Origin of the sequence: Limisphaera sp. VF-2, from assembly GCF_049537125.1 — a bacterium.
Classification (GTDB): Bacteria; Verrucomicrobiota; Verrucomicrobiia; order Limisphaerales; family Limisphaeraceae; genus Limisphaera.
Genome location: NZ_JBMVQY010000002.1, coordinates 1 through 57,671, shown reverse-complemented (window position 1 = coordinate 57,671; position 57,671 = coordinate 1). Strand labels below are relative to the sequence as shown.

Genomic DNA, 57,671 nt, shown 5'->3' with positions numbered 1-57,671 from the left:
AGTCCCGCCACCCTGGCCACGGGGGGGCCGGGTTCCTCGGACGAGGCCACCCAACCGGAGTCGTTTTTTCTGCCGGCTTCGCTCGTGGTGCACGGTACCAACACGGTGGCCGTCTCCGTGCATCAGCAGGCCACCAACAGTTCGGATATTGTCTGGGGTTTGAGCATCGTGGCGGTTCGCACGCTGACCAACTGCGGGGCTGCCCTGGTGGTGCTCAACGAACTCCAGGCCCGAAACAGCCGGATCACGAACGACCTTGGCCGCAGCGCCGACTGGTTGGAGATTCTGAACCCGGACGTCCATCCGGTGGATCTGACGGGTTTGAGTCTTTCGGATGACCTGCGGCAGCCGCGGAAATGGGTGTTTCCGCCGGGGACGCGGTTGGGGGGTGGCGAGCGACTCGTCGTGTGGTGTGATCCGGACCTGCCGCCCTCGGCCCAAAACACGGGCTTCGGCCTGGCCGCCGCCGGAGGTGCGGTGTACTTGTTCAACGCGCCGGAGCAAGGGGGTACCGTGCTCGATGCGGTGTTTTACGGCGCCCAGCCCGCGGACTTCAGCCTGGCCAGAATCCCCGACGGAATGGGGGACTGGCTTCTGGCGTTGCCCACCCCGGGCGACCTCAACGTCCCCGCCAGCCTGGGCAATCCCGCCCGGGTCCGAATCAACGAGTGGATGGCCCACCCCGACCAGGGCGAGGACTGGATCGAACTCTACAACCCCGAACCGCAACCGGTGGAGTTGAGCGGGATGGCCCTGAGTGACGATCCCACGGACCGCGCCCGCTCGCCTTTCCCTGCTCGTTCGTACATCGGGCCCGAGAGTTACTGGCTTGTATATGCCGAGGGTCGCCAGACAGGAGGTGCCGATCATGCACGGTTTCGACTGGCCGCCGAGGGTGGGTGGATCGGTCTGTATCTGTCCACCGGTCAGCAGATCGACGGCATCTTATACGGGCCGCAGGTCCTCGCGGTATCTCAGGGCCGACTTCCCGACGGCGCCCCCGCGTTCGCTGCCTTTCCGGACACGGCCAGTCCGGGCGGACCGAATTACGTGCTGCTGCCCACCGTGAGAATCAACGAAATCCTCACCCACACGGATCCGCCTCTGGAAGACGCCATCGAACTGTACAACGCATCCCATCAACCCGTGGACCTGAGCGGCTGGTACCTCAGCGATGACCCGGTCGTGCCGCGCAAATTTCGGATTCCGCCGGGTACGGTCCTGCCGGCCGGAGGGTTCGTTGTGTTTTATCAGGACCAGTTCGGCAATCCGCTCCAGGAAGACACGCTCGTGCCCTTCCAACTCGACTCCGCCCACGGGGGCGAGGTGGTATTGAGCGAGGTAAACCCGGATGGCTCCTTGACCGGGCGCCGGGCCCGCGCGGCATTCGGGGCCGCCGCCAACGGAGTTTCCCTGGGCCGCATTCGGACCAGTTGGCGCGAGGAATTCGTCGCGCTGCGGCAAAGGTCGTTCGGGGCGGACAATCCATCCACATTGGAGGAATTCCGCACCGGTCGGGGCGCGCCCAACTCCGCACCCCTGGTGGGGCCGCTGGTGATCAGCGAGATTCACTGCCGACCGGTCGAAAAGTTCGATTCTACGCGCCCGGGCTCGGGCCAGTTCGTGGAACTTTGCAATCTGAGCGACCAGCCCCTGCTCCTTTACGATCCCGACGCCCCCACCAACCGATGGCGTCTGGCCGGCTCGATTGACTTTGTTTTCCCCCCGCAATTCAGCCTGCCGCCCAGGGGCCTCGCATTAGTGGTGGACTTCGATCCGGCAACGCAGCCGGAGGAGCTCGCCTGGTTCCGTGCCGCTTACGAAGTCCCCGCCCCCGTGCCGATTCTTGGACCATGGTCCGGAGAACTCGATGAACGCGCCGGCATCCTCGAGCTTTACAAACCCGATCCCCCGCAACTGCCACCCCGTCCCGACGCCGGGTTTGTGCCCCATGTCCTGGTCGAGCGCATTCAGTACCAGTCCGAGCCCCCCTGGCCGCTGGACCTTTTCACCGCGGGGATCTCCCTCCAGCGAACCCGCCTGACCGGCTTCGGGAACGAACCGTTGTACTGGATCGCCGACCTGCCCTCGGCCGGTCGGACCACCGCAACCGACAGCGACGCGGACGGGCTGCCCGACTGGTGGGAACGCCAACACGGTCTGGATCCGCGCAGGGGGACGGACATGGACGGCTGGAACGGGGATCCCGACGGCGACGGCCAGCCCAACGGCGCCGAGCTCGTGACCGGAAGCGATCCCCGGAACGCATCCGATTTCCTGTACCTCACGGCGGGACACCCCAACGCCTCCGGCCTCGTGCTGACGTTCCGCGCCGCGCCGGGGCGCCGGTACCACGTGCTCTGCAGCGACGAAGGACCGACCGGTCCCTGGTACGCATGGACCAACCTCGTGGCTGAACTTCCTGAAACGATTCAACTCGTCGATCCCCGGGCACCGATCCAACCCCGGTTCTATCGCCTCCAGGTCCAACTTGAACCATGAAAACTCGGCCTCCGCTTTCCCTCGGCTCCGTACCTTCGACCGCCAGGCCGGTCCTCGGTCTGCTCGCCTGTTTCCTCGTTCCGTGGTCGGGGCCGGCCCTGACCGAGGTGGGCGGCACGCTCACGAACTCCACCGTTTGGACCCTTGCCGCGGCGCCGTTTGTGATCACCAACAACCTGACCGTCGCGCCCCAGGTCACGCTGACCATCGAGCCCGGCGTCGAGGTCCGGTTCAACCAGGGTCTCCGCATGACGATTCAAGGCCGGCTGATCGCTGAAGGGACGCCCGGCCAACGCATCCGGTTCACCCGCAACGAAGCCACCGGAGCCACCAGTTGGAGCCGCCTCGATTTCACCGCCGGTGCCCAGGAATCGCGCATCACGCACGCCGACATCGAATACGCGGCCGGCACGGGCACCATCCGCGGCAACCAGACGAGCCTTTACCTCGAAGACATCGTGTGGTCTCAAACCACGGTGCAGCTGCTCGACCTCACCCAGTGTTCCCTGGTTCTGCGGAATTGCTGGTTGCCTTCGATTCAGAACGACGAGCTTGTCCACATCAGTGGCATGCCGCCCAACGGCCACATCGTCATTCAGGGCAACGTCTTTGGCACCACCACCGGTTACAACGACATCCTGGATATCACGGGCGGCAACCGGCCCGGCCCCATTTTGCAGCTACTCGACAACGTCTTTCTGGGCGCCGTGGACGATTGCTTCGATCTGGACGGCACCGACGCCCACATCGAGGGCAACCTCTTTCTGCACGTTCACCAGGACGCCGCGCGCTCCAGCACGGCCAACGCCATCAGTACCGGGGCCGACGGCACGAACACCTCGGAGCTCATGATCGTGCGGAACATTTTCTATGACTGCGACCACGCCCTCCTCCTGAAGGATGGCGGCAGTGCCGTGCTCCAGAACAACACCATCGTCCGCATCCGCACCAACGCACCGGCCGCCGCGGTGGCAGCCGTTGTGAATTTTTACGAGCCCCGTTCCGGGGTCACCCCCGGCGCGGCGGCCCTTTTGGAGGGAAACATCATCTGGGACGTGACCGACCAGCGCCTGTTCCTCAACTTCACCAATACCTTCACCCGGTTGCTGGTCCGGTCGAATCTGCTGCCCACGCTGGAGTTCCCCGGCGGGCCCGGCCAGGGCAATTTCACCAACGACCCATTGTTCGTGAGTCTGGCGGAGCCGATGACATGGCAAAACATCCGCAGCAACCTTGCCCTGCAGGCCGACTCCCCGGCCCGCGGCGCCGGACCCAACGGCCTCGATCTTGGCGCACTGGTGCCGCCCGGGGCCACCGTGGCCGGTGAACCCGCCTCGCCGACGACACAGAACTGGGCAGTGCTGCGCGTGGCCGGCCCCGGAATCGTGGCCTATCGCTGGCAACTCAACGACGGGCCCTGGAGCGAAGTCCTCCCGCTGACCAACAGCCTCCGCTACGGTCCCACCCTGTTCGACGATGCGGTCCCCATCGTCCTGTCCAATCTGCCCCCCGGCAGCTACACCGTGCGGGTGTTGGGCTTGGACTCCGCCGGCAGGTGGCAGGACACGAACCGCCCCACCGTCTCGAAGACCTGGACGGTCCTGCCCGCCCCCCTGGTTTGGGGCGGAACGCTCCTCTCCAACACCACATGGACCGCCGACCGTCCGGTGCACCTGACCAACACGGTGGTCGTGCCCGCCAATCTCACACTGACGATCGAGCCGGGCACGCAGGTGTACCTGGGCAGCAACGTGGCCCTCCGGGCCCAGGCCGGCGGGCGAATCCTTTTGGTCGGCACCCCCGACCGGCGCATCCAACTCCTCCCGCTGAGTGGTGCTGATTGGGCCGACCTGACCGCTTCCGGCACGAACGCCGAACTCCTCGTGCGCCACACTGACATTGCCGGCGGCCAAACCGCCGTCCGCAACGGCGCCCAGGGCCGGTTCGAATTCGTCACGTTCCGCGACTTCCCTTCCGGTACGAGCGGCACCCCCATCCTGCTCGCGGAGCGGGCCGCCTTCACCCACGTGCGTGCCTGTCATTTCACCAACTTTTATGAAACCCTCTTCCGATATGGCCGCATTGTCATTGAGGACAGCCTCTTCGAACGGATTCGCGGCGACGGGATCGACTTCGACGCGGCCGGCCCCGGGTCGGTCATCCGCGGCTGCACCCTGCGACATGGCGCCGCAACCAATGTCGACGCCATCGACCTCGGCAGCGAGTCCGAGGGCGTGGTGGTCGAGGCCTGTTGGATTCACGATTTTCCCTTCGACAAGGGCGTCTCCATCGGCGAACGCTCCACCAACATCGTGGTGCGCCACTGTGTCATCCATGACGTGGACAGCGGCGTGGCGGTGAAGGATTCGTCGACGGCCGAACTGGTCCACAACACCGTCACCCGCACCCGGCACGGCTTCCATCTCTACCAGAAAACCGCGGGTCAGGGCGGCGGCCACGCGGTCGCGTGGAACAACATCCTCTGGGGGAACGGCTCGCCCGTGACCCTGGACGATCTGTCGTCCCTCGTCCTGCATCATTCGGACACGGACGGTCCCGCGCCGTGGCCCGGCGAGGGGAACCTGTCGGCCGATCCCCGATTCCGCAACCCGCTGGCGGAAGATTTTCGCTTGCAGCCGGACTCCCCGGCCATCGGGGCAGGAACCGACGGAGCCACTCTCGGCGCCCTGCCGCCCGTGGGCTCGTTCCTCGTGGACACGGATCAGGACGGACTGCCGGATCCCTGGGAGGGCATCCACGGTCTGGACCCGCGCAACTCCGAGGATGCCGCGCAGGATCCGGACAGCGACGGTTCTCCGAACCTCGCAGAATTCCTCGCCGGTACCGATCCCCGCGACTCGGGCGCGCGGTTCACGCTCCAGATCGCGCCACGCCCCGGCCAGGTCGAGATCACGTTTCGCACCGTCCCCGACCGCCAGTACACTCTGGAGGGCCGGCCGTTGCCCGGCCCGGGCCCCGCCGAGGGCTGGCAAGAGGTCTGGTCGGCGCCCAGCACCGGTGCCCCGGGCGTTTCCACCATTTCGCTCACCACCGCAACGCCAGAGGGCAGACTTTATCGCCTGCGGGTCAACCGAGGGTGGTAAGAATCGGCCCGTCTGGTTTGCGCGCGGAGCTGCCCGCGAGCTCTGTCGGCCGCCGAAACCGACACATGCCCCGGGCCGCTTTCGTTCGGGTGGACGACGCCCGCACCTCGGCGCAAAATCCCCGGCAGCATGCGCAAACACGCGACCACCCAAAAAGCCCGCGAGGTTCGGGATCCCACCACGCCGGCGTCGTTGCCTGACAGGCAAACCGCCGAGCCGGAGGCGTCTGTCATCGAACCCACCCCGGCTGTCGGCGGAACTCCCGAAGCCGAGCGGATCCGGCCGTGGGTCCAGCTGAAGTACATCAGCTATTCGACCCAGCTTTACCCGGCGATGATCGCGAAAGCCTCCCCGGACGCTCAACCCGGCAGCCTTGTGACCGTGTACGACAAGGCGGGCCGGTGGTTTGGCACCGGCCTTTACAATCCGCACGCCCGGGTGCCGCTGCGGATGCTGCAGCACGGCCCGCAACCGTTTACCGAAGAAGACTTCGTCAGATTGCTCGATCGTGCTGTGGAGCTGCGTGTGGAGGTTTTGCGGCTGCCCGAGGTTACGGACGCATTTCGCGTGGTGCACTCCGATGGAGACGGTCTCAGCGGCCTCATCGTGGACAAGCTCGCAGACGTGCTCAGCATCGAGGTCCACAGTTTGGGGATCTGGCAGCGGCTGCCGCAGTGGCTGCCCCATCTCCACCGGCGCCTGGGTACGCGCCACGCGGTCGTGGAGGTGAGCGAGCTCGCCCGCCGCGTGGAGCGAATCCCGGCTCCGGAATCTCCGATCGATCTCGCGCCCCGGCGGGTCAGGATTCGCGAACACGGGGTGCTCTACGAAGTCGATTTCGCCGAGGGCCACAAGACGGGGTTCTTCTGCGATCAACGCGACAACCGGGTGCGACTGGCCCGGCTTCTGCGGCCCGGCCAGCGCGTGCTGGACCTGTGCTGTTACACCGGCGGATTCGCCCTGGCCGCCGCAGTGCTGGGGAAGGCCGGAGACGTGACCGGGGTGGACCTGGACGAGAAAGCCATTGCCCGGGCCCGGCGCAATGCCAACCTGAACCAGGTGCGGGTCCAGTGGGTCCATTGCGATGCCTTCAGCTATGCCCGGCAAATGCAACGCAACGGCCGGCAATGGGACGTGGTCGTGGTCGATCCGCCGAAGTTTGTGCCGAGCCGGGAGGAACGGGAGGAGGGCCGGCGTCGATACGAAGATCTCAACGGGTTGGCGGCCGCGCTGGTCGCCCCGGGCGGTCTGCTGGTCACTTGTTCCTGCTCCGGCCTGGTCACCGCGGAAGACTTCGAACAATGGGTCTGTCGCGCCGTGCATCGGCTGAACCGACGACTCCAAATCCTGGATCGGACCGGAGCAGGGCCGGATCATCCGGTGATGTCGAACTGCCCCGAGGGCCGCTATCTGAAGGTGATCTGGGCGCGCGTCTGGTAGGCTGCGGCTCCGGGCCGGGCGATCCGTGGAACCGGCCCTTCCGCGGAGGCCCGCCCATTTGTGTTGGAACATGCAGCCCCCGGGTCTGCTGCCAGGGGGCACGGCAGGGGGCGGACCTTTCCTATTCGTAGCGTAGCGCCTGAATGGGGTGCAGCCGTGCCGCTTTGAAAGCGGGGAACAGCCCGGCCAGAATCCCGACGGCGGCGCTGAACGCCACGGCCACCAGCAATGCCATGGGCGTGATCACCGGTTCGTTGGCCGTCGGGGTCACCCAGGACAGGACATGCACAAACCCAAACGACACCAGCACGCCCAGGGCCGCTCCCAGCAGGGCGACCACCAGGCTCTCGATCAAGACCTGTGTGAAAATGGCGAACCCTGTTGCGCCCACCGCCTTGCAGATGCCGATCTCGCGGATCCGCTCGTTGATGCTGGCCAGCATGATGTTCATGATCCCGATGCCTCCGACAAGCAGGCTGATGGCCGCAATCAAGCCGCCGCTCATGCGGGCGTTGCGAATCTGCTGATTGATGTTCTCGACCTGGTTCTCCTGCGTGCGGAACTCGAAGTCCTCGATGCCCCGGTGGGTCAGCATCAGGACATTGCGCGCCTGCTGCAGAGCGGTCTCGAGCTGGTCCAGGCTGGCGACTTTCAAATCGACATCCGTCAGGCGCGGGTCGGGGATGCCGCCACGGTCGGAGGAGGCGCGGAACCGCAGCCAGGCGGTCTTCAGCGGGATGTACACGGTGCGGTTTTTGCGTTCGAAAGCCCAGTTGCCGCGTCCGAACCCCCGAGCCCGCTCCGGACCGGCCACGGCGGGAGTGCCCTGTCGTTGCTGGGCCAGGCGCCGTCGGCGATCCTGTTCGCTTTCGTAATGTTCGAACATCCCCACGATGGTGAAGGGCTGTTCATTGATGAAGATGGTCTCGCCGATGGGGATGATCTCCCGTCCGGTTCGTTCCGGCGAGCCGAACAGGTCGTCGCGGATCGCGGTGCCGATGACGCAGACCGGATTGGCCAGTTCCTGGTCCAGTTCCGTGAAAAAGCGGCCGTGCGCCACGGTGTGGAGGTTCATCTCCAGGGCCGCTTCCGTTACGCCCACACACTCACTCGGTACCGTCATGCGGCCCCCGCGCGTCAGGATGGCGTTGTTCACCCGCATCTCGGGAGAAACCAACCGGATCAGCGGGGCCGTCTCCTGCAGGGCAATCACGTCGGCCATGGTCCGTCCCGGGGCCTGATCGGCCAGATGTTCCTGCTCGGCCGGCACGTCGCTCTCCTCCAGCAGCACCTTGTCCGCCCCGCCCATGGCGATCATCGTCTCTTTCATGCCGTTCTCCATGCCCTTGATGATCGCCGCCATGCCGACCAGGCTCGAAACCCCCAGAATGATCCCCAGCATGGTCAACAGGGACCGCATCTTGTGGGCCCAGACTTCTTTGAGCCCCACCAGAAAGGACGTCCAAAGGGTCATGGTTGGAACCTCCCGCGGGCGATCAGGGCCGCAGACCGGTGCTGACGCCACAACTCACTCATAACGCAGGGCCTCGATGGGATTCAGGCGGGCCGCCTTCACGGCCGGGTACAGCCCGGCCAGGATGCCGACCACCACGCTGAAACCGAACGCCACCCCCAGGGCCAACGGCGTCACGATGGGCTCGTTGCCCGTGGGCGACAGTTGGCTGACCAGCCGCACCAAGCCCAGGGCCGCGCCCATCCCCAAAAACCCGCCCAGCACGGAGATCACCACGGACTCCGCCAGGATTTGCACAAAAATGTCACCGTCCGAAGCACCCACGGATTTTCGGATGCCGATCTCTCGCACCCGTTCGGAGATACTGGCCAGCATGATGTTCATGATGCCGATGCCGCCCACCAGGAGACTGATGCCGGCAATCAGGCCCCCGCTGATGCGCGCGTTGCGCACAAAGGTTTCAATCTGCTCGGCCCATTCCTCCTGGGTGCGAAACTGGAAGTCCTCGATGCCCCGGTGGGTCACCATCAGGACATTGCGCATCTGCTGAAGGGTCTCGGGCAGGTCCTCGATGGACGCCAGCTTCACTTCCAAACTCGACAGAACCGGCTCGGCCCGGTCCGGCACCACGTTCGTGGCCTGCAAGCGGGGTGGACCGAACCCCGTCGTCGCCACCAGACCGCGGAACCGCATCCAGACCGTGTTCAAAGGGAGGTAAATCGTCGAGTTCTTCAGCCGGAAGGCGAATCCGCCGGGTCTTCGTCCCCACCCCCGATCCCGCTGCGGGCCGGTCTGCGCCTGCGGTTGCGGTTGTTGCCGCTGACGGAATTCCCGCTCGCGCCGCTCCTGTTCGCTTTCGTAATGCTCGAACATGCCGATGATGACGAACGGCACGCCGTTGATGTAGAGGGTCTCCCCGACCGGGATGATTTCCCGGCCGATGTCCTCCGGCGAACCCCAGAGTTCGTCCCGCGTCGCCGTGCCGATGACACACACATTCCGGGCCAGCTCGTCATCGATCTCGTTGAACATCCGACCGTGGGCAATGCGGTGCTCGAACATCTCCAGGGCCGCCGGTCGCACCCCACTGCACAGCCAGGGCCGGAAGGTGCGCCCGTTGGCCGAGACCGTCACCGGGATGCGCATCTCCGGAGAGGTCAGCGTCACCAGCGGGATGTTCTGTTCCAGCGCCTCCACATCCCGCAAGGTGATGCCGACGGCCTGGTCGGCCAGGTGCCGCTGCTCGGCCGGAAGCTCCGCCGGCTCGATGCGAATGCGCGCCAACCCGCCGATGGCGATGAGGGCCTCCTTGGCCCCCCGTTCCATGCCGGTGACCAGGGCGGACATCGCCACCAGACTCGACACCCCCAGCACGATGCCGAGCATCGTCAGGAGCGATCGAAACTTGTGCGCCCAAATCTCCCGCAGCCCCGCCACCAGGGTCGGACCCATGGCCGACCACACGGAGCGCGTCTTCGCAACTGGATCCGGTTGGGGAGTGCGGTTCATTGCCTGGTCTGCAAACCCGCCAGTCGGAGGTCCGGCTTGGGCGCGATGCGTCCATCCCGGATTTCGATGCGCCGCGGGGTGACCGCGGCAATCTCGGGATCGTGCGTCACCAGGACGATGGTCCGGCCCTCGGCATTCAGCCGGCGGAACAACTGCAGAATCGTCTCGCCCGTGTGCGAGTCGAGATTGCCCGTGGGTTCATCGGCAAAGATGATGCGCGGATTGTTCACCAGCGCCCGTGCGATGGCCGCCCGCTGCTGCTGGCCCCCGGACAGCTGACTGGGGCGATGTTTGGCCCGGTTGGCCATGTCCACCGCCTCCAGCGCCGCCATGGCGCGCCGGTGTCGTTCGCGCGCCGGCACGCCGCTGTAGATCATCGGCAACTCCACGTTCTGCAGCACGTTCAGCTTGGGCAGCAGATTGAAGAACTGGAACACGAAGCCGATCTTGCGGTTGCGAATGGCCGCCAGTTCCCGCGGTGAGGCGTCCTGGATCATGATCCCGTCCAACTTCACCGTGCCGCTGGTGGGGGTGTCCAAACAGCCCAGGATGTGCATTAGGGTGGATTTGCCACTGCCGGACGGGCCGATGATGGAGATGAACTCGCCTTCCTCGATGTCCAGCGAGACGTTGTCCAGGGCGCGAATTTCCTCGCCGCCGAGGTGATAGATCTTGCTGACGTTGCGCAGTTCCACCAGTGCCATGGCGCCTCCGTTCCGCGCGGGTTCAGCCGCCCTGTCGCGGCCCGCCTCCGCCGCCGGGCCGGGGGCCGCCCCCCGGCCGTCCGCCCGGTCCGCCCCCGGGCCCGCCGCCCGGTCGCATGCCGGGTCCACCGGGCCCGCCACCGGGACCCTGACCGGCCGCCAGCCGCGCCCGCCGTTCACGCTCCTCGCGCGGCATCTCCAACATCACGACTTCCCCGGCTGAAAGGCCCTCCTGAATCTCGGCGTAAAAGAAGTCCGAAACGCCCACCTTGACGTTGCGCTTCTCGACCGCGCCGTCCGGCTTGCGCACGTACACAAAGCGCTCGTACTGGCCGGTTTCCGGATTCTTTTCCGTGAACACGGCGGACAAGGGCACCGCCGTGACGTTGGAGGCCGAGGCCACCGGGATGCGGATGTTGGCCGTCATGCCGGGTCGGATGCGCGGATCGACGTCCCGCAACACGATCCGGGTGGCGAAGCCCTTGATGTTGTTCCGGATGGTGGCCTGCGGGGCAATCCGTTCGACAATCCCGGTGACCACCAGGCCCGGGACGGCTTCCACGGTGACCTCCACCTTCTGGTTCACGTGCAGCCGCGGCACATCCGCCTGGTTGACGTGCGCGTTGATCACCATCGTGCTCAGATCGGCAATCGTGAGCACCTCGGTGCCGCCGCTGACCCCGCCCGATCCGGAGACGGCCTGCCCGACCGACACCGGCCGCGTCAGCACCGTGCAATCGAAGGGGGCCCGCACTTCGGTTTTGGTCAGGCGCTCCTCCACGATCGCCAGCTCCCGCTCCGCCCGCGCCAGCGAGTTCTTCGCCAGTTCATACGCCGTGCGCGTGTCGTCGTAGAGCTCCTGGGAAATCAGACGATCCGCCAAAAGCTGCTCGGCCCGGCGCAAATCCCGCTCCGCCTTTTCCAGCTCCAACCGGGCCCGTTCGACCGCCGTCAGATTCGAGGCCCGTTGCTGCTGCAGCTCCTTGTCGTCCAGTTTGAACAGCAGGTCGCCCTTTTTTACGAAGTCGCCAATGTCCACCGGCAAAAGCTCGATGCGACCGGTGATTTCGGGGCGCACGGAGACCTGCTCCGCAGGGGTAATCTCGCCGGCCGCATTCACCGCAAAGCTGATGTTCGTCTGAATGACAATCGCGGTGGTCGGCCGCCGCGGCTGACTCGAAGCCGCCCCTGCCGTCGCCTGCTGGCGCCAGATGAAGTAGCCTCCGGCACCCAACCCTGCCACGAATAAGAGGACCCAAACGTATTTCATGGTTCGATTCTGTACGGCTCAACCTACAAGACCATCTCAGCATGCGCAAAAAGAAACCGGGTTCCGCCACGACCCCGAGGCTTTCCAAGTCCAAAAAATTACTGACGCCGCGCCGCCTCGCTTATTCAACAGAGTCCGGGCGACCTCGGGAACTCGTTCCTGCTCTGCGCAGCCGGCCGGGACCCCGGGGGAAAACGGAACAGTGGAAAGCGGGACGAAGCGACCCGCCAGTCCGATCCAGCCGCCGCACCTCAGTGGGCGTTGCAGCGAACCATCCCGGGGGTGTTACGCGGAATTCCCGGGATCCTTCAGACGCCGTTCCTGTCGAAGAGGACCATCGAAAGGAGCATTGAATGGCGCGCGAGGGCTTGTTCCCCAAGCTGTCCGCCCGCAGCCGGGCTCTCGGGCCGGGCGAAGCGGGGAGGCATGACGGACCGGAACACCGGCACCTCGCCAGCGGCGCAACCCGCGGATGCCGGTCGCGCTTTGCCAATTCCCCCGTGCGGGCGGAAGGAGCCCGCGCCGACCCGCGCCGTGAGCGGGTCGAGTGGCCTTGGTTCGTTCAACCTTGCGCGCCGCTTTCTTGCCGCCACCGCCGATGTTCCTTCAGGAGGCAGCGGTTCATCACCACTAGCAGTCCCGCCGCCCGGGCACGTTCCGCGGCGGCATTATGGACGATACCTTCCTGCATCCAAATGGCGCCGTCCCGGCGCGCGATCGCGGCTTCGACAATCTCCGGCACCGCCTCCGGCCTGCGAAAAATGTCCACGATGTCCACCGGATGGGGTACCTCGCGCAGGTCGGCCCAGGCCCGGCGTCCCAGGACCTCCCGAATGTTCGGGTTCACGGGAATGATCTCGTAACCCTGGTCGAGCAAATACCGGGCCACGCGGTAGCTGTCGCGATCCGGTTTGTCCGACAGACCCACCACGGCGATCGTGCGTGCGCGGGCCAACAAGGCCCGAATCTCCTCGGAGGAGGGCTGAAAACGGGGCAGTTCACATTCGGGCGCCATGGAGTTTCCCTTCCAAAACGGACGTCGGTGCGCGTCCTTCAAGGACGGCCGCCAAAGCTCACGTAATCGTCCAGATCGAGCAAATCGAACCACGTCACGATGTCCGTGCGATGGGGCGCCAGTTTCTGGTGGATCTCGTTGAAGAAAGCCCGTGCCTCCGGGTTGTCCGGGGCCCGTTGCTCCTGCCAGGCCGACCAGGCCAGAATCTCGGCGGGGGAGCGGGGCCGCGCGTGGGCCTGCACCCACGCCAGGATCTCTGCGTCGCTCTTGCCGGCCGCCAGTTCCGCCTTCAAGGCCTCGGCATCCAGCCCGGTGAAGGTCAGGAACTGTTGATCCAGCGGGCAATTGTAGTTGTACTCGCCGTTGGTGCCGGCCAGCAGGGCCCGCCCCTTGTCCAACATGCGCGGCAAAATCACGTATCCGCCCAATCGAACCCGGGGGCTTCGCGGCGGATGAACTCGCAGGTCTGGTGTCTTCCAGTTCATGGTTCCGACTCCGTTGTGGAACAAGCGTCGGCGCTCAACGTAGCACAGCGGCCGTGGATTCCAACTCTCGACCAGGGAGCTGGCGTGGTGGATGACGTTTCGGCTGCGATGGCCGCCGGCCCCCGACAGGGCCTCGGGCTGCGGCCCGTGCGTCACGCCGGCGCGCCCCGGGTTCAGTCTTCCGGTTTCGATTCGCGCGCCAGAAGGTCCTGCACCGCGCGCCGCACATCCTTGCCCTCGTAGAGCATGGCGTAAACCTCGTCGATGATGGGCGTTTCCACCCCGAGTCGGCGGGCCAGGGCATGCGCGGCCCGGGCCGTGGGATAGCCTTCCGCCACCGCGGTCATGGTGGCCAGGATCTGCTCGACGGACTCGCCCCGGCCGAGCCGCTCGCCAAACTGCCGATTCCGACTCAGCGGCGAAAAACACGTGACCATCAGGTCGCCAATGCCGCTGAGGCCGGAGAAGGTCTCGGGCCGCGCGCCACAGGCCACCCCCAGGCGTCGCATCTCGGCAATGGCGCGCGTCACCAGGGCGGCCTTCGAATTGTCGCCAAAACCCAGCCCGTCGCAGACACCTGCACCGATGGCGAACACGTTTTTGAGGGCGCCGCCGAGCTCCACCCCCACGAGGTCGCTGCTGGTGTAAACCCGGAACGTCGGTCCGTGGAACAATGCCTGCGCCAGGCGGGCCGCCTCGGCGTCCTCGCTGGCCACTACCACGGCCGTGGGCACCCCGCGCGCCACTTCCAACGCCAGGGACGGCCCGGACAGCGCCACCACCCGCGCGCGCGGTGCGGTCTGGCGCAACACACCGGACATGGTCAGACCCGTCTCGAATTCGATTCCCTTGGTCACGCTCACCACCACGCCGTCGAACGCGCCCAGGCAACGGGTCACGGCACGAAACGCCCGCGACACACTGGCCACCACCACCAGTTCCGCTCCATCCACGGCCCGATCCGCCACCGGCTCCAGGCCCAGTCCCTTCGGCAAGACCACCCCGGGCAGGTACCGTTCGTTGCTGCCTGTTTGTCGAATCCCTTCCAGCGTGGCCGGAAAGTAATCCCACAAGGTGATCTCGTGACCGCGTTCGGCCAGCATCCGTGCCAGCGCCGTTCCCCAGGCTCCTGCCCCCAACACGGTGATTCTCATGCCCGATGCCCTCCGCGCCACTGCACTTTCGGTTCCGTTCCCAGCCAAAGCCGCTTCAGATTGGCATGGTGCCGCGCGATGACCAGCACCCCAACCAGGGTCGTTACCCAGCACAGAAACGCATGCTCCCGCATGACCCAAACCATGGCGGGCAACAGCACGGCGGCCGCGATCGACGCCAGGGACACATACCGGAAACAGGCCAGGACCAGGATCCAACCCGCCAGGGCCACCGCCAACGCCCAGGGCGCCAGGGCGGCAAACACCCCTGCGCTGGTCGCGATGCCCTTGCCCCCGCGAAAGCGGAGCCAAAATGTGTACGTGTGGCCCAGCACCGCACCCAGGCCGGCCATTACGCGAGCCACCTCGGAAGCCCCGGCCGCCACCCCGCAGGCCTCCAGCAGCCTCAAACAACTCTGGTAACCCACCGTGCAGGCCAGGTAGCCCTTCAGGGCGTCCCCCGCCAGCACCACCAGTCCCGGGCCCCTGCCCAGCACACGAAATGCGTTGGTCGCGCCAATGTTCCCGCTTCCCACTTGGCGCAAATCCACCCCGCGGGCCCGGGCCACCAGGTAGCCCGTGGGGATCGAGCCCAAAAGGTAACCCACAATGAAACAGGCCAGAGAGCCCAGCAACAGCATGCGGCCCAGTGTGAAAAACCGCTTTGCCACCGTAAAGGCCGGACCCGCGGGGCAATCCCCTCTCCGAGGTGAGTGAAGGTCGGGGAAGGGCAACTCGAGCCGGGCGGAAAAGCCGGGCCGGAAGCGGGCAACCACTGCTCGGTTACCGGCGGGACCGGCCGGGGGCTCCCCTCGACCGCAGTCTGCCCTTCGGCCCGCCACAGGCCTCCTCCCCACTCGATTCTTTCACGAGGAGGCCGGAGGCGACTGCTCGCTGCCCGGGGAAGCGCCCTGCCGGGCCGGGGCTTTTCCCTCCTCCGCACCACGTTCCATGCGCAGGCGCGTCACACGACCGCCCTCGGTCTCGAGCACACGCAGGACCCAATTGCCCAGGCGTACCGTGTCCCCGCTTTGCGGAAACCCGCCCAGTTGTCGCGTAATCCAGCCGCTGACCGTGGCGATGCCCGGTGCGTGAATGGGCTCGCCCACAAGCTGGCTCAACTCATGCAGCGGCAGGGTGCCCGCCGCTTCCCAGACGCCCTCGCCCACGGCCGTCAGAACGGGCTTTTCCTGGTCGAACTCGTCCTGGATCGGGCCCACGAGCTCCTCCAATACGTTTTCCAGGGTGACCAATCCCACGGTCGTGCCGTATTCATCGACGACGATGGCCATGTGCAACCGCCGCTCCAGGAACAGTCGCAGCAGCCGTTCCAGGCTGCCCGTCTCCGGCACGTAGAGCAGCGGATGCGCCACCGGCAGGAGTTCGGCCGCCGTGCGCGCCTTCAGGCGCATTGCATACAGATCCTTGATGTGGATGACCCCGAGCGTGCGGTCCAGGTCGCCTTCGTCGCAGATGGGAAACCGCGAGTAGCGGGACTGCTGGGCGACCTCCAGACAGGCGCTGATGCTGGCGGTCGTGTCCAGGGCGACAATCTCCTGCCGGGGTCGCATCACCTCGCGCACCACGCGATGGCGCAAATCCAACGCGTTCTGGACCAGCTCCCGACTGAAGGCCGAGACCCCCATTTGCTGCTGGGAAGCCGCCAGCACCAGCCGCAGTTCTTCCTCGGAGCGAATGCCCTCCCCTTCCGCCACCGGCTCGATCCCCACCCACCGCAGCAACCACAGGGCACTCTCGTTGAGCAGCCAGATCGCCGGGTACATCGCGACGTAAAACCAGTGCATGGGATAGGCCACCCACAAACTCACCGGCATCGCCCGACGGATGGCCAGCGACTTGGGCGCCATCTCCCCCACCACGATGTGCAAAAAGGTGATCACACTGAACCCCACCCCGAACGCCAGGGTCTCCTGCGCCGCCGGACTTTCCACCGCCAACCAACGGAACACCGGCTGCAACAGGTACGCGAACACGGGTTCGCCAATCCACCCGAGCCCCAGACTCGCCAGCGTGATCCCCAGCTGACAGGCGCTCAGGTACGCGTCCAGGTGCCGGACCAGGTGCAACGCCATCCGGGCCCGTCGCTGCCCGCGACTCTGGAGCGGCGCCAGTTGCGTGGGCCGGATCTTCACCAGCGCAAACTCCGTGGCGACGAAGAAGGCGTTCAGCAGCACCAACGCCGCCACGGCCAGCAGCTTCCACAACACGACGAACCAGCCCCACGACTCGTTCACAAGCGCAACTCCCCGAAGATCAGTCTCAGGATGTCCTCGCGCCGAAGAACCCCCACGGCCTGGCCGTTGCCGTCCCGCACCACGGCCAGGACCTGACCCGAGCCCTGCATCCGGCGCAGCACCACTTCCAGTCGTTCATTCTCCTCCACCCACAGGGGCGGCTCCAACCATCCACTCACGGACTGGTCCGGATCCGGTTCCCCCGCAAAAAGGATGTGGTCCACCGAAACCACGCCGAGGACCGAATCCCGCCGGGCCCCGGAACCGCGCACCGGCACCTGGGACCATCCCTCGCGGCGTGCCCGCTCCAGAAGCTGGCCCACCGGGGTCTCGGCCGAGATCCAGGGCGCCCGATCCCAATCCTGCATCAGTTGTCGGACCGTCAGCGTCGAAAGCTCCAACACCCGCAGGATCATCGCCCGCTCCGCGCTGGTCATGGCCTGGGCCGATTCCAGCATGATCGCTCGCATCTCCTCGCGATTCCCGAACAGCCGGCCGGTTGCGGCCCGGCCGCCGGTCCAGCGCAGCAGCAGGCGCGAAGCGGCTTCCAGTCCGTACACCGCCGGCCGCAACAGCAGGTCCACCAGGCGGAACACCGGGGCACATGCGGTGCAAAGCCGGTTGGGCCGGGTGCGAAACCACATCTTCGGCAACAAATCGAAGAACGTGTAAAACAGGTACACGCCGGCTGCGTAACCCACGGCCAGGCCGGCGACGGATCCGCGCGTCCACCGATGCACCTCCAGAAACATCCAGCCCAGCACCACGACATTGGCCAGTGTGTTCCCCACCACGATGGTCCAGAGGAAACGCTCGGGCCGTTCCAGGTACTCCAGCAACCGCTGCGCCGAGCTGCGGCCCTGTCGCGCCTGGTGCCGGATGCGGAGGCGGTTCAACGCAAACAGGCCTGCTTCCATCCCGGATAACAGGAAAGAAACGGCCAGTGCCACGACCACGCCCGCCCACACGGCACCGTCTGCGCTCATCGTCCCGGCCTCCTGTGCTGCCCCCGGCGACCGCCCCACGGGGTCATCGGCGCACCTGCTCCACCAGGATTCGCCGGACCCGTCGTTCGTCCACCTCCTCCGCCGTCATGCGCAACCCGCGAAACACGACGGATTCCCCTCGGGCGGGGACCACCCCCAGCCGGCTCAACATCAGTCCGGCCATGGTTTCCACCTCCGGGACTTCTCCCAGCGCCGGGTACTCCTGTCGAAACTCCTCCAGCCGCACCGAACCGTCCACGCGCCATCGCCCCGGACCCAGCCGTTCCACCCGCATCCGCCTCAGCACCGCGCGACGCCGGCCGCCCACCACCTCCGCCAGTATGTCCTCCAGCGTGACCAGACCGGCCACTTCCCCGAACTCGTCCAGCACAATCGCCATGCCGCGTCCCTGCCGCTGCAGGCTCTGCAGCAACTGCAGCAGATTCATCGTCTCGGGAACAAACGACGGGAACTCGATCACCTCGGAAAGATCCTGATACGGATCGAGCAGGAAGGCCCGCACGTTCAGAATGCCCACCACCGTATCGGCTTCCTCGTCGTAAATGGGCAGGCGACGGTACCGCCGGCGCCGCGCCTCCTGGATCATCTCCTCCACCGACAAATCGTCGCGAATCCAGCTCATTTGCGCCCGGGGGACCATGACCTCCCGCGCCATCCGACGGTCCAGGCTAATGATTTGCAGTAACCAGTCGCGTTGGCCGCGCGCCAGCGTGCCCTGACGATACGCCAGCTCCACCAGCTCACGGTATTCCTCGTCGGAAAGACCGGGCACGGCCGGAGGCGCCTCCCGCAACCACCATCGCAACAGCGTCCCGTTGATCCGCTGCGCCAACCGGTGCAACGGCCGCAATCCCCGGTGCATCCATGTCAGCGGCCGGATGATCCGCACCGACCACCGTTCCGGGCGCCGCACGGCCAGGGTCTTCGGCAGGACTTCGCCCAACACCAGGGCCACCAGCAACACTCCGGCCACTGTCCAGCCCCAGGGCCAATGCCCCGTCACCGCCATCCACAAGCCCGCGCCCAGCAAGGCCCCGTTGGCCAGAGTGTTGCCCAGGACCATCGTGGCCAGCAGATCGTCCGGGGCGTCCAGGCAGGCCGCGACCTGGCGCCCGCGTTCCCCCTGGGCCTCGGCCAGGCGGCGCACCTGCCACTTGCTGAGCGAGAAAAGGGCCGTTTCCGCCAACGCGAAGAAAAAACTGCCGGCGGTGGCCACCACGGCCACCCCGATTGCCCAAAGCGCCAGGTCGTTCACGACGTCAGTATGCCAACCCGGCCCGTCCATGCCAAAACCGGATCCGACGGTCGCCGCAGCCCGGTGGATTCCGTCCCTCTCTCTGCGCGTCCGAGCACAGCGGCACCCCTGACCCAGCCCGACCCCGCACCCGTGTCACGCCTGCCTCGTTCGGTGGCCGCAAACAGCCGGGTGCATCACAACTCCCCACGTCACGGAACGGTGGCACGAGGCCGCGTCGGCTCGACCGGCACCGGCAGCAACGCACGGCCAAAGAAGAGCGTTCGTTGAGCTCCCAACGGCAAAGGGTTTATGAACCGGGTTGGGGAAGCGAACCCGGTCCGTGGCCGAGCGCAGAGAGCCTGCCGCTTTGCGCGGGGGCGGAGCCCTCCCCGAAAGCGGCATGAATCGACGCGCATGGTTCGGCGCGCGGACCGAATCGCCGGTCGCCCCGAGGAAAGGTCTCCTCGGAGACTTCAAGCCGCTCCTTCCGTCATACGACCGCCTGCGAAGTTGCTTTTCGTCTTGGAGCCTCTCATGACCTCGATCTTCACGATTGCGAGGCCACGTGGTACCCGCGCTGTCCCGCCGGTCGCCGGGCCCGCGTTGACGACCCGGCGGGTTTCTGAAATCGTCGTGCCCGGTCTGGCCCCGCGGGTCGCCCCGCGCCCCGGCCAACTCGACAGACGATGCCGTTGCAGGATCTGACACCCGAACTGCGCACCCGACTCAGCCGGCTGGAACGGCTCGCCGGCTGGTTCGTCCTCCTGGCGCTGGCCCTGCTGATGTTGGGCTTCGGCTACTACGCGTACCACACGGCCCAACGCAAGGGCTGGTTCGTCATCAAGGCGCGCTACTTCACCCTGTTGGACCGCGCCACGGGCCTGCGGGTGGGCGACCCGGTCAAACTCATGGGGTTCGAAGTGGGTCGCATCACCCGCATCGAGGCCCAGCCGCCGGAGGACTTCTATTACAACGTCTACGTCGAATTCGAGGTTCGGGCGCCCTACCACGGGTATCTCTGGACCACCGGCTCCCGGGTGCGCGTCACCCCGGCCGATCTCTGGGGCAAACGCGAACTGGAGGTCACCAAGGGCACCGGCGGCACGGCCACCTACATTCTCCATCCGCTGCGCGATGTCCCGGTGGCCGCGTTGACGGAACTTCCCGATCCCGCCCGGTGGCAACTGGCCGAAGACATCTACGCGCCGGATGCACCCCAGATTCTGGTCCATGCACAATCGCCACTCAGCCCCGAGGTGATCCGGACCCTTCAGGAAATCGGTCGCACCCGGGTCCGGCTGCTGGACACGCGGGAAACGCGCCGCTTCTTCACCGGCATCTGGAACGACCGGGAAGGTCGGTTCGACCCCTACACGCCCCAGTCCAAACCGTACTGGCTGCGCGCCGAGGAAACGCCCGCACTGACCGAGCGGCTCGACCAACTCGTGCGCCAGGTCGAGGCCGCCCTGCCCGGTCTGATGGCCCTCACCAACGACGTCCGGGCCACCCTCGCCCAAGCCACCGAACTGACCCGAAACCTCGACGCAACCCTGACCGCGCTGCGCCCCGCCCTCACCAACTTCGGTGAACTCAGCGCCCAACTCCGGGGCGAAGGTGCCCTGGGCGCCTGGCTGCTGGACCCGCCCGCCCGCACCAACCTTGGCCAAATCCTGGCTTCGGCCCCGGCCACGCTCCAGCACGCCACCCAACTCCTGGCCCGCGCAGACCAATCTGTCGAACAGCTCACCACCGAGCTTCTGTCCACCCTCGAACACCTCGGCGCCATCACAGCCAGCCTGCGCCAGCAGGTCGAAGCCAATACAAACCTCCTCGCCCACATCTCCGATGCCATCCGCCATGCCGACGAGTTCGTTCAGGGACTCAAACGTCATTGGCTCCTGCGCTCCGCCTTCCGAACCCGGCCTTCAGACACCAACGCCCCACCGTCGGCACCCGCCCCCCGCACCGCTCCCATCCGCGCCCCACGTGACTCCACCCGGTAAGCGCCGCGATCGCCCGCGTTCAGCAGGCAAGCCCGGGTCAGGCCGGCCCCGCGCTGCCGAACTCGGGTCCGGGCGCATCCGCCGGGCTTGTTCGCCGTCCCCGGCAACGCATACTGAAAACGCTGCCGTTATGAATCCGGGGGCCGCACCACTCAGAGCCTTCCGCTGGCGCCGCTGCGCCGGCGACCCCCGAGCTCCGGCGCACGGCTTCCTTTGCCGACTGGCGGTTGGCCTCTTGAGCGTCGCCGTTTCCCACCTCGCCGCCGGGGCCATCCTGTGGAGCGCTTCCGGTCCGTTTCTGGTCCGGCCCGCCGACTCACCTCTTGTCCTCATGACCGGCGCAGTTCATCGGGACGCCCGGGCCGCAGACACCCTCTACCTGCGGTTCGGCGTGAGCCCGCTGAACGAGGAGCCGGAACCGGAAGCCGAAATCGGCCTCGAGCTCTGGCACGGCGACGAACCTCACCTGGGCATCGGCAAAGCCCGCGGGGCGGCCGCCTACAGTGCCTACTTCCCCACATCGGCGTCCGGGACAAATCCACCCACCTGGGAGATGCGCGACCTGAACTCGGCCCGACCCGAGCCCGCGGCGGGGGAGCATGCCCGACGCTTCGAAGTGCCGCGGCGGGGAAGCGAACGCACCCTCATCGTCAAAATCCAGTTCGTCCCCAACGCCGATGACGTGATCACGGTCTGGCTCGATCCCGATTTGGGTCCCGGCGCCAACGAGCTGTACCAGCCGGAAACGCTGACGACCCGATTCTACGCCGACGCTTCCTTCGACCGGGTCTGTCTGCGTAACCGCAACAGCACGGCCCCCTGGTGGTTCAGCGACCTGGCCATCGGCACCACGTTTACCGACTTCGTGGAAATCAGCAGCGCGCATTTCCCCGCTCTGGCCATCGCCGCCCCACACCCGCCGATTCTCGAGGTCGCCACGTGGCCCCTGCCCTCCCTTGAGCCGCCCCTCCCACCCTTGAAGATGACACTCACGGCAGAGGGCTATCTCTGGATTGCCGCCGATAACGGCCTGTTCCGCTTCGACGGGCGCCGATTCAATCGCGTCACTCCGCCTCACGCTCCGCAGGGCGGCCTTCGCCATGTCGCCGTCGATGCGCGGGGAGGCCTGTGGCTGGCCACGGATCAAAACGAGGTGGGCCGTTGGGCTGACGACCGCTGGCAAAGCCTGCCCCTGCCTCCCACCGCCAGCAATCGCACAGTGCGGGTCCTGACAGCCGATGAGCCGGGCCGGGTCTGGTTGGCTACAGCCACCGAACTCTGGCAGTGGGACGAATCCCAATGGATCCGGAGGCCACGACCCGAAGGTGCCGCCGGAGAAATCCAGACGCTGATCCCTGGTGCGCAGGGCGATCTCTGGCTCATTCCCGCGCAAGGCCCGCTGACCCTCATGACCACCACTGGATCACGGTCGTTGCCCGCCCCGCCCGAGCCGGATCCGTCACGCTGGATCGCCTGGTGCGCCGAAGGCTCTCGGCGCCTGTGGCTGGCCACCTCCGACCGCCTCTGGCGGGCCTCCGTGGACTCGGACACCTCTGGCTGGCAATCCGTGTGGCAGCCATCGGACGCCGAGCACATCGTGGGTTTGCTCCCGGATCGGTCCCACGGCGTCTGGATCCTCCTGTCCTCGGGCCATTGGGTTCGAGTCGGGCCGGAGGCTTCTCCGGGCCCACGCCTGCGCGTCCTGTCCGCTGGTGCAGGCCCGATGGTTGCCATCTCGGATCCGGAGGGGACGATGTGGGTGCTCGACCGCGTGACACTGTACCGTGTGCGCCCTCGCTGGCGCGTGATCTACCGTACGGAACACGGTTTGGCCGATACGCCGATCACCGGCCTTGCTGAGGTCGCGCCGGGACTCCTCTGGATCGCCCAGGCCGATCTCGGCCTGCTGCGCTGGACCGGCGAAAACTTCGCCCGACTCTCCGCAGCCGGGCTCTCCGCCCGGGGAGAATCGCCCGAGTTCGTTTGGACGGCCCCGGACGGCAGTTGCTGGGTGGGTACCCGATCCCGTTTGCTCCGGTTCAAAGATCCGCAGGCCGTGGCCGATGAGGTGCAAGACACGCACCTGCCCGAGGCCCCCGTGCATGCGCTCGCAGAAGCCCCCGACGGGGCCCTCTGGGTCGGCACCGTAGGAGGCGGTCTTTGGCGGCTCCAGCACGGCGAACGGCAGGAGCAGCCACGGCCCTGGGGCCAAGTGCCCGTCTCCACCCTGCTGTGGGAACCCGATGGCCTCTGGATCGGCACCCTGGGCGCCGGGTTGTTCCACCTCACCCCACACGCGACGAACCCTCCACAACCAGTGGACCGGCTGCCGGCCAGGCGGGTGTTCGCCCTGCTGCGATCTCGTACGGGCACCCTGTGGGTGGCCACGGAGGCCGGCTTGTGGCGCAAAGCCACCCTCGGGTGGATCGCCGTGGCCTTCGAAGCCCTCCCGCCGCTCCCGGTTCTGGCGCTCGCCGAAGACGATTCCGGTCGTCTTTGGCTGGCCAGCTCGCCCGGACTGGCCTGCTGGCGACCGGATTCCGCGCAACAGAAGCTTTCGATCCCGCGCACCGCCTGGTGGCCCTGGGACTCATCCGCAGAACCGGACCGATCGTTCCCTCTCCAGACCAATGCCGCTCTTCCGATGCTGCGGACCCGCTCCGGTGAGCTGTGGATCGCCCGCGGCAGCGAACTCATCGTGGTGGACACAACCCGGGCACCGGCAAACCGCCGGCCCACGCGCGTTCTGGTCGAAACCGTTCGGGGGAATGGGCGGACCGTTTACAGCAACGGCCCGGCTTCGCCTCGCGATCCTCCACCCGACCAACACCGCCCGGTGCACCTGACGCCCGGAGCCCGGCAGGTACAGATCGAGTTTGCCGTGCTCCACGTCACCGAACCGGACTCCGTGCGCGTGTCGTATCGGCTGGAAGGCGTGGACCCGGACTGGCGCGACGCCGGGGAGCTCCGCACCGTCACGTACGGTTCGCTGGCCCCGGGCCGCTACCGTTTCCGCCTCCGCGCCCAGAGCCGCTCTTTCAGCCTCGACACGGCGGAGACGGAACTGGCTCTCGTCATCCCGCCGCATTTCTGGCAACGGCCCGGCACGGCCGCCGCGCTGGGCCTGGGTCTCCTCTTGGCCGCCGCGGCCTGCGCCCAAGCGGTGGAACGACGGCGCGCCCGCCGGCGACTCGCAGCCCTGCAACACCAACACGCCCTCGAACGCGAACGCGCCCGGATCGCCCGCGACCTGCACGATGAAATGGGCGGCCAACTCTGCCGCATTTCCTTCCTCAGTGAACAAGCCCGTCGCAGCCAGATCGATCCGGCTCAACGGGAATCGGCCGTGGCGGCCATCGCCGAAGCCTCTCGCGAGCTGCTCCGGGCTCTCGATGAAATCGTCTGGGCCGTCAATCCCGCCAATGACTCCCTCGAGCATCTGGCCTCCTACCTGGCGCAGTACGCCCACGACTTTTTCCAGGGCACACCCGTGGAGTGCGAGGTGGACCTGCCGGCCTCTTTACCGCCCGTCATGTTGCCCTCCCATGTGCGGCATCACCTGTTTCGTGCCGTACGCGAAGCGCTCACCAACATCCTGAAACACAGCCACGCCACCCGGGCCGAGTTGCGGCTGCGCTGCACGCCGGAGGGCATGGAATGGATCGTGCGCGACAACGGCCGCGGATTCGATCCGGCAACCCCGGCCACCGGTGCAGATCCCGGTCAGGGACTGGCCAACCTTCACCATCGCATGAGCGAGCTCGGGGGGACCTGTCGCATCACCTCCCTCCCCGGTCAGGGCACCGAAGTTTGCTTGCGCCTGCCATGGCCCCCTCCCAACCCTGTACCGCCAGGGAAACCATGAACCCTGTCATCCGCGTTGCCCTCGTGGACGATGACCGCGCCCTCTGCGCGACCATGGCCGCTTTTCTGAATGCCACGCCGGGCTTTTCGTGCATCGCCACCTACGGAAGCACCGCCGCCGCTCTCGAGGGCATCCCCCGCAACCCGCCGGATGTGGTGCTCATGGACATCAACATGCCCGGCCGCGACGGCATCGCCTGCGTGCAGCAATTGAAGCAGATCCTGCCCGATGTCCAGGTGGTGATGCTCACGGTGTACGAGGATGCCGACCGGATCTTTGCCGCCCTGGCCGCCGGCGCCACCGGGTACCTGCTGAAGCGGGTCACGCCCGACAAACTCCTGGAAGCCATCCGCGAGGTCCATGAAGGCGGCTCGCCCATGTCCAGCTCCATCGCCCGCAAAGTCGTCGCCTCCTTCCGCCAAACCGCCCCGCGTTGTCCTTCCCATCCCGCTCTTTCCCCTCGGGAACAGGCCGTTCTGGAGGGTCTGGCGCGCGGCCTCACGTACAAGCAGATCGCCGATCAGCTCCAGATCAGCATCGAAACCATCCGGACCTACATTCGCCGCATCTACGAAAAACTCCATGTGCAGTCCCGGACCGAAGCCGTCGCCAAATACCTGCGCTCCTGATCTCCGAGCCCGGGTTTTTCGAATCCTCGCCGGCCTGTGGGTCTGGTTGGGGTTTGTCCCGGTCCTCCTGCCGGCCCAGGCCAAGTCCGTGCTGATCTATTATCACCTCTGGTTCAGCGCCCCGCCCCACAGCCCGACCTGGGGCTGGCATTGGACCATGGACCGGTTCCGCCCAGATCGCACCAACGCACTGGGCGAGCAGGACATCGCTTCATGGTACCAACCCCTCATCGGGACCTACGACTCAGGGGATCCGGTCGTGCTCGAGTACCACGCCCTTCTCATGCGCCTGGCCGGTGCCGATGCCGTCGTGGTCAACTGGTTCGGCCCCGAACCGGTCTTCGACTACGCCACCATCGACCGACGACTGCACCAACTCCTCCCGTACCTCGAGCGCACCGGACTGAAACTGGTCCTCTGCTACGAAGACCGCGCGCTTCAGGCGCCCGCGCCCGACCCCGGGCATCCTCCACCGAGCGCGCTGGATCGCGCCCGTCGGGCCCTCCAATACGCCTGCTCCGCGTATTTCGGTCGTGCCTGTTACCTCCGCTGGAAGGACCGACCCGTGTTGCTCAACTTCGGTCCGCAGGTCCTCCGGAACCCGGAGGACTGGCCGGCCCTGGTGCGTGAATGCGACCCCCCTCCCGCTCTGTTCACCATCAACACTCCCGCGCCGGGAGCGGTCGGCGCCTTTGCCTGGCCGCCGATGTGGCTCAGTCAGGCCCCGGGCACCGGTGGCGTGCTCTCTGCGGCCGCGCTCCATCGCTACCTTGGCGATTTCGAACAGGCCGCTCAGCGCTGGCCCGCCGCCATCAGTTGTGCCTTTCCCCGGTTCCACGACATCCACGCCCGAGCCGGCACGCGTCCCTACTGGGGCTACCTGGGCGACCGCGGCGGCGACACCTTCCGGGAAACCCTGACCCGCGCGCTCACGAATGCCATCCCCATGGTCATGATCGCCACGTGGAACCATTTCGGCGAGGGCACCCTCATCGAACCCACCCGGGAATTCGGCTTTCGCGATCTGGCCCTGCTACAGCAGTTGCGCCGGCAATGGATCGACCCGGCCTTTCCTCCGACCACCAACGAATTGGCGATGGTCTGGCAGCTCTACCAGCTGCGCCGCGCCGCCCGGCGGGCAGCCCATCCGCAAACCGACCTGGACGCCGCCGCCGATGCCCTGGCCAACTTTCGCTTCGAAGACGCCCGCCGGCTCCTGCAGGGTTTTTCTCGAACCCCTCCGGAAGCCGCTCCGGAATCTCAGCCGGCCCGCCCATAAAAAAACGCCTGCCGGCGGGGCGCTCGAACCCCTTCCGGCAGGCGGCTGCAGGCACACGCCGGCCGGTTATTTGGCCTTTGCGGTCAGCTTTTGCGCGATTTCGTAAATTTCCGCCGGGTGATACTCCGGAGCGAACTCGGCCGAGAGATCGGCCAGGTCCGGCAAGGGCCCGCCCGGCGGTGGGCCGTCCACCACCTCCAGGTCCCCATCACCCGACGGCGATGGACCCGTCCAGATTTTGGCCAGCTCCCGATAGTCGTCGGGGCTGAACCGGTAGAGCTTCCGATGCACGCCCAGCTGCTCGAATTTCCGCGCTTCCGGGAAGATCGAGTTCTCCAGTTTCGGAATCGGCAGCATCTTTTTCACCTCCACACCGGTGAGGGTTTCCAGGGCCCTGGCATAGGCCAGCGCGTGGACGCCGCCGCGCACGAACAGATACCCCAGCATCTCCCGCGCGGCCGGATTGCGCGTCATCTCGTAAACGCGCAGCTTCTGCGTACGCGCCCCGCATTCCAGGAAGAAGTTGTGCAGCAGGTCCAGAATCAGGTTGCCGCTGGCGAAGACATAATCGCCGCGCCAGGGCTGGCCCATGGAGTTGCCCACCAGCGTGGTCTGGGCCGTGGCAATGAAGTGGTGCGTGTTGCGCACGTCCTTGGCCGACTCCAGCGGCGCGCTCACCGGATCCACCGGCTGCGTGTCCGAGGTGCGCGGCCCGTTCAACAACATGTTCACCGAGGCGGACACCAGTTCGATGTGCCCCAGCTCCTCGGTCGCGATGTTCGCAATCAGATCGTAGTACGGTCGCAACTTCTCGCGTCCGCGGAAGTTGAACGACTGGTACATGTAGTTCATCAGGGTGGACATTTCACCGAAACGTCCCCCCAACAACTCCTGAACCGCGGCGGCCGCGTTGGGATCGGCCTCCTTCGGTTTCGGCAGTTCGATCTGCAGCTTGTCGATGCGCAGGAACATGGTCGATCTCTCCTTCCCGTGATCTCGAGTTGTTCCTGAATCTCCGTGCTCCCGGGCCGGCCCCACATGGCCGGCCGGGAGTGCGAACCACTCCGAACGTAGGCCGCGGATTGTCTCCCCTCCAAAAGCCAATTACGATGCCTGCCATAGGCAAAACCTATGGAATTGCACCAACTCCGGTATTTCGTGGCCGTGGTCGAGGAAGGCGGCTTTTCCCGCGCCGCGGCGCGCCTGCATGTTGCGCAACCGTCGCTCAGCCAGCAGATCGCCAAACTGGAACAGGAACTGGGTCAACCGCTGCTCGATCGTCTCCCGCGGGGCGTGATCCCCACGGACGCCGGGCGCCGATTCTATGAGCGCGCCCGCCGCATCCTGGCCGAGGTTGCCGACGCCACCCGCTGTGTCGCCGACTGCCGCGAACCGCTCCAGGGGCGCCTGGTCGTCGGCGCCATCCCCACCATTGCCCCCGGCCTGCTGCCCCGGTTGCTCTCGCCGTTTTCCGAACGACACCCGGGCGTGGAACTCGAAGTCGTGGAAGACCTCACCGAACGTCTGCTGCGGCGTCTGGAGGAGGGCGAACTCGACCTGGCGCTGGTTTCCAGCGTCGAAGTGGAATCCGCCGTCCATGTGGAATCGCTCGGCCACGAGCCGCTGGGAGTACTGCTCCCCCGAAACCACCCGTTGGCCCGACACCGTCAGATCCACTGGGACGACCTGAAAGAGGAGAAGGCCCTGGTGCTCAGTGAACTCCACTGCCTGGGCCGCCAGGTCCACGACCTTTGCAAGGCGCGAGACGTGCGCTGGCAGGTCTGGTTCCAAGCCGCCCACCTCGGGACCATCATCGAGATGGTCGCCCACGGCATTGGGGTTTCTCTGGCCCCCTGGTCCTTCGGCGCGCTGGCCGAGGCCCGGGGATGTCGTCTCCTACCGTTGAGCGCGCCCCAGCCACGCCGCGAAATCAACCTCCTGCTCCACAACCTGAGGTATCGCACTCGCGCCGCCCTTGCCTTCCGGGCCCTCGCGCGCCAATGCGCCGTGGCCCTGGGTTGGCGGAACGACTCGTCCCAGTAACGGCCCAGCCGCTGCAGGCCGGCTTTGATTCCGCGGAGGTTCCAACGCCCCCGGCCGTTCCGCGAGGCGCCGCCCCGCCCGTCGCAGTCAGCGGGCCGAAGGAGAGCTTCGCGCCCCCGAAGCCGTCCCCCGCACCCGAATCCCCAACAGCACGGGGACCGGCCGCAGTCGTCCCTCCGACGGCCGATTCAGGACCGCCCATTCGCCCCTGGGGTCCCGCACCAGCATTGCGCTGCTCCCCCCGCCATCCAGATTGATCGCTTCCCAACAGCCAAGCCCCCGCATCCACGCCGCCAACTCCCGCAGGGTCATCCCCTCGCTGTAACCCGGCTGCCGTCCATCCACCACCACCCAGAAAAGCCGTCGACCCGTCCGATCCACCCCCACCGCCGTGCGCGGATGACGCGCCCGATCCTCCAACGGCACCTCCTGCCCCGCCATCACCAGCGCACCGAATCCGGCCGCGGCCCAGCGCACCGGCGCCGCCTGCCGCACCTGACCCAGACGAACCCGCCCGCCCGTCTCCTGCCATACGCTCCAGTAACCGGGCTCCGGCGGACTGGCCTGCCGCCGGCCATCATGTGCCCAGCCCAAAATGTCCACCGCCATCCCCGCACGCCATCGTGCGGACCGCGAGGTCGCCTCCTCCCCGCCAAACCACGCAAACGCGTTCGCATTCACTGCTGCCACCATCCCCGCTTCTGCAGCCAACATGGTCGGTTCCACCAACTGCGATTCGGCACCGCCCGGCCCGTCCGGGTCCGGTCCCGCTGCCACGGCGAGCTCCAGGGCCCGCTGGTCCAACTCCACCACCAGTATGTGAATGCGCAACGGGCGCGGCTGCTCCCGAATCTCGACCCGATAACTCAGCCCGGCTGGCAACTGCCGCCCGGCAGGCGACTGCCCCGCCTCCGTACGCGCCGGCAGAACCGCACAGGCCGTGCTCCAAAGCAACCAGCCCAGCAGCGCGCACCCGGCCAGCCAGCCCACGCCGCGCCAGCCGGTCAAACCCCGGCGGCCCGCACGGTCCCTACCCTTTGGCTTTCTCGCTCTCACAAACCAGGCTTCCCTTGTCCGAGTACCAAAACCAGAAAACCGCCTGCGGCCCGGGTTGGCCAGTGCGGAATCTCGGGGTCCCACACTTTGCCGTCCCCCGCAACTCGTGGACCTCGCATCCGCGGTAAGCGCTCTCACGCTTGCATGGAGCCCTCCTTCGCATGCTAAGCTCCCGCCCGGCCGATGGATTCGACACGCCCAAGATCGCGCCGGGCCGGCCCACCCGATTCAATCCACGCAGCGTCTGGCTTGTGGCCCGGGCCGAAGTCGCCGCGTCCCGCTCTCTTAGCTCATAACCCTCGAACCATGAGTGCGACCCTCAACTGCCCCGAGTATCGCGCCATCGCAGCCTGCCTGTATCGACCCCACCCCGGGACGCCTTCCACCGGGACGCTCCCCGTGCTTTCCGGACCGGGTCGAGCCAACCCTGCGCCCGACAGTCCCTGCGGACGTCCCGGGGCGCTTTGGGCCGCGGGTCCCTGGCTGGGCCTGGTGGCCCTGATGGCGGCGGGCGCGCTCGCCGCCGCCGCCGCGGAATCCATCGCCCCGGCCCGCTCACGCCTGGGCATCAACCTCAGCGGTATCGCCGACTGGAACACCGAGCACCCGTTCGCCGACGCTTTCAAAACGGCCCGGCCCTGGATCAGCCAACGCACCGGTGCGCCCTGGGGTCAGGGGCCCAAACTGGACCTGGATTCTCTCGGCTGGGTGCGCCGCCTCGAGCCCGACTGCTGGGCCGAAACGCTGCTCTTCACCCACGGCCACGCCCCGGCCGGCACTTACCTGTGTCTCTATGAGGGCGAGGGCCGTCTCGACGTGGGCGGCAGCGGCCGCATGCTGCGGCGCCAGCCCGGTCGCCTCGAAATCCAACTCGACCCCGCCCAGGGCCCTTTGTTCCTCCAACTGCGCCAGATCCATCCCGAGCGTCCCGTGCGAAACATCCGCCTCTTCATGCCCGGTTGCGGCCCGGACGGTCCCACCGGCCCGTTTCACCCCGCCTTTCTTCAACGCTGGCGCGAATTCAACACCCTCCGCTTCATGGACTGGATGGAAACCAACAACTCCGAACAACGCGAGTGGTCGGATCGCCCCACCCCCGCCCATGCCACCTACAGCCAGCGCGGTGTGCCGCTGGAAATCATGATCGACCTCTGCAACCGCCTCGGCGCCCATCCCTGGTTTTGCATGCCGCATCAAGCCACCGACGACTACGTCCGGCAGTTCGCCCGCATGGTCCGGGATCGGCTCCGCCCCGACCTTCACGTGTACGTCGAGTACTCCAACGAACTCTGGAATTCCATGTTCGCCCAACACCACTACGCCGCGGCGGAAGGTCGGCGACTCGGCTTCGCGGACAAAGATTGGGAAGCCGCCTGGCGTTACACCGCCTGGCGCTCGCGCCAGATTCACCGCATCTGGGAAGAAACCTTCGGCGGCCGCGAACGGCTGGTCCGCGTCATCGCCTCCCAGGCCGCCAATCCCCATGTCACCGAGCAGATTCTCACCTTCCAGGACAGCGCCCGCCACTTCGACGCCCTCGCCATCGCACCGTATTTCGGCCCCATCGTTTCCCTGCAAGGATCCAAGACCCTGCCACCCGCGGCGGAGGTCGCCACCTGGCCCCTGGAGCGGCTCCTTGACCACGTGCGCCAGCACGCCCTGCCCGAGGCCATCGAACACATGCGACAACACCGCAAGTTGGCCGACCGCTACGGGCTGCGCCTGATCGCCTACGAGGCCGGCCAACACCTCGTCGGCACCGGCGGTGCAGAAAACCTCGAGGATCTGACCCGCTCGCTCCAGGCCGCCAATCGTCACCCGGCCATGGGCGAGTTCTACAGGACCTATCTGGATGCCTGGCTTCGCGAAGCCGGCGGCGACCTCTGCTGTTTGTTCTCCTCCGTCAGCAGTTCCTCGAAATGGGGCAGTTGGGGGCTCCTGGAAGGCGCCAGCCAAACGGGATCCCCCAAGTACAACGCAGTCATCGAGTGGAACCGCGCTCATCCGCGCCCACCGGCGCCTTGAGCGTGCCAACACGCTGAGTCTCCTCCGAGCAGGCTTCGGAAGGTCGAAGGCTCGATACCTGCGTCGGCTTTTGTCGGTTCGAGGGAGCTTCCCGCGGGCCCACGAACGCCGTATCAGTCAAACCGCGGATTCCGGCGCCGCCGCTCTCTCGAAGCCTCGAGCCTGTCTCGCACCTCGCAACGTCCCCCGGGTCCAAGCCCCCGACTTTGTAAGGCGGACCTTGCCCATGGGTCGCCTTTTGCGTCCTCTGCCTGCTCGGTGCGCTTTCCCTCTGCGCATTCTGTGTTCTCTGTGGGCCGTTCATTCTGTGGGGGCTTTGGGCTGGTATTCCCGGATCCGGACCCGGCTCACTCTTAGCCGCCGACGGGAGTCGGCGGATTGAGCTGCAAACCACCGCCCCCCTGCAGCGGCCGGCGGAAGTCGGCGCCTTGATCCAGTGAGCCACAGAGTTTCCGCAATGGCCATCCTCCGGGGTGCGGATCTGCATTCGCATCTTGGGTCCGCCGCCTCACGGCGGCGGCTACCAAGCCTCCCGTAGCCGCCGACGAAAGTCGGCGGAAACGCCCACCAGCGACCCTCCGCTGCGTTTCCGCATCGACCACCAAGAGTCGGCTTTTGAAGGGCGGAGAGCCTCTCAGCCGCCGCATCACAAACCTCCTGCTCCCTCCTCCCAGCCGCTTTCGCGGGGCTTGCGCGGTCTGCCGCAGTGCTCATACTTCTGGACGGGCGCCGGGCCCGTTCACGAGAGTCGCCCAGCCCTTATGAACCGGACCTCAACCCAGCGGAATGGCCATCCACTCGGGGCTTCTCCTCGGGCGATTCACCTTGTCCGGACCATCGTGGCCCTCGGCCCCGTCCTCGCCGCCTTCGCGCTCTGCGCGGATCCCGTCCCGGTGTTGCTCGTCACCGGCCAGGACCATCCCGCTCATCCGTGGCGCCAAACCGCCCCCGTGCTTCGACACATCCTGGAAGCCGATGCCCGTTTCCAGGTCCGCATCACCGAAGACCCGCAGCACCTGGCCGCACCCGGGCTGGAGCGCTACCGACTCGTCGTGCTGCATTTCATGAACTGGGAACAACCCGGGCCCGGGCCGGAGGCCAGGGAAAACCTTCGCCGTTTCGTCGAACGCGGCGGCGGCCTGGCCGGCGTGCACTTCGCCTGCGGCGCCTGGCACGGCGAGTGGCCCGCATTCGTGGAACTGCTGGGCCGCGTCTGGCACGGCAGCGGTCCCGGCAGGTCCCAACATGATCCCCGCGGCCCGTTCACCGTCGAAATCACCGATCCCCACCATCCCGTGACCCGCGGTCTGACAAACTTTGTCACCGACGATGAACTGTACACATGCCTCGAGGGCACACCGCCGATTCGCGTGCTGGCGCAGGCCACCTCCCGCGTGGACGGTCGGTCCCATCCCATGGCGTGGGTCCGCCATTACGGCGCCGGTCGGGTCTTTTTCACCACTTTGGGCCATGATGTACCGGCCCTGACCAATGCGCTCGTGCCCCAACTCCTCCGCCAGGGCTGCCAGTGGGCCGCCGGCCTGCCACCGCCATGAATTCCGCCTTTCCATCCGCCTGGCCGGTCAGGGGCCGAAGTTGGCCTCGCCAGCGCCAATCCCCGAACGATCCCGACCCCTCCGGAACCTCTTCCCACTCATGCCGAACTCAACCCTCAACCCGGACCCGATCCCAACCATGAACACTCGACGTATGCACACGAAGCAAACACCGGACTGCGCGCCGCACTCCGGGATGTCGAATCACACCACCCACTCGGAGGCCTCCACTTCCGGCGAACCCAGCCCTGCACGGACTCTGTCACGCCGGAGTTTTCTTCGAACCTCCGCCGCGGCTACCGCGGGCCTGGCCACGCTGGATATTGCACGGTTCGCCCACGCCGCGGGCAGCGACACCCTGCGTGTGGGCCTGATCGGTTGCGGCGGCCGCAACACCGGCGCCGGCGCGCAAGCGCTCCACGCCGACCGCGGCGCCCGCCTCGTCGCCATGGCCGACATCTTCCTGGACCGCATCCGCCGTGCCCGCGACGTCATTCGGGCCGAGCTGGGCCGCGACGGCCGCGCGGATCAGGTCCAGGTGCCCGACGACCACTGTTTCACCGGCTTCGACGCCTATCGGCGCGTCATCGAGCTCAGCGACGTGGTCCTCATCGCCAACGCCGCGAAGTTTCACCCCCTCCACATGCTCGCGGCCGTCGAGGCCGGCAAACACGTGTTTGTCGAAAAGCCCCACGCCATCGACCCCTATGGCCTGCGAATGCTGGAACGTGCCGTGGCCCTGGGGCGCAAGAAACGGCTCTGCATGGTTTCCGGCCTCCACAGCCGCTACCACACCGGCTATCGGGAAACCATTCAGCGCATCCACGATGGCGCCATTGGCCGTATCGTGGCTCTCGAGGAGAATTTCCTTCGCGCGCCCTACGGCATTTTGGAGCGTCCCCCGGGCCTGTCCGAACTCCAATGGCAGTGCTACGTCCAGTACCGGTTCCGCTGGCTGTCCGGTGACGACGTGGTCCAATCGCTCGTGCACAACCTGGATCGAGCGAGCTGGATCCTCCGCGAAGCCGCGCCCGTCAAGTGCCACGGTCTGGGGGGTCGTTCCACAATGATCGAAGCGCGCTACGGCGATGTGTTCGATCACCACGCCGTGGTGTATGAAATGGCCGATGGGGTGAAGATTTACGCGTTCTGCCGTACCACCACGGGTTGCTACGATGAAAACTCCAGCATCGTGTACGGCACCGAGGGGCGCGCCAACATTCTGGCCTGCCGGATCACCGGTGCCCGTCCCTGGCGTTGGGAGGGTCAGTGCGATCCCTACCAGGAAGAACACAACCAGCTCTTTGCCGCCATTCGCGCCGGCCGGGTCCTCGACAATGGCGAGTACATGATTCGCAGCACCCAGATCGCCGTCATGGGCCAACTGTCCTGCTACACCGGCCAGGAAATCACCTGGGAGCAGGTCCAGGCATCGAATTTCTTCTACCCGCCCAGGCCGGAGGATTGCCGCGACGACATGGAACCGCCAACGCAACCGGGTCCGGATGGCACCTATCCGGTCCCACAGCCCGGGCGGACCCGGTTTGCCGGACTTTGATCAGTGCGGGTTCGGTTCGGCCGGTGGATCGCGTCGCGCCGATGGAACCGCGTTGTGATGGGTCCGTCGCGGGTCGGCAGCCCCGTGCGTCGCGGGAGCCCCCTCCAGAGCGGCTTGCCGCGCGCACCGGCTTTCGCGAGACCCGACTCAGTCCGACCCGCCCGACGGCATGGCGGTGGGGCCTCCGGCCGAGGTCAACCGCAACTGCCCCGCCAACGGCTGTAGGTCCGCCAGTTCCTTGCCCGGCACGCCCCCGCCCAGCTCCACCAGGCGTTCCCCCGCCGGCCGCACGCGGGACTGGAAACTGCCCACCGCCTCGTTGAACGCCGCATTCGCCCGCTCCAACCCGGTCCGCAGCCGGTCCAAATGCTGCGTGAACACCACCACCCGTTCGTAAAACTCCTGGGCCGCCCGCGCAATCCGCTGGGCGTTCTCCGTTTGCGCATGCTGCTGCCAGCTCACCGCCACGGACCGCAACAACGCAATCAACGACGCCGGCGTGGCCAGCAAAATTCGCCTCTGCGCCGCCCACACGATGAGGTCCCGATCCCCCTCCAACGCGGCGCTGAACAGCGATTCCGCCGGTAGAAACAACACGACATGGTCCAGCGCGTTCGGGAACTGTCGCGGATAATCCCGTTTCGCCAAATCCAGGATCGTCTGCCGCAAGCGCGCCGCGTGCTGCGTCAGGGCTGCAGCCCGCCGCACGGGATCCGCCTCGTCCAGGGCGCTGAGGAACTCCAGATCCGGAACCTTCGCGTCCACAAGGATCAGTCGGTTGCCGGGCAGATGCACGATCAGGTCCGGTTTGCCCTCCTCACCGGACGCCTGCTCGACAAAATCGCAGTGCGCACTCATGCCGGCCGCCTCCACCACTCGGCGCAACGTTTCCTCCCCCCACCGGCCCCGTGCCTGGCTCGATCGGAGCACCATCCGAAACTGCTGCGTCTCCTGCGCCAGCATCTGGCTCTGTTGCGAGAGCGCTTCCAATTGCTTTTTCACCTCCCCGAGCACCAGCGATTGCTGACTCTCCGCCTGTTGCAACCGCCGCTGATACGCCTCCAACTGCTGGCGCAACGGCTCCACCAGTGCGCGAATCGCCTCCTGCCGCTGTGCCAGATCCCCCTTGGCCGCCTCCTGCAGTTTGCCCAGCATTTCGCCCGCCAGTTGCAGAAACGCCGGCGCGCTCTCTTTCAACGCCTCCGCGCTCAGCGCCCGAAACGCCTCGCGCACCTCCGCCAGCGCTTTCTCCCTTGCCTCCTGAACCTCGCGCAACGCCCGCTCGTGCAGTTCCCGCTGATCCGCCGCCAACTTCTGCGCCGCGTCGCGCGCCGCCTCCGCCGCGGCCCGGGCCGCCGCCAGCTCCGCCGCCTGCGCCCGCAACCTCACCAGCTCGTCCTCCCGGAGCCGCACCTGTTCCCGCAACTCCTGCTCCAGCCGCGTGTCCGGAACCGGGGTTCTTGCCCGGGCCCACAACCAACCCACCAGCCCGCCCACCCCTGCGCCGATGCCAAATCCGAGCAGCCATTCCATAACACGATCGTCCACCGGCCGACTTCTCGCGCCCGACATCGCGGCCGCGCATGCGTCTCGGGACCGCCTCCGGCCGCCTGACCGGGCGCCGCCTCAAGGCCCCGGATAATGCGCAATCACCTCGATCTCCACGCGCGCCCCCCTGGGCAGCGCCGCCACCTGCACCGTCGATCGCGCCGGATGGTCGTGCGTGAAATATCGGGCGTACACCTCGTTCATCGCCGCGAAATCGTTCAGATCAGTCAAAAACACCGTGCTCTTGACCACGTGCTCGAACCCCAGGCCCTGGTCCTCCAAAATCGTGCCAATGTTTTTCAAAACCTGCTCCGTCTGCGCGCGAATGTCTCCCTCCACCAGAGCCCCCGTGGCCGGATCCACCGGAATCTGCCCCGCACAAAACAACAGGTCGCCCACGCGGACCGCATGATTGTAGGGCCCCACCGCGGCCGGCGATCGCGCCGGCCGAATCACGACTTTCTTCATGTTCATGGCTCCATGCTGCTGCTGAGATTCCATTGCGGCGCATTCAACGCGCAATCGCCTCCGCCCAGCAAGCGCAAAGCACCGTGCTTCAGTTCCCCTGTCCGGCTCTCCTTCGGCCGGCAGGCCGCGGGCCTCCGATTCCGGTCGGGGCATTGCGGAAACGTTCGGGCCGCCCCGAAGGCTCCGGCCAGGAATGCCCCGTCGGCCCAAACCTGCCCCATCAGTTCCGGGAACCTTGCACCCGACCCGCGAGCCCCGCTCAAGCCGGCCGCAACGGCGCCCTCTCCGCGGGCACCCCGCGCCACGGTTCGCCCGGCACCACCTGCGCCGTCGTGCGCCCGAGCAATGCCGGCAATCGGTCCCACACGCGCGTCTTCAACTGAATCGCCGCCCCCACCACCGACATCGCCACCGCCACCGCCAGCACCACGTTGAACACCAGTCGTTTCCCGCTCGCAAACCACGGCTGCCCGCCGCAGGAACGCCGATTGTACAAAATCCAGAACGATACGTACGCAATCGGCAGCATCGTGAACGCCATCGCCGACGCCACCACCGGCAGCCACAACGGCGTCGAGGTCACCACTCCCAGCAATCCCACCACCGGCACCAACGTGAACATCCGATACCGCTTCACCGTGTACTCCAGCCCGAACATCTCGCACACAGTGAATCCGCACACCACCATGTGGGCGCTGATCGCCCCGCACGTCATCGCAATGAATCCCAGGTCGAACACCACCCGCCCCACATTGGCCCCCATGACCGGCACCAGGGCCTGCGCCGCATCCACGGGTCGCAAATCGGTCCGCACCAACCCCGCCTGCGTCGGGTCGTAAATCGTGTTGGCCATCCCGATGATGATCAGCGACGTCACCAGCACGAACGGCACGAACATCGACATCACCAGATCCCATCGCGACAACGTCCGGTGCGCCGGCCCCCAACCCTTCGCCAGCAGCGAATACCCGTACAGAAACGTCATGTTGATCCCCACCGCCGCCCCGATCGCGCCCAACACCGTCTGAATCCCCTCCGGGCTCTGCGGCAATCGGAACCCGAAAAACCCGCGCAACAACGCCCCCCAGTCCACCCCGGTCCACGCCACCACCGTGGCAAACGCCAGCACCACCGCCAGGATCACGCCCCGCAGGAACCACTCGTAGATCCGGATGCCCGCGCCGCGCCGACCGTAGTTCCACGTCGTGAAGATCGCCACGCCCAACAACAAAAACCCGATGCCGAAACTCACCGCATAACCGGTCGCCGTCAACGAACGTGCCCCCGCTGCGTCGGTGGCGTACACCTCCAGCCCCGCCAGTTCCGCCAGATCCCGCGCCGCCCCCGCGGCCAGTCCGTATTGCGGAAAATGCCAGATGACCGAAGCCACGATCGTCGCCAGCGCCCACAAGAACGCCATGACCGGATGCAGCTCCCGCGCAAACAACCGGTAGGGTCGCTCGCCCGTGGTGAGCACCACCTGCCCCAGCGCCGCCAGCATGCACACCCCCAACAACATCGCCACCGGCTGCACCCACAGCAGATCGTACCCGAACGACGCCCCCGCCACCACCGACGCCACGGCGCTGCCCGCCCCCAGCGTCATCGCACTCTGCAGCAAGCCGGGCCCCGTCCGTTTCAGATAGCCCAGGGCGCGCTCCGGCCACGGCAGCCGTTCCAACGCCTGCAGCGCCGCCACCTCCTGCTGCAGCTTCTCCCCATCCACCTGCCCGGCCAACGGGAGGCCCGCCGGGGCCGTGCGATTCGTTTCCATGGCCGCCATTGTGCAATCCGTTGAAGCCCGGACTCAACCCTTCCTTTGTCCGAGCCCGGCGCCCGCCCCCGCAAGTCCGTCCGTCGGCCGGGCGCCCCATTGCCCCGCGCCACCGCCCGGCCCTCGCGGCTCGTCCCTGGATCAGACCGCCACCCGCAACCCGCGCGGGATCACCCCGAACTCGACCGGCGTCCGGCCCACCCATTCTCCGTCCAACTCGAACGGCACAGGCGCCTCCGCCGCCAAACGAAACCCGGTCGCGCGACGCCGAACGACCATCCATTCCGGCACCCGACCGCGCAGCAGCAACCACGGCCCGCACAGCACCACCCGCCAGGGCGTCACTCGCGGAAACACGCACACATCCAACACGCCGTCATCCGGCCGCGCCTCCGGAAACAGCACGAACCTTCCCCCGTAGAGACACCCGTTGCCCACCAACACCAGCCCGCCCTCCAAACATGCGGACCCGCCCTCCCAACGCACGCGATCCACCCCCGCCCATACCGCGCGCCAGCCCGCCCACACATACGCCCAGGGCCCCAGCCGCGCTTTCCACTGCGGATTCACCCGCTCGATCGCCCGCGCGTCCAAACCCGCCCCGCCCATCTGCACAAAATACCGGCGCTGCCGACCCCCGGGCCCATCCCACTCCGTCCATCCCAGATCCCAACGCCGTTCGCGCCCCGCCACAACGCGGTCCCACGCCCGCAGCCCCGAGCGCGGCAAGCCCAGCTCCCGCGCCCAGACATTCGCCGTCCCCATCGGCAACACCCCCAGGCGCACCCGCTCGAACCCGTCCGGGACCTCGCCGATGCCGTTGAGCACTTCGTGCACCGTGCCGTCCCCACCGGCCGCCACGATCACCTCGACCCCCTCCTCCACCGCCTGCGCCGCCAGCACCCGACCCTCCCCCGCGACGCGCGTCCACTGCACCGTGCCCGAAGCCGCCACGCGGCCTTCGAGGTGTTGGCGCCACCGACGCACGCCCCGCGCCGCGGGATTGGCAATCACACAAATGCGCATCCGTCGAATCCTCGCCCTGCTTGGCCTCGGGCTCCGAACGGGGCCGTCCTCGCTCCACGCCCGGGCCTTCGTGCGCGAGCGCGCCTCCCGGCTTCCGCCGCTCAGCGCAGATACTTCAGCGCCACAAATCCGGCCACGCCCAGCACCAACACCCCCCAGGCCAGCCAGTCGAAGTACTTCTCGATCCACCCCTTCACCTGCGGCCCCAGGAGGTAAATCGCCCCGCCAACCAAAAAGAACCGAGCAGGCCGTCCCACCGCGGACGCCACCACCAGCGTCCAAAAACTCACCTCACAAACCCCTGCCGCCACGGTGAAAACCTTGTAAGGGATGGGCGTGAACGCCGCCGTCAGAATCGCCCAAAACGCGTTCTGCTCGTACAGGGCGGCCACTCGATCGAACGCCTCCTGGGAAAACACATACGGGATGAAAAACCCCTTCACCGACTGCCACGCCCCGTAACCCAGGGCATAGCCGAACATTCCGCCCAACACCGATCCCACCGAGCACACCAGGGCAAAAAACAGCGCCCGCCGCGGAGCCCCCACGCTCAGGGCCAGCAGCAGCACGTCCGGCGGCACGGGAAACACCGACGACTCGGCAAAGGCGATCCAGAACAGCGCCCAGGCGCCACCCGGCCGTTCCGCCCAGCTCACCGTCCACTCATACAACCGACGCAACCAGGCCGACGGCCCGGTTCTTGCCCGCGGAGACACTTCGCTCATGCGGCAGGCGAAAGAACCCCAACCCCCGCCCGCCGTCAAGCCACCGGCAACACCACCCACGCAGCCGGACCCCACGCCTAAAGTCCCCAGCAGGCTTGGTCCAAGGGAAACCAGCACGAAAGCCGCTCGACCACGACCTGGACACCAGCAGACCGATTCGTCTTGCGTGCTGCAGCGCCTATTGGTCTGACCCTGGTGGGTGAAAGCCGTTCGGTTGCCAGAATCCCGCCACCGGCGCCCCTGCCCGCAACGGTGGGCCCTACCCTGCGAGCGGCAGATCGTGGCCGCTTCGGCCGCCTCAGCGGGGTCTCCCTTGGCGATCCGTTTCACCCGGAGCACTTCTGCTTGGGCGTCCTCCACTCGAAGCCGCGGCTCGACGCCATGTCCTTCCCGCAACTGCCGGTTGCCTCCGTTGGGCATGTAAGAGGAGGTTGCCCGAGTCGTAGCGTACTGCGGAGTCCTGTGGGCTCTACGGGGCAAGGTGCAAGCGGTTTTGTTCTGGTCGTTCGTACAGCGCGCAATAGGTCGGAGAGGCAGCCGCCGATTATTGGTGCCTCCTTGCGGCCGTCGCCAATCCATAGTGCGCAGTTCAGCACCCCGGTGTCGGGCGCCGCTGCGCCAGCCGCACCAAGCCGCCGGCGAGAACCTCCAAGAAGCCCACACCCGCGTTCAGTCCCGGCCCCGATGCCGGTTGCGCCGTGCCCTTAACATTGTATGCATCCGCCCAGCGATCTCTGCCACCGCTTCCGACATCGTTCCGTCAAACAGCGACCTGCTTTCCCCTTATGGGCCCCCTCAACTTGCGCTCTGACTTCCCCTGCCCCTTGCACGCCACCGAAAGCTCCATGAGCTCTATCCCGGCTTCCCGCCACAAAGTCTTTCCCTGCCCCCTCTCCTCACACCCCTTCCTAACCCGCACACCTCGTATCCCAACCGGACGACCTCGCAGCCCGCCCGTTGGCAGCGAAATCGTTGGCTGCGAAGCCCACGCGCGCAGTCCTCGCAGCGCTTACTGAACCGGACCCTCAGGTGATGCAGGATCACGCCTCACATGTCATTTGCTCGCGCCCGGCCGCGGCGGACCAGCGGCACAGGGCAAGCTCACCCTCGGTGGTCACAATATGTTCGAAGCCGCGCTCTGAGCCATCCGCCCGCTGGCCCGCGAGCCCACTCGTGGGTACGTTCACTCTGACTTTTTCCACAATCCTCAACGGGTCGGCCCCACTTATCGCGGCCGACTTGTCATGCACCCTTCTCCATCACCTCCGGACGTCTGCGGTATTCTCTGGTGCACTTGTCGGTCCATCGCAATCGGCTTTTCACGACGCGGGAACCCATGCATGAGATCCCGGATCAAACTTCTCAAGCGCGGCCTTTTCTGCAATGCTTAGAAGCCGCCTGGCCAGTGCCATCGCCCGGTCCTTCTTGGGCTCCTCAAAGCCTGAAGGCGGTCGCGGGGGCATCAGGCAGCTCGGGCATCCACGCTTGCAGGGGCACTTCTCGGCGATTCGAATGGCCGTCTCAATGATCCTGGGCCACAACTCCAGGGCCCTCTCCGCCACACCAATGCCACCCGGCACGCTCTCGTACAAGTATACCGTTGGGGGGTCCCTGAGTGTCGTGTGAGTGCTGAGGTCATGCCTGTCGCAGGGAACCACGAAGGGCGCCCCAATTCGCAGGAGTTGCTCCAACCCAACGAGGTCTCGGGCCTCAAAATCGCCACCCAGAGCCGAAAGATTCGCCAGCTCCAGCCAGAAACCTCTGACGCTCGAAGAGCGAGCAAGCTGCCCACGCTCCTCCCTCACAACTTGGCCCGAATGCGTGTCAATTAGCTTGAATCCCCCGAAGTTCTCGAACACCGTGAGCTTTCCGTAGCAGGCTGCAATGCTCTCTGCATAGCGACGGCCCGAGAGGATTTCAGGCCCATGGATGACCGTCCAGAAAACGCCCTCCGTACGAAGATGCGGGTCGGCCTCCTCCAGCAGAACTTCCGCCGCACCATGGGCGGCTACCTTGTATGGCCGACCGAAGTGGTTGTAAATCGCACCCACGTACGCCTCTCGAAAAAGGTGTATGTCGGAAATCTCGCCGATTTCCTTGCCCTTGTACAGCAGCCGATACATCATGCCGGATCCCCCGCGGATCTTCAGCTGCTGATAGTTCGGCTTGACGCCCCTAACCGGCTTTTTGCCCGCCATCGCCTTGCGACTGAAGTTGTAGAAGCAGGATCCGAGAGTCTGCTCCAATTCACGGGTAACCTCTCCGCCGCACTCGTGCACCAGGTACGGCAGATGCCGGCTCATGAGCTCCTCGTTGTCGATTCCGATCAAAATCTCGTCGAGTGGCTTGTTAAGGAACGCATCAATATTACTCGCGAAAAACTTGTCGAAAGGATTGTTGAGCGCGTAAAACAGCACGTAGGCTTTCTTCTCCCAACTCCGCCCAACGCGGCCGATACGCTGCCAGGCGGAAAGCACACTGTCGGGGAAGCCTGCGAGGATGCAAGCGTCCAATCGGCCGATGTCCACCCCAATCTCCAGGGCATTCGTGCAGAAAACGGCCTGAAATCGGCCTGTGCGGAGTCCCTCCTCGATCTCCCGCCTAAGGGCGGCCTCGTAACCGCTGCGGTACGGTGCGATTCTCCCGGCGTCGATTCCATACTCGACAGCGTCCCGTTTGGCTCGCACGGCGGCTTCTTCTGCGAATCTCCTGGACGGACAGAATACCAACGTGCTCAGTCCCTCGCTGACACATGCCAGGGCTGCTCGTGCAATCCGCAGCAGGTAGATCTCGTAGAACCGAAAGTCGGGAATGTCGGGATCGATGAACGCGAAGTGACGCTCAGGACGCATGGTTGTCGCCGCCCGCACAACCTTGCACCTCCGTCCTGTGAGCCGGTAGGCATGTTCCTCGGCATTTCCGCAGGTCGCCGTTGCGAGCACGATCTGAGGACGTACGCCAAGCTGACTTAGTTTTGCGAAGAACCTTCGCAAAAGAAGCGCCACGTTCGTGCCGAAGTACCCCCGGTACTCATGAATCTCATCAAGAATGACCAGTCGCAGATGGGAAAGGAATGTAGTCCACTGCTCCTGCCATCCAAGGAAGCTTTGGTGAAGCATCTCCGGATTCGTAAACAACACGGCCGGTGGATGCGCCTTGAGCAATCTGCGATGTTCGGGGTCGAGATCTCCATCGAACACCCACGATTCCAACCGCCGTGCCGACGCTGCCTCGACTGCCCCGGCAAGCTCCTCGAACTGGCGGCGCTGATCGTTCGACAGGGCTTTCATCGGATGAACCATCAGCGCATGGGAGTGAGGCGACTCCAACAGGCCCAGAACCAAGGGAATGTTGAAGCATAGTGTCTTGCCGCTGGCCGTCGGGGCCTCGAGTACAACATCCTCGCCGCTCAAGATACTTTCGATCGCTTGAGCCTGATGCGCGTACAAAGCGCGAATGCCCAAGCTGCTCAGCGCTCGCCGAATCGCCACGGGAAGACGGCCAAGGGAGCTTTCCGGAGCAAAATCAGGTGGCTTACACGGGAGCTTCCGGGTGAGTACAATGTCTCCTCGTCCCCCGTCAGACCCGTCCCTCAGGGCATCAAATCTCCGAAGCCTGGCAAGGAGTTGTTCCATACACCATCTACCTAGTGCTCAATACACCTCAAGCCGGCAATTCCACCTTGCCCCACCGATACCCGTACCAGAGCGGGGCAATTGAACATCAACACTGCAGCCGCAAATAGTGCTGCGCGACTTCCGTATGGCTGAGATGCCGAGGCGAAGGTCGGGAACCGAGGGAGGTTCCCAACCCGCCGCCACAATTCGCCCCGATCGTCCTGAGACGACGGCTGCCACAAAAGACCGTCCGATCCACACCCGCAATCCCAGCGGCATACCGATTGATTCTCCGGCCGGGGAGGGTGGCCGCACACCACAAGAGTGGGCCTCGCCCAGCTCACAGAGCTGTCCGGATGTGTGGTCGAGATGTCGGCAGAGACGAGAAAGGCCAATGGCCAAGGCTCGTGGGCGATCCTCGGAGGGTTGAGGGTGCCAAACAGGGCGTCGCAAATGGACAGTCATGACCGCGCTACTACCCACGTCCGGCTCGCAAGTCACGCAGCTGCGTAGTCGCCGTGTCCATCCGATGACCGTCCGAGTGAAGCCCCCTGAGATCCATCGAGGACATCGCGAGATACAGCCGGCGGATCGCTCCGTTCCTGGGGACACCAGCGACCGCCCTTTCCCCCCGGGGATGCGACGCTTCGCTTGCCCGACCCTGACTGCCTGCCCCCGCAATGTGCCGCCCACATTCGGCCCGGCAACCGCAGCCAAAAGTCTATCCCGACCCACCAGCCGAGCGGGAGGGCAAACGAACGGTGATTGAAAATCGAACCCGGGGACCCCACTGCCGTGCTCAAACCGAGAAGCCACAGCTCCCGCGCCCTGAGCTCGCTCCTCACTGTTGGCACGCTCAGCTTTCACAACGCATCCCACCAGGGCAAATGCGATGCACACCATAGACACAACAGTTGCCCCGGACAAGTCTGCCTTTTCCGACCTGCCGAGCCTGGGCAGGGGCGGCCTCGATGGGGTACCTCGAGCCCCCGAGGAGCACGGCCATAAAGAGCCACACCGTACCTTGTATGTCCACTCGCGACGGCCCCATGCCCGGGGCAGTCCGGGCAAGCAGGTGCGGGGCCATTCTCGACTTTATCCCTTGCGGACAAACCACCTCCTCCTCCGCGAACGGCCCTCCCCTGCGCAATCCCTTGCAGCTATAACCCGGACCGTCACAGGTCGCCACGGCGCCGCCTGCGAGGCTGTCCACCAACGCCGCCAGCCGTCTGATTGAACTTCGGGCCAACCCCAAAACGCGGGACGCGTTCCTTCCCCCTGCCGCATACCGGCGGTACCATCGAAACGCAGAGTCCACAGGCGAGCCCACCCCCCCACCCGTGGCGACGCTTTTCCCCCGGCCCGGGTTTTCCTGCGTCCGTCTCGGGGATGCGGAACAGCGTCGACTGCAGCGGAAGTCTTTCCATCCCTGATGCCGTCAAAGCAAGGAGGTCTCGAAACGGCTGCGGGGCAGGGCCTTGACAGATCGGGCTCACGGGCGTTTGCTAAAGGCAGTGTAGCCTCGCAGAGCCGTTAAACACGTGCAGGAGGTGACCATGCAGGACGACTTCCGGTTCCCCGGCTCAAGACCAAGCAATCCCACTCCGGTCATTCCACACCTCCCAACCCCGGGCGCCCGGATCCAGCGCCGGCCGCATCAGGCGGACCGCCCACGCGACCGGATCGGCCCGGCCAAAGAGCCGCCGGCGCGCACTGCATTTTCCCAACCGGTTTCTCGTCGGCCCCGTCTCGGCCGGGGGCGCACATGGGCACAGACCCGCGGCTGCGGTCGGCCGGTGTGGATCCTTTTGGCCGGGCTGCTGGGTGGCGAGCTGATGCTGTCGGGCCAAACGAACCAGCCGCCGACCGTCGAGATCCTGAGCACGACGTTGCGGCCCGGCACGACATACATCGACGTGGACTTTCGTGTGGTGGATCCCGACGATGAGACGGTGGAGGTCGGCGCCCTGGGTTGGCTCAACAATGGCACACGGCTGGAGCACGTGATCCCCATTCGAGCCCTGGTCGAGGGCACGCACACCAACCGGGGTGTGAATGTCCCGGCCAATCGCCCGTTGCGGTTGACGTGGAACATTGCGGCCGACTCGGATCTGACGGTGGCTTCGGTGCAGGTGGAGATTCGGGCCAAGGACCGGCGATCGCCCCTGCCCTTGCACTGGGTCACGGTGCCGGCCGACGGTGCGTATCCGGCCACGACCTACCTGCGCAGGCCGATAAGCGAGGCCGAAGTCATCTCGATTCTCCTGTGGGAGCTGGCGTTGGGCAACCCGGAGCTGACGATCCAGCGGAATTATTGCGTGCTGAGCAATTTCTGCGTCATCAGTTACGGGGGCGACCCTCCGTTTGTGATTCAGTCCACAGGTCCGCGGCTGGTGGCCGCCGGAGGATTGCCCTCGTACTGTGTGCTGGCGCAGGACCTGGTCACCAGTACAGATGCCTACATTGGAGCCAATCCGGCTGCGCTGGCTTACGTCTATGACCGGCTGGGTCTGCGAGTGGCGCGGCCCGAGGAAAGCCGGCCAGACCTTTCGCGATACGGCATTGCCAGCTCGTATGTGCGCGTGAGCGGGGACGACCCGGTGGATCGCGCCTACGTGGCCGGTGGCCCACATGCGTGGAAAGACAAATATGCACAGTGGTCGCCTCGCGGCTGGTTTTTCCTGCACACGCTGTTTCTGCGCGGTACGCGGGCGCTGTCCCTTGGGCCGGCATGGTCGATCGCATTGACGCGCGACGGGTTGGTCCCTTTGAACACGACGTCCACACCGGCGGAGGCCACCAACGTCATGGGCATTGCCGCCGGGGCCACGCATGCGCTGGCGTTGCGGGCGGACGGTTCCGTGCTGGCGTGGGACACGTACCATCTGGATGGCGCGCCGAACCAGTACGGTCAGCTGGACGTGCCGCCTCAGGCCATGCCGGCCATGGCTATCGCCGCAGGGGCGTATCACAACCTGGTAGTACGGAGCAACGGGACGGTGGTGGCGTGGGGGCGGAACGACAGGGGTCAATGTCAGGTGCCGCCCACCGCAACCAACGTGATCGCGGTAAACGCGGGTGAGCAGCACAGTGTGGCGTTGCGGGCCGATGGCACCGTGGTGGCCTGGGGCGACAATTCGAAGGGACAACTGCAGGTCCCGCCCACGGCCACCAACATCGTCGCCATCGCGGCGGGGCTGCATCATACCCTGGCGCTGCGCGCGGACGGCACGGTGGTGGCCTGGGGGGACAATGCGCGTGGCCAGACGAATGTGCCGGCCGAGGCGACCAACGTCGTGGCGGTGTCAGCAGGTCCGATCCACAGTGTGGCGCTCCGGGCGGATGGACGGGCGGTGGCCTGGGGCGCATCGCCGGAACCCGCGGGTGTGGTCGGGTTCTTCTCGGGCATCGACCTCCTGGGGTACGGTTGCGCCGCGGACTACATGGTGTTCGTGGACAAAAAGACGCCCTAACCCTTCGCCCTCGCCCGCCATGGCACCGGTTCCGGCAGATCGAGCGCGCACGCGTCGGAGACCCGGTCCGGCCATGGGCCGATGGCTGGTCTCCGGCCTGATCGGCTGCCTGGGCCTGGTCCGGCTCTCGGCCGCCACGGTGCAGTATGTGGAGATGTCCGATCCACCCACGCTGTTCGCATCCACCAGTGTGGTGTCCACGCCATTGGTGGTGGTGACGCGGACGGCGCCGGCACAGGCCGGGACGCTGCGGTTTACGCACTGGACGATCAACGGCGTGCGCACCAACGACTTCACGGGGCGCTCACTCAACCCGGTGCGCTTCACGATTTACGAACCCACCATCGCCGTGGCGCATTACCTGCCGGCCCAGCAGGACAGTGACAGCGACGGGGTGCCCGACTGGTTCGAGATCGAGTATTACGGCGATCTCGGTCCGGATGCCGCCTCCGACACCGACCTGGACGGCTACCGGCTGCTCGAGGAGCTGGCTGCGGGGACGCATCCACGGTTGAAGGATGAAATCGTCCCCGGGGGAATCACCGTGCACCGGAGTCCGGCGGTGGCCGTCAATTTCGCCGGCTGGCCGTGGTACCAGATCGTCAGTGAGCCACCCGGGTTGATCGTGCAGAGCAACCTGGTGCCTCCGGGTACGATCGTTCAGACCCCGGATTACTGGAACCACGAAATCCAGGGATCCCGGTTTGCCTTCTGGGACATTGGCGGCATCCGACAGGCCGATTCCCTGGGCATCGCCCTGGGCAGGATCCGTTTTTCCGTCACCACCAACACCGTGGTTACCGCTCACTTTTACGCGCTGCAGGAGGACCGGGACGCCGACGGCGTGCCCGACTGGTTCGAACTGATGTACTTTCCATCGCTCGAAGTACAGGACGGCGGGTCGGACGCCGACGGGGACGGCTGGACGCTCCGGCACGAGTATCTTCAGCAAACGGTGCCCCGACTGGCCGATGAGCTCGTTCCGGGTGGAGTGGTCGTGGTGCGCAGCGCGGCCGTGGTGCTCAACTTTGCCGGCTGGCCGTGGTACCAGATCCTGAGCCAGCCTCCGGGACTGCTCGTGCAGAGCAACCTGGTGCCCCCGGGCACCGTGATTCGGACGCCGGATCTCTGGGGCAGAGAAATGGGTGGATACCGGTTTGCATTCTGGTCGCTCGATGGCATCCGGCAAGAGGACAGCCTCGGCATCGCCCTGGGGATGGTGCAGGTCCCTGTCGTCAGCAACGTTCTTCTCACGGCGCACTTCCACCCGGTCCGCGGAGACGAGGACGCGGACGGGGTCCCGGACTGGTTCGAGCTGACGTACTTCCCGTCGCTGGAGTTGCAAGACGGGGCTTCGGACGCCGATGGGGATGGGTGGACTCTGGCGCAAGAGTCACTGTTGGGCACCGTCCCCAAGCTGGCGGATGTGTGGGTGCCCGGGGGAGTGACGATCGTGCGCACGCCGGCGTTGTGGGTGGACCTTCAGCCGTTCGAACGGATGCAGTTCGTGCTGATCGATGGAGTGACGAGTAACTTCTTTGCCGGCCCGTCCGGCAGCGGCGGCGTCCGATTCGGCACCGATGCTGCACCGGCGTTGGGCGACTGGGACGGCGACGGGGATCTCGATCTGTTCATCGGTCACACTCCGGGCGAGCTTCGGATCTGGGAGAACATCGGGTCGGCTTACAATCTCCATCTCAGCGAACGAACTGCAGCGTTTGCCCTGCTGGCGCCCTTGTGGTCGGGCTGGAGGCGCCCCGTTCCCGCCCTGGGCGATTGGAACGGCGACGGGCGGGACGATCTGGTCGTGGGTGGCAGTGGCGATACGTTGCTGTTGGTGGCTTCGACAGGACATTTTGGTTCGCCGCAGGAACCGGCACCGGTTCGAAGCTTTGCCACCGGATCCGAAATCGCAGGCACCGCCCTCGGGGATGTGGACGGCGATGGTTGGGCGGATCTGCTGGTTCTTCGGAGCACGGGGACGGCGGACCTGTATCTGAATCGCCGGGACCCGGCCCAACCCTTCGCGTCCCCTGCCACGCGCAGCCCGCTGCTACCCGAGCCGGTGCCGGGCCCGAGCGGGTTGGCCGTCGCGGATGTGAATTATGACGGTCAGGTGGATGTGCTCGTGGCCGACAGCTCGGGCCGCATCTGGGAATTTCATCGCGATCCCGCGACGGAGCAGTTCCGCCTGGTGAGCAAGGTGTGGGCGGGAACAGGCGCCGGGTTCGCTTTGCTGCAGGGTATCGCCGTGGGGGACGTGGACGGGGATGGGGATCTGGACTTGATTGGCGGCACCGCCGAGGGCGCACTGCTGGCCCTGCGGGACCCGAGCAACGCGATCCCGACGGGGCTGCAGGCCACCGTCGGCCCTCGCACGGTGCTCCTCACATGGGCGCCGGACCTGCACTTCCGCGTGGCGGGTTATCATGTCTATCGCAGTGTGGGGTCCACGCAGGCGTTCGAACGGTTGACCTCCCAATGGCTCCCGGTCCCGCGCTTCGAAGATCAGCAAGCGACGCCCGGGGTCACCCACCACTATCGCGTCACGGCTGTGCGCGTGCGCACAAGCGGCGGGACCGGCGCAGAGTTGGTCGTGGAGAGCCGGCCTTCTGACATCGTCAGTGTCGTGCCGGGAGGGCTCACCCTGGGGATGTCCGACACGTTCGCGGCGCCGGGTTCGAACGTGGTGCTGCAGATCAACACGCCTCTGGCCACGGGGATCACCGGCACGAACCTGGAAATCCGCGTTCGGTACGATCCGAGCCGGCTGCGGCCGCGCAGCCAGATCGATCCCTCACGGCCAACGGTGGAACGAACGGCCCTGACCGAGTCGTTGCGCCTCCGCGACAATGCCGCGGAGGCCGCCGGCGAACTGGTGTTGTGGGGAGAGGGCGGCGGGCCCCTGCAGGGCCGGGGGAACCTGCTTGACCTGCACTTCCAACTGAGTCCCGACGCCGTGCCGGGCACCCGGATCACGAACGTCGTGGTGGCCGCCCGGTTGTTCGATTCGGCCGGGGTCGAATTGCCCGTGCATATTGTGGGCCCGGCGGTGTGTGTGGTTTCCGACCGGTATTGGGCCGGGGACGTGACCGGCGACGGCGTGCTCGACCCGCAAGATTTCGAGCTGGCCCTGCGGCTGGCGGCGGGGCAGCGCGCTCCCACGGCAGCGGAACTGGCTGCGCTGGACATGAACGGGAACGGCGTAGCGGACGAGGACGATGCTCATCAAATCCTGCGGATGATTCATGGCCGGAATCCGAACCCAGAATGACCCGGGCGCCATGCACGCAGCCGCCCGGAAGGCGACTTCCGTCCGACGCCCTGCCATGGGCCTGGGGGCGCTGCTGGCGTGGTTTTTGTCCAGCAGCCCGGCGGGACCCCTATTGGCTTCTCAAGTGTTCATCGGAGAACATGCGGTGCTGCCCGGAGACCGGGTGCGGGTCCCCATTTGGTTTACCAACGCGCCGGGCGTGGCATCTGCGGCAGTCACGCTGCGGTTCGATCCCGGATTGGTGGAGCCGGTGAGTGTGTCCGCTCCGGATGCGTCCTCTGGGTTTGCCGTGGCGTCGTCTGTGCGCGACACCACCTGGCAGATCGTGGCGGCGCGGGAGACCGGCCTGGCGCAATCCTCGGGGATTCTGGCGGTGGTGACCTTTCGTGCGCGTCCGGGCACCGTGGCCGGGTTGACCGCGCCGCTGACCGTGGCCGACTATCGGCTCCACGGCCAGCATGGTCGGCCGCTGCCGGGCGCCCCCGGCGCCGCCTTGGCGCAAGGGCAAATCACCCTGGTGGACCCGCAAACCGATCGTGATGCCAATGGCCTGCCCGACTGGTGGGAGGAACGCTTTTTTGGCGGGCCCAGCTCGGCCGAGCCGACGGCGGATCCCGATGGCGACGGGATGCGGAACTGGCAGGAGTATTGGGCAGGCACGGATCCGGTCGATGCCGCCAGTGCCCTCCGGCTGCTACTGGCCCGGGTGATCGGCGGAATGGTGTACCTGCGCATCGACAGCGTCCCGGGCAAGACCTATCAGTGTGAACAGTCCGTGGATCTTCATGACTGGCAGCCCGCGGGAGCGGCGGTCCGCGCCACGACCAGCGTCCTGCAGCTTGCGCTGCCGGCTCCTCCAGACACGCAGGCCTATTACCGGGTGCGATTGGTGCCCTGAGGTCGGGTGACGCGGCCATGCCGCCGTACCGAACTGCGGGCGATGGAACTGGTCCTTTCCCGCGTTTTGCGTGGCGTTCGGAGAAAGCCCCGGGCGCGATCCGCCCGGGATGAAGGGGCCGGGAGAGCCGGGAATCGGAATCGCACATCCCGAGGTCGAAACCGGCTGGGGGATGCCGGACCGGTCGACATGAAAAAGAGCAGCAACGCGGCTTGACTGGCCCAAACTCTGTCTCACCATCCCGGTGTGGCGCTGTTTACCATCCAATCGGATTGCCGCTATGAGATCGTGCGCAAGCTGGCCGAGGGCGGGATGGGGATCGTGTATGAGGCGGAGCAACTCGGCGCGCACGGGTTCGTCAAGCGGGTGGCCATCAAGGTGATCCGGCAGCAGTACGCCCGGCAGCCGGAGTTCATCGCCAATTTCATCGGGGAGGCCAAGCTCGTGGCCGACCTTATTCACACGAACATCGTGCAGACGTATCACCTGGGCGAGGCCCATGGCGTCTACTTCATCGCGATGGAACTGATCCGGGGGGTGAACCTCGAGCAGTTTGCCCAGCAACATGTCCAGCGCCGGCGTCGCCTGCCCAAGGAACTGGCCGTGTTCATTGTCAGCCGGGTGGCCCGCGGCCTGGCCTATGCCCATGCCAAGACGGACCGTCACGGTCGTCCGCTCGGCATCGTCCACCGCGATGTCAGTTTCAAGAACATTCTCATTGCGTTCGAAGGGGACGTGAAACTGACCGACTTTGGCATCGCCAAGGCCCGGGGCTATCTCACGGATCAGGAGGGCGAAGTGGTGGCCGGCAAGGCGGACTTCATGAGCCCCGAACAGGCCAGCTTTCAGAAAACGGACAAGCGCTCCGACCTCTTCTCGGCGGGCATCGTGCTGGCCCATCTGTTGCTGGGCTACAACATCTTCAAGGCGGCGACGCCGGAGGAGTCCCGACGGCGCATTCTGGAGCTGCCCATTCCGGATTTTCGAACCCTGGACGAGCGCATTGACGACCGGCTCAACGCCATTCTGCACAAGGCGTTGGCCCGGGATCTGAAGCAACGCTACGGCTCGGCCGACGAGCTGCTTTACGATCTGGAACACTACATCTATCACGCCGGCTACGGGCCCACCAACGAGACCCTCGGCCGCTATATCCGCGAGTTGTTCGACGTGGACACCCAGCTGGTGCCCGCGCCCTCGCCGGCCATGGAGGAGAGCACGCGGTTGGAGGCTCGAGTCCGGCATTCGTCGCAGTCCCGCTGAAACCCGCGAAGTTATGGCGCGACCCGCTTCCCCGAAACGAATCCGTGTGGCTTTGTTGCAACGCGCGGCCTCTGCGGATCCCGACGAGAACCTGCAGCGCACGCTCCAAGCGGCCCGACAGGCCGCGCGGCAGGGCGCCCAGATCATTTGTACCCAGGAGCTCTTCCGCTCCCGGTATTTCTGCCAGTGCGAGAACCACGATTTCTTTCGTCTGGCCGAGCCCATTCCCGGGCCGAGCACGAGGGCCTTTCAAGACCTGGCCCGACGCCACCGCGTGGTCGTGATCGCCTCCCTGTTCGAACGGCGGGCCCCCGGTCTTTATCACAACACCGCGGTGGTGATCGATGCCGACGGCACCCTGCTGGGTCGATACCGCAAAATGCACATCCCCGACGATCCGCTGTACTACGAAAAGTTTTACTTTGCGCCGGGCGACCTGGGCTTTCGCGCCTGGTCCACCCGGTACGGCAAGGTGGGCGTGCTGATTTGCTGGGACCAATGGTACCCGGAGGCGGCCCGGCTGACGGCGTTGCAGGGGGCGCAGATCCTCTTCTATCCCACGGCCATTGGCTGGCACCCTGCCGAAAAGGCCGAGTACGGCGAGAAACAACATGCGGCGTGGGAACTCATCCAGCGCAGCCACGCCGTGGCCAACGGTTGCTATGTGGCCGCCGTCAACCGCGTGGGCCACGAACGCATCCCCGGCGCGGTCGGAGACGGCATCGAGTTCTGGGGGCAAAGTTTCGTGGCCGGTCCGTCCGGGGAGCTGCTGGCCAAGGCCCCGGTGGACCGGGAGGAGATCCTCATGGCGGAGGTGGACCTGGAAGCCGTGGATGTGACCCGCACGCACTGGCCGTTCTTGCGGGATCGGCGCATCGACGCCTACCAGGGTCTCACGCGGCGCTGGTTGGAATCCCCGGAGGAGTGAGCCCCGGCCGTGACGGCTCGCCCCGGCCGCGGCCTCCGGCATTGCCCTTGCCAGCGCCACCGGCTCGCTCATCATGGCCCCGATGAACAAGGAACAAGTCGCCGCCATCCTGACCGAGATCGGCACCTTGTTGGAGCTCAAGGGCGAGAACCCCTTCAAAACCCGCGCCTATTTCAACGCCGCCCGCGCCATCGAAAGCCTCGACGAGCCGCTGGAAACCGTGGTGGCCGAACAGCGGCTGGGCCAGATCAAGGGCATCGGCGAGAGTCTGCAGCAAAAGATCACCGAACTGGTCACCACCGGGCGGTTGCCGTACTACGAGGAACTCAAAGCGTCGATTCCTCCGGGATTGATCGAGCTGTTGGAGATCCCGGGCCTCGGGCCCAAACGCATCCTCACCCTGCGCGAAAAACTCGGCATCGAATCCGTGGAAGCCCTCGAGAAGGCCTGTCGGGAGGGCAAGGTGGCGGCCCTGCCCGGCTTTGGGGAGAAAACCCAGGCCAACCTGCTCGAGGGCATCGAGCGCCGGCGCAAATACGCCACGCAACATCTGTTGAGCGAGGTTTGGGCGGCGGCCGAGCCGCTGCTGGAGTTCCTGCGCCAGCACCCGCAGGTCATCCGCTGCAGCCCCGCCGGCAGCCTCCGCCGCAGCAAGGAGGTCGTTGGCGACCTGGACCTGCTGGCCTCCTCGAAACAACCCGCCGCCGTCCTGGACGATTTCGCCCGCCAGCCCGGCATTCTCAAGGTGCTGGCCAAGGGCGACACCAAGGCCAGTGTGCTGCTGGAGGGCGGACTGCAGGCCGACCTGCGCGTCGTCTCCGATCGGGAGTTCCCCTTCGCCCTCATGTACTTCACCGGCAGCAAACAGCACAACATCGTCATGCGTCAACGCGCCATCGAACGCGGCCTGCGCCTGAACGAATACGGCCTGTTCCGTTCCAAGGAGGAGACGCGCGACCCCAAACTTCTGATCCCGTGCAAGGACGAGGCCGAGGTCTTTCAACAGCTCGGCCTGCATTACATCCCCCCGGAGCTCCGCGAGGATTTGGGCGAGTTCGAAGCCGCCGAGAAAGGTCCCCTGCCGCGGCTGTTGGAATGGACCGACCTGAAGGGCTCGATGCACAACCACTCCACCTGGAGCGACGGTCACAACACCCTCGAGGAAATCGTTCAACTGGCCCAGTCCCTCGGCCTTTCCTACTGGGCCATCACCGACCATTCCCGCTCCTCTTTCCAGGCCAACGGACTCGACCCGGACCGGTTGCGCCAGCAGATCCGGGCCATCCGCGACATCAATCGCCGCCTCGAAGACCAGGGTTCCGACTTCCGCCTGCTGGCCGGCACCGAGGTGGACATTCTCCGGGATCGACTCGACTTCGACGACGACCTGTTGGCCGAGCTGGACTTTGTCATTGCCAGTCTCCACGTGCCCGCCAACAGCGAGGCCGAAAACACCAGGCGCCTCATCCGGGCCGCGCAAAACCGGTTCGTCCACGCCCTGGGTCACCCCACGGGCCGGCTGTTGCTGGAACGCGAACCCTACCCGGTGAACCTGTCCGCGGTCATCGATGCGTGTGCCGAAACCGGCACTTGGATCGAACTCAACTGCAACCCGCGACGCCTGGACATGGACTGGCGGCACTGGCCCGCGGCACTTCGCAAAGGGGTGCGCTGCGTGCTGGGCCCCGATGCCCACCGGCGCGAGCACGCCGCCTACCTCAAACTCGGCGTGGCCGTCGCCCGCAAAGGCTGGCTCCGTCGCGAAGACGTCATCAACACCCTGCCGTTGCCCCAACTCCGCCGTGCCCTGCGCCGCAAACGCGACGCCCGCTGAAGTCCCATTCCCAACCTTGCCCACCCCGCGAACCTGCGCCACTTTGCTCCCATGAGGCGGGCCCTTTCGATTCCGACGCTGGCCGCACTGGCTGCGATTCTTCTGGCCGGTGGGTTGGGGCTGTATGTCTGGCTCGACGCCCGGGAGACTCGCCTTCAGGGCCGGTCGGTGCGGGCCTGGGCCTTTGCGTATCTCGGGCCGGACGCCCCACGGCGTGAAGAAGCGGCTCAGGTACTGCGTTCCGCCCAAGACGGCGCCGTGCGCGACCTGGTGCGGATGGTCCGAACCCCGGATCCTCCCCTGACCCCGCTGTTGAAGTTCGCCGAGGGCCGGTTGCCCGAACCGATCGTCCGGTTCCTGCGCCTGCGGATTCGGCCCGCCGACGCCTCGGCCGCCCGCATCGCCGGCGCGTACGCTCTGGGGCTCCTGGGTCCGCAGGCGGAGCCGGCCGTGCCGCACCTGGCGGAGTTGCTTCGACGCGGCCAGCCCGCGGAACGTTGGGCCGCCGCCACCGCGCTGGGTCGCATCGCCACGCCGGCCGCGGTGCGCGTTTGCGTCGACCTGCTGGCCGCCACGAATCTGAGCCTGCATCATCCCGCAGTGTACGCCCTCGGCGAAATGGGCAGTGCCGCGGCAGAAGCCGCACCCCTGCTCATCCAGGCGCTCGGCCACCCGGAAGGAGCCGTGCGCGCCTCCGCCGCCGATGCACTGGGCCGCGTCAGCCACGAACCGTCCCGGATCTTTCTGGCGGCTGCGCAGGCGGGCCCATCGAATGCGCGCCGGGAAGCCATGCAAGCCCTGCAGCGCAATCCGCCGCCTCCAAGGGCCGGTGTGCCGGTACTGCTGGAGCTGCTGGAAGATCCCGACCCTGCCATTCGAGACCAAGCCGCACAAACCCTGCGACGCATCGCGGGCTCGCAGCCTCGCGTGCAGGAAGCCCTTAAACGGCTGGAGGGAGAGGGCCAGCCGGGTGAACCGGGTTCACCCGCCCCCATCCCCTGAATCCCGGCACCCTCCGCTGCGGGTCACCACCTGCCGTCCCGCAGGTCACGGGTGGATGCCGGTGCATCCGTTCCGGGGTGGGGGCGTGTCCCTCATTGGCGCCTGGCCCCGTTACCGCGTGCCGGGTCGGTCAGTGCCGCCCAATCTTCGGGGGCATTGCAGTTTCTGAAATTCGAGCCTGCATCGACGGGGACGGGCCAGAAGATCACCGCGCCCTCGCGCTGACACTGCTCCGCAAAGCGGTGCACTGCAGGCTGGCCCCGCTCCAGTTGCGCCACGGCCCAGGGGTGCGCCCGGCGCGGGTACACGGCCAGCAAGGGCTCCAACCGGCCCTGCCACACGGGCACCACGCCCCGCTCCGACTCGCAGCGCGCCAGCAACTCGAGGAGAAACTCGACTTCCACGCAGGGCAGGTCCACCGCCAACACGAGCAGCAGGGGAGTCGTCATCGCTGCCAGGCCGCGTTCGACCCCCGCCAATGGTCCTGCGTCCACGAACCGGTCCTGCAGGACCGGACAGTCAAACGCAGCGTAATCCGCGTCGGGGCGCCCGGAAATGAAGACCTCCGCGGCACCGGCCGCGCGCAGCTTCGTCAACTGATGAGCCAACAGGGGCTGCCCGGCCCGGGCGAGGAACGCCTTGTCGCGGCCCATCCGCGCGGACCGTCCCCC

The 57,671-nt window shown here is 66.4% G+C and carries 38 protein-coding genes (1 of these 38 running past the window's edge); 18 read left to right on the top strand and 20 right to left on the bottom strand.

The window, feature by feature from the left end; all coding sequences use genetic code 11:
* The 3 genes from ACPDIT_RS07700 to ACPDIT_RS07690 form a co-directional block, all read left to right on the top strand.
* A protein-coding gene (locus ACPDIT_RS07700; protein ID WP_423442617.1) for a lamin tail domain-containing protein crosses the window boundary here: on the top strand, positions 1 to 2,502 show its 3' end. Its footprint begins 3,663 nt before the window's first position; 2,502 of the gene's 6,165 nt are visible here — the last part of the coding sequence; its start codon lies off the left edge, out of view; it ends in the stop codon at positions 2,500 to 2,502.
* The gene (locus ACPDIT_RS07695; RefSeq protein ID WP_423442616.1) at positions 2,499 to 5,606 is read left to right on the top strand and encodes a right-handed parallel beta-helix repeat-containing protein; all 3,108 of its coding nucleotides are present in this window, start codon (positions 2,499 to 2,501) and stop codon (positions 5,604 to 5,606) included. The genes ACPDIT_RS07700 and ACPDIT_RS07695 overlap by 4 nt, the downstream gene beginning before the upstream one ends.
* Positions 5,607 to 5,735: 129 nt before the next feature.
* Positions 5,736 to 7,046, top strand: a complete 1,311-nt coding sequence (locus ACPDIT_RS07690; RefSeq protein ID WP_423442615.1) for a class I SAM-dependent rRNA methyltransferase — start codon at positions 5,736 to 5,738, stop codon at positions 7,044 to 7,046.
* Between the two features lie 121 nt (positions 7,047 to 7,167).
* On the opposite strand, the gene ACPDIT_RS07685 is transcribed toward ACPDIT_RS07690, so the two are convergent.
* From ACPDIT_RS07685 to ACPDIT_RS07635, 11 genes are all read right to left on the bottom strand, one after another.
* Positions 7,168 to 8,520: an ABC transporter permease gene (locus ACPDIT_RS07685; RefSeq protein ID WP_423442614.1), complete on the bottom strand. Its 1,353-nt coding sequence runs from the start codon at positions 8,518 to 8,520 to the stop codon at positions 7,168 to 7,170.
* A 54-nt stretch (positions 8,521 to 8,574) separates the two neighbouring features.
* Complete coding sequence (locus ACPDIT_RS07680) at positions 8,575 to 9,972, bottom strand: ABC transporter permease (protein WP_423442613.1); 1,398 nt, start codon at positions 9,970 to 9,972, stop codon at positions 8,575 to 8,577.
* Between the two features lie 53 nt (positions 9,973 to 10,025).
* The gene (locus ACPDIT_RS07675) at positions 10,026 to 10,733 is read right to left on the bottom strand and encodes an ABC transporter ATP-binding protein (RefSeq protein ID WP_423442612.1); all 708 of its coding nucleotides are present in this window, start codon (positions 10,731 to 10,733) and stop codon (positions 10,026 to 10,028) included.
* A gap of 22 nt (positions 10,734 to 10,755) precedes the next feature.
* The gene (locus tag ACPDIT_RS07670; RefSeq protein ID WP_423442611.1) at positions 10,756 to 12,003 is read right to left on the bottom strand and encodes an efflux RND transporter periplasmic adaptor subunit; all 1,248 of its coding nucleotides are present in this window, start codon (positions 12,001 to 12,003) and stop codon (positions 10,756 to 10,758) included.
* A 562-nt stretch (positions 12,004 to 12,565) separates the two neighbouring features.
* A complete protein-coding gene (locus ACPDIT_RS07665; protein WP_423442610.1) occupies positions 12,566 to 13,018 on the bottom strand; it encodes a CoA-binding protein in 453 nt (150 codons plus the stop codon).
* Positions 13,019 to 13,056: 38 nt separating this feature from the next.
* Positions 13,057 to 13,503 (bottom strand): DUF5069 domain-containing protein, encoded by a 447-nt coding sequence (locus ACPDIT_RS07660; RefSeq protein WP_423442609.1) that lies wholly within the window; start codon positions 13,501 to 13,503, stop codon positions 13,057 to 13,059.
* A gap of 173 nt (positions 13,504 to 13,676) precedes the next feature.
* Complete coding sequence (locus tag ACPDIT_RS07655; protein WP_423442608.1) at positions 13,677 to 14,657, bottom strand: NAD(P)H-dependent glycerol-3-phosphate dehydrogenase; 981 nt, start codon at positions 14,655 to 14,657, stop codon at positions 13,677 to 13,679.
* Positions 14,654 to 15,328, bottom strand: a complete 675-nt coding sequence (gene plsY / locus ACPDIT_RS07650; protein ID WP_423442607.1) for a glycerol-3-phosphate 1-O-acyltransferase PlsY — start codon at positions 15,326 to 15,328, stop codon at positions 14,654 to 14,656. The genes ACPDIT_RS07655 and plsY overlap by 4 nt, the downstream gene beginning before the upstream one ends.
* A gap of 195 nt (positions 15,329 to 15,523) precedes the next feature.
* Positions 15,524 to 16,912 (bottom strand): hemolysin family protein, encoded by a 1,389-nt coding sequence (locus ACPDIT_RS07645; protein ID WP_423442606.1) that lies wholly within the window; start codon positions 16,910 to 16,912, stop codon positions 15,524 to 15,526.
* Positions 16,909 to 17,898 (bottom strand): CNNM domain-containing protein, encoded by a 990-nt coding sequence (locus tag ACPDIT_RS07640; protein WP_423442605.1) that lies wholly within the window; start codon positions 17,896 to 17,898, stop codon positions 16,909 to 16,911. The genes ACPDIT_RS07645 and ACPDIT_RS07640 overlap by 4 nt, the downstream gene beginning before the upstream one ends.
* 43 nt (positions 17,899 to 17,941) lie before the next feature.
* Positions 17,942 to 19,174: a hemolysin family protein gene (locus ACPDIT_RS07635; protein ID WP_423442604.1), complete on the bottom strand. Its 1,233-nt coding sequence runs from the start codon at positions 19,172 to 19,174 to the stop codon at positions 17,942 to 17,944.
* 668 nt (positions 19,175 to 19,842) lie between these two features.
* Between ACPDIT_RS07635 and ACPDIT_RS07630 the strand changes: the two genes are divergently transcribed.
* The 4 genes from ACPDIT_RS07630 (at position 19,843) to ACPDIT_RS07615 (ending at position 26,932) form a co-directional block, all read left to right on the top strand.
* Positions 19,843 to 21,159: an MlaD family protein gene (locus ACPDIT_RS07630; protein ID WP_423442603.1), complete on the top strand. Its 1,317-nt coding sequence runs from the start codon at positions 19,843 to 19,845 to the stop codon at positions 21,157 to 21,159.
* 331 nt (positions 21,160 to 21,490) lie between these two features.
* The gene (locus ACPDIT_RS07625; RefSeq protein WP_423442602.1) at positions 21,491 to 25,024 is read left to right on the top strand and encodes a sensor histidine kinase; all 3,534 of its coding nucleotides are present in this window, start codon (positions 21,491 to 21,493) and stop codon (positions 25,022 to 25,024) included.
* Positions 25,021 to 25,653, top strand: coding sequence for a response regulator transcription factor (locus tag ACPDIT_RS07620; protein ID WP_423442601.1), 633 nt, complete (start codon positions 25,021 to 25,023; stop codon positions 25,651 to 25,653). The genes ACPDIT_RS07625 and ACPDIT_RS07620 overlap by 4 nt, the downstream gene beginning before the upstream one ends.
* The gene (locus tag ACPDIT_RS07615; RefSeq protein WP_423442600.1) at positions 25,607 to 26,932 is read left to right on the top strand and encodes a hypothetical protein; all 1,326 of its coding nucleotides are present in this window, start codon (positions 25,607 to 25,609) and stop codon (positions 26,930 to 26,932) included. The genes ACPDIT_RS07620 and ACPDIT_RS07615 overlap by 47 nt, the downstream gene beginning before the upstream one ends.
* A 66-nt stretch (positions 26,933 to 26,998) precedes the next feature.
* Here ACPDIT_RS07615 and ACPDIT_RS07610 read toward each other — a convergent pair whose 3' ends face one another.
* Positions 26,999 to 27,904 carry a manganese catalase family protein gene (locus ACPDIT_RS07610; RefSeq protein WP_423442599.1) on the bottom strand — a complete coding sequence of 302 codons (906 nt, stop codon included), beginning with the start codon at positions 27,902 to 27,904 and terminating at the stop codon, positions 26,999 to 27,001.
* Between the two features lie 159 nt (positions 27,905 to 28,063).
* Here ACPDIT_RS07610 and ACPDIT_RS07605 point away from each other — a divergent pair, with 159 nt between their 5' ends.
* A complete protein-coding gene (locus ACPDIT_RS07605) occupies positions 28,064 to 28,975 on the top strand; it encodes a LysR family transcriptional regulator (protein ID WP_423442598.1) in 912 nt (303 codons plus the stop codon).
* An 87-nt stretch (positions 28,976 to 29,062) separates the two neighbouring features.
* Here the strand turns inward: ACPDIT_RS07605 and ACPDIT_RS07600 are convergent, their stop codons facing one another.
* Positions 29,063 to 30,031, bottom strand: coding sequence for a phosphodiester glycosidase family protein (locus ACPDIT_RS07600; RefSeq protein WP_423442597.1), 969 nt, complete (start codon positions 30,029 to 30,031; stop codon positions 29,063 to 29,065).
* Between the two features lie 306 nt (positions 30,032 to 30,337).
* Here ACPDIT_RS07600 and ACPDIT_RS07595 point away from each other — a divergent pair, with 306 nt between their 5' ends.
* From ACPDIT_RS07595 to ACPDIT_RS07585, 3 genes are all read left to right on the top strand, one after another.
* The gene (locus tag ACPDIT_RS07595) at positions 30,338 to 32,056 is read left to right on the top strand and encodes a hypothetical protein (RefSeq protein WP_423442596.1); all 1,719 of its coding nucleotides are present in this window, start codon (positions 30,338 to 30,340) and stop codon (positions 32,054 to 32,056) included.
* Positions 32,057 to 32,817: 761 nt separating this feature from the next.
* Positions 32,818 to 33,612, top strand: a complete 795-nt coding sequence (locus tag ACPDIT_RS07590) for a ThuA domain-containing protein (protein WP_423442595.1) — start codon at positions 32,818 to 32,820, stop codon at positions 33,610 to 33,612.
* A 154-nt stretch (positions 33,613 to 33,766) separates the two neighbouring features.
* Positions 33,767 to 35,170, top strand: coding sequence for a Gfo/Idh/MocA family protein (locus ACPDIT_RS07585; RefSeq protein ID WP_423442594.1), 1,404 nt, complete (start codon positions 33,767 to 33,769; stop codon positions 35,168 to 35,170).
* Positions 35,171 to 35,317: 147 nt separating this feature from the next.
* Here ACPDIT_RS07585 and rmuC read toward each other — a convergent pair whose 3' ends face one another.
* The 6 genes from rmuC to ACPDIT_RS07555 all read right to left on the bottom strand — a co-directional run bounded on the left by rmuC (position 35,318) and on the right by ACPDIT_RS07555 (position 44,346).
* The gene (rmuC, locus tag ACPDIT_RS07580; RefSeq protein ID WP_423442593.1) at positions 35,318 to 36,703 is read right to left on the bottom strand and encodes a DNA recombination protein RmuC; all 1,386 of its coding nucleotides are present in this window, start codon (positions 36,701 to 36,703) and stop codon (positions 35,318 to 35,320) included.
* A 93-nt stretch (positions 36,704 to 36,796) separates the two neighbouring features.
* On the bottom strand, positions 36,797 to 37,186 hold the full coding sequence (locus ACPDIT_RS07575; RefSeq protein WP_423443154.1) for a RidA family protein: 390 nt from the start codon (positions 37,184 to 37,186) through the stop codon (positions 36,797 to 36,799).
* A 259-nt stretch (positions 37,187 to 37,445) separates the two neighbouring features.
* On the bottom strand, positions 37,446 to 38,960 hold the full coding sequence (locus ACPDIT_RS07570) for a divalent metal cation transporter (RefSeq protein ID WP_423442592.1): 1,515 nt from the start codon (positions 38,958 to 38,960) through the stop codon (positions 37,446 to 37,448).
* Positions 38,961 to 39,101: 141 nt separating this feature from the next.
* Positions 39,102 to 39,986 (bottom strand): diacylglycerol/lipid kinase family protein, encoded by an 885-nt coding sequence (locus ACPDIT_RS07565; protein ID WP_423442591.1) that lies wholly within the window; start codon positions 39,984 to 39,986, stop codon positions 39,102 to 39,104.
* A 101-nt stretch (positions 39,987 to 40,087) separates the two neighbouring features.
* Positions 40,088 to 40,711: a YqaA family protein gene (locus ACPDIT_RS07560; RefSeq protein ID WP_423442590.1), complete on the bottom strand. Its 624-nt coding sequence runs from the start codon at positions 40,709 to 40,711 to the stop codon at positions 40,088 to 40,090.
* Between the two features lie 1,319 nt (positions 40,712 to 42,030).
* The gene (locus tag ACPDIT_RS07555) at positions 42,031 to 44,346 is read right to left on the bottom strand and encodes a DEAD/DEAH box helicase (RefSeq protein ID WP_423442589.1); all 2,316 of its coding nucleotides are present in this window, start codon (positions 44,344 to 44,346) and stop codon (positions 42,031 to 42,033) included.
* A gap of 1,778 nt (positions 44,347 to 46,124) precedes the next feature.
* Between ACPDIT_RS07555 and ACPDIT_RS07550 the strand changes: the two genes are divergently transcribed.
* The 7 genes from ACPDIT_RS07550 (at position 46,125) to ACPDIT_RS07520 (ending at position 57,000) form a co-directional block, all read left to right on the top strand.
* The gene (locus tag ACPDIT_RS07550) at positions 46,125 to 47,801 is read left to right on the top strand and encodes an RCC1 domain-containing protein (RefSeq protein WP_423442588.1); all 1,677 of its coding nucleotides are present in this window, start codon (positions 46,125 to 46,127) and stop codon (positions 47,799 to 47,801) included.
* Between the two features lie 73 nt (positions 47,802 to 47,874).
* Positions 47,875 to 51,075, top strand: a complete 3,201-nt coding sequence (locus ACPDIT_RS07545) for an FG-GAP-like repeat-containing protein (protein ID WP_423442587.1) — start codon at positions 47,875 to 47,877, stop codon at positions 51,073 to 51,075.
* Entirely contained in the window at positions 51,050 to 51,973 is a 924-nt protein-coding gene (locus tag ACPDIT_RS07540; protein WP_423442586.1) for a cohesin domain-containing protein, read from the top strand. The genes ACPDIT_RS07545 and ACPDIT_RS07540 overlap by 26 nt, the downstream gene beginning before the upstream one ends.
* Positions 51,974 to 52,219: 246 nt before the next feature.
* Complete coding sequence (locus tag ACPDIT_RS07535) at positions 52,220 to 53,236, top strand: serine/threonine protein kinase (RefSeq protein WP_423442585.1); 1,017 nt, start codon at positions 52,220 to 52,222, stop codon at positions 53,234 to 53,236.
* Between the two features lie 13 nt (positions 53,237 to 53,249).
* On the top strand, positions 53,250 to 54,164 hold the full coding sequence (locus tag ACPDIT_RS07530) for a carbon-nitrogen hydrolase (protein WP_423442584.1): 915 nt from the start codon (positions 53,250 to 53,252) through the stop codon (positions 54,162 to 54,164).
* Between the two features lie 82 nt (positions 54,165 to 54,246).
* Positions 54,247 to 55,998, top strand: a complete 1,752-nt coding sequence (gene polX, locus ACPDIT_RS07525; RefSeq protein ID WP_423442583.1) for a DNA polymerase/3'-5' exonuclease PolX — start codon at positions 54,247 to 54,249, stop codon at positions 55,996 to 55,998.
* Between the two features lie 51 nt (positions 55,999 to 56,049).
* The gene (locus ACPDIT_RS07520) at positions 56,050 to 57,000 is read left to right on the top strand and encodes a HEAT repeat domain-containing protein (protein ID WP_423442582.1); all 951 of its coding nucleotides are present in this window, start codon (positions 56,050 to 56,052) and stop codon (positions 56,998 to 57,000) included.
* 92 nt (positions 57,001 to 57,092) lie between these two features.
* Here ACPDIT_RS07520 and mobA read toward each other — a convergent pair.
* Positions 57,093 to 57,671: molybdenum cofactor guanylyltransferase (gene mobA / locus ACPDIT_RS07515; protein ID WP_423442581.1), on the bottom strand; the 579-nt coding region annotated here is incomplete at its 5' end.

Bases quoted from the DNA above. Each gene is read 5' to 3' on its own strand.
- ACPDIT_RS07695 (WP_423442616.1), top strand. From the start codon at position 2,499: ATGAAAACTCGGCCTCCGCTTTCCCTCGGCTCCGTACCTTCGACCGCC.
- ACPDIT_RS07690 (WP_423442615.1), top strand. From the start codon at position 5,736: ATGCGCAAACACGCGACCACCCAAAAAGCCCGCGAGGTTCGGGATCCC.
- ACPDIT_RS07685 (WP_423442614.1), bottom strand. From the start codon at position 8,520: ATGACCCTTTGGACGTCCTTTCTGGTGGGGCTCAAAGAAGTCTGGGCC.
- ACPDIT_RS07680 (WP_423442613.1), bottom strand. From the start codon at position 9,972: ATGGGTCCGACCCTGGTGGCGGGGCTGCGGGAGATTTGGGCGCACAAG.
- ACPDIT_RS07675 (WP_423442612.1), bottom strand. From the start codon at position 10,733: ATGGCACTGGTGGAACTGCGCAACGTCAGCAAGATCTATCACCTCGGC.
- ACPDIT_RS07670 (WP_423442611.1), bottom strand. From the start codon at position 12,003: ATGAAATACGTTTGGGTCCTCTTATTCGTGGCAGGGTTGGGTGCCGGA.
- ACPDIT_RS07665 (WP_423442610.1), bottom strand. From the start codon at position 13,018: ATGGCGCCCGAATGTGAACTGCCCCGTTTTCAGCCCTCCTCCGAGGAG.
- ACPDIT_RS07660 (WP_423442609.1), bottom strand. From the start codon at position 13,503: ATGAACTGGAAGACACCAGACCTGCGAGTTCATCCGCCGCGAAGCCCC.
- ACPDIT_RS07655 (WP_423442608.1), bottom strand. From the start codon at position 14,657: ATGAGAATCACCGTGTTGGGGGCAGGAGCCTGGGGAACGGCGCTGGCA.
- ACPDIT_RS07640 (WP_423442605.1), bottom strand. From the start codon at position 17,898: ATGAGCGCAGACGGTGCCGTGTGGGCGGGCGTGGTCGTGGCACTGGCC.
- ACPDIT_RS07630 (WP_423442603.1), top strand. From the start codon at position 19,843: ATGCCGTTGCAGGATCTGACACCCGAACTGCGCACCCGACTCAGCCGG.
- ACPDIT_RS07625 (WP_423442602.1), top strand. From the start codon at position 21,491: ATGACCGGCGCAGTTCATCGGGACGCCCGGGCCGCAGACACCCTCTAC.
- ACPDIT_RS07620 (WP_423442601.1), top strand. From the start codon at position 25,021: ATGAACCCTGTCATCCGCGTTGCCCTCGTGGACGATGACCGCGCCCTC.
- ACPDIT_RS07615 (WP_423442600.1), top strand. From the start codon at position 25,607: ATGTGCAGTCCCGGACCGAAGCCGTCGCCAAATACCTGCGCTCCTGAT.
- ACPDIT_RS07610 (WP_423442599.1), bottom strand. From the start codon at position 27,904: ATGTTCCTGCGCATCGACAAGCTGCAGATCGAACTGCCGAAACCGAAG.
- ACPDIT_RS07605 (WP_423442598.1), top strand. From the start codon at position 28,064: ATGGAATTGCACCAACTCCGGTATTTCGTGGCCGTGGTCGAGGAAGGC.
- ACPDIT_RS07595 (WP_423442596.1), top strand. From the start codon at position 30,338: ATGAGTGCGACCCTCAACTGCCCCGAGTATCGCGCCATCGCAGCCTGC.
- ACPDIT_RS07590 (WP_423442595.1), top strand. From the start codon at position 32,818: ATGAACCGGACCTCAACCCAGCGGAATGGCCATCCACTCGGGGCTTCT.
- ACPDIT_RS07585 (WP_423442594.1), top strand. From the start codon at position 33,767: ATGCACACGAAGCAAACACCGGACTGCGCGCCGCACTCCGGGATGTCG.
- rmuC (WP_423442593.1), bottom strand. From the start codon at position 36,703: ATGGAATGGCTGCTCGGATTTGGCATCGGCGCAGGGGTGGGCGGGCTG.
- ACPDIT_RS07575 (WP_423443154.1), bottom strand. From the start codon at position 37,186: ATGAAGAAAGTCGTGATTCGGCCGGCGCGATCGCCGGCCGCGGTGGGG.
- ACPDIT_RS07570 (WP_423442592.1), bottom strand. From the start codon at position 38,960: ATGGAAACGAATCGCACGGCCCCGGCGGGCCTCCCGTTGGCCGGGCAG.
- ACPDIT_RS07565 (WP_423442591.1), bottom strand. From the start codon at position 39,986: ATGCGCATTTGTGTGATTGCCAATCCCGCGGCGCGGGGCGTGCGTCGG.
- ACPDIT_RS07560 (WP_423442590.1), bottom strand. From the start codon at position 40,711: ATGAGCGAAGTGTCTCCGCGGGCAAGAACCGGGCCGTCGGCCTGGTTG.
- ACPDIT_RS07555 (WP_423442589.1), bottom strand. From the start codon at position 44,346: ATGGAACAACTCCTTGCCAGGCTTCGGAGATTTGATGCCCTGAGGGAC.
- ACPDIT_RS07545 (WP_423442587.1), top strand. From the start codon at position 47,875: ATGGGCCGATGGCTGGTCTCCGGCCTGATCGGCTGCCTGGGCCTGGTC.
- ACPDIT_RS07540 (WP_423442586.1), top strand. From the start codon at position 51,050: ATGGCCGGAATCCGAACCCAGAATGACCCGGGCGCCATGCACGCAGCC.
- ACPDIT_RS07530 (WP_423442584.1), top strand. From the start codon at position 53,250: ATGGCGCGACCCGCTTCCCCGAAACGAATCCGTGTGGCTTTGTTGCAA.
- polX (WP_423442583.1), top strand. From the start codon at position 54,247: ATGAACAAGGAACAAGTCGCCGCCATCCTGACCGAGATCGGCACCTTG.
- ACPDIT_RS07520 (WP_423442582.1), top strand. From the start codon at position 56,050: ATGAGGCGGGCCCTTTCGATTCCGACGCTGGCCGCACTGGCTGCGATT.